Origin of the sequence: Streptomyces sp. NPDC048275 (genome assembly GCF_040652275.1) — a bacterium.
Lineage (GTDB): Bacteria > Actinomycetota > Actinomycetes > Streptomycetales > Streptomycetaceae > Streptomyces.
Genome location: NZ_JBEZLR010000015.1, coordinates 56,951 through 113,934 on the forward strand (window position 1 = coordinate 56,951; position 56,984 = coordinate 113,934).

Consider the following 56,984-nt stretch of genomic DNA (forward strand, 5'->3'; position numbering starts at 1 on the left):
CTGCTCTCGCGCGAGCACCTCGACGAGGACACCTGGGAGGAGATCGAGGACACCCTGCTCACCGCCGACGTCGGCGTGCAGCCCACCCAGGATCTGGTCGAGCGGCTGCGTGAGCGTGTGAAGGTGCTCGGCACCCGCACGCCCGACCAGCTGCGCACCCTGCTGCGCGAGGAGCTGCTGCAGATCCTCGTCCCCGAGTTCGACCGCTCCGTCAAGACCGACTCGCCCCTCGACACCCCGGGCATCGTGATGGTCGTCGGTGTCAACGGCACCGGTAAGACCACCACCACCGGCAAGCTCGCCCGCGTGCTCGTCGCCGACGGCAAGAACGTGGTGCTCGGCGCCGCCGACACCTTCCGTGCCGCCGCCGCCGACCAGCTGCAGACCTGGGGCGAGCGCGTCGGTGCCCGCACCGTGCGCGGACCGGAGGGGGGCGACCCCGCCTCCATCGCCTTCGACGCCGTCAAGGAGGGCATCGAGGAGGGCGCGGACGTCGTCCTCATCGACACCGCCGGACGCCTGCACACCAAGACCGGCCTCATGGACGAGCTCGGCAAGGTCAAGCGGGTCGTCGAGAAGCACGCCCCGCTCGACGAGGTGCTGCTCGTCCTCGACGCCACGACCGGCCAGAACGGTCTCGTTCAGGCACGTGTCTTCGCCGAGGTCGTCGACATCACCGGCATCGTGCTGACCAAGCTCGACGGCACGGCGAAGGGCGGCATCGTGATCGCGGTGCAGCGCGAGCTGGGCGTGCCGGTCAAGCTGGTGGGTCTGGGCGAGGGTGCCGACGATCTGGCGCCGTTCGAGCCGGAGGCGTTCGTTGACGCCCTTATCGGAGAGTGACCACCCGCCCATACGCGTAGGTGGTCGAAGAAGCGCCCGCCCCCGAGGTGCAGTGGGAGGCGGGCGCTTTGCTGTGTACGCGGTTGCCGCTACGCCCTCGACCTGTGCGCCACGTACGCCAGCGTGCCGAGGAGGAGACGGGCCTGTGGCGGCCTGGTCGCGGAGTCCAGTGCGGGGGAGCGGAGCCAGCGGACCGGGCCGAGGCCGGCTCGGTCGGAGGGCGGGGCCGTGAGATACGTACCGGCGCCGAGGCCGTGCAGGTCGAGGGACGCGTCGTCCCAGCCCATTCGGTAGAGCAGCTCGGGGAGCTCGGCCGCCGCGCCGGGGGCGACGAAGAAATGGGCGCGGCCGTCCTGGGTGGCCGTGACCGGCCCGAGGGGCAGACCCATCCGCTCCAGGCGGACGAGCGCGCGCCGCCCCGCGGGCTCGGCGACCTCGAGCACGTCGAAGGCGCGGCCGACCGGCAGCATCACCGCGGCGCCGGGAAACTCGGCCCAGGCTTCGGACACCTCGTCGAGTGTGGCGCCCGCCGGGATCACCGGCGCGAAGTCCAGCGGATGCGCCCCGGGGGAGGGGCAGTCGGCCTTGCCGCACGAGCACGCGCCTGCCGCGGCCCGGGTGCCGGGGACCACGTCCCAGCCCCACAGCCCGGTGAACTCGGCCACGGCGGTGCACTCCGACGAGCGGCCGCGGCGACGGGAGCCCGGCCGGATTTCGCGAATCCCCCGACTGCTGCCGATCGTGAAGCCCATGCCCCCTCCAACGGGTTCGACGAGCCGGTGGTTACGCCTCGGACGCGGAACGTGACTCAGTGTGTTCCTGCCCCCGGATGTAGTGCGGCCCTGACGGCGCTCGGAAGCACCCCGGGTGGTGCGCTCGGCTGTGCGCGCCCTCGAATGCATCGCTCCGCCTGCTCCGGCCGTTCTGTGTCAAGTGAATCGCGTGCAGGCGATCCGGAGTTCATTCGAAGGGGTGGCGAATGGTGGCGTTTCCGGGATCGCCATGGCCGGACGGGTGATCGTAGGATTACTTTGAGTACACGAGGCCCTGGGGACGTATGCACTCGTGGGTATGCCGGAGGCAACTCGGCTTCCGGTTCGAAGGGTGAGAACTGCCGGACGAGCGGCCGTATTTACCGGCATTCTGATAGGGCTTGGCGCACGCAGCGTACAAGTGGTCTCAGGGATGGGGGCGTTCCAGTGGGCGGCAACGGCGGAAGTGGTGCGAACGCTGACAAGCGCCCGAATGAGCTGCTGGGCTCGTGGTTCGTGCGCAGTGGCTGGTCGAAGGGCGAGCTGGCGCGTCAAGTGAACCGCAGGGCCCGCCAGTTGGGGGCCAATCACATCTCCACGGACACGTCTCGTGTGCGTCGCTGGCTGGACGGCGAGAATCCGCGCGAACCGATCCCGCGGATCCTGTCCGAGCTGTTCTCCGAGCGGTTCGGCTGTGTCGTCGCCGTCGAGGACCTCGGCCTGCGCGCCGCCCACCGGTCACCGTCCGTGTCGGGTGTCGACCTGCCCTGGACCGGCCCCCAGACCGTGGCCCTGATCAGCGAGTACTCGCGCAGCGACCTGATGCTGGCGAGGCGCGGGTTCCTGGGGAGTTCGCTCGCCCTGTCCGCCGGCCCGGCCCTCATCGAGCCGATGCAGCGCTGGCTGGTGCCCTCGCCCACACCGCCCAAGGAGGAGCCCGAGTCGCCGGCCGCCGCACGCCGCGCCGGCCGCCTCTCCAAGCCCGAGCTGGAACTCCTGGAGTCCACCACGGTGATGTTCCGGCAGTGGGACGCCCAGTGCGGCGGCGGCCTGCGCCGCAAGGCGGTCGTCGGCCAGCTGCACGAGGTGACCGACCTGCTCCAGGAGCCCCAGCCCGCGGCGACCAACAGGCGTCTGTTCAAGGTCGCCGCCGAGCTGGCCGAGCTGGCGGGCTGGATGAGCTACGACGTGGGGCTCCAGCCGACCGCGCAGAAGTACTTCGTGCTCGCCCTGCACGCGGCCAAGGAAGCGGGCGACAAGCCGCTGGGCTCGTACATCCTCTCCAGCATGAGCCGCCAGATGATCCACCTCGGCCGGCCCGACGACGCGCTCGAACTCATCCACCTCGCGCAGTACGGAAGCCGTGACTGCGCGAGCCCGCGCACCCAGTCCATGCTGTATGCGATGGAGGCCCGCGCCTACGCCAACATGGGCCAGCCCGGAAAGTGCAAGCGGGCCGTTCGGATGGCCGAGGACAGCTTCGAGGACGTCCATGAGTGGGACGACCCGGACCCCGACTGGATCCGCTTCTTCTCACCGGCCGAGCTGCACGCCGAGAACTCGCACTCCTACCGCGACCTCGCCTATGTCGCGGGCCGCAGCCCCACCTACGCCTCCCTCGCCGAGCCCTTGATGCAGCGGGCCGTCAACCTCTTCGCCAAGGACAACGAACACCAGCGTTCGTACGCACTCAACCTCATCGGCATGGCCACCGTGCACCTGCTGCAGCGCGAGCCGGAGCAGAGCGTGGTGTTGGCCAGGGAGGCGATGGCGATCGCCAAGAAGGTGCGCTCCGAGCGCGTGAACACTCGTATCCGAAAGACGGTCGACACTGCCGTCCGTGACTTCGGTGACCTGGCGGAGGTCGTGGATCTCACCGCCCAGCTCGCCGTGGACCTGCCCGAGACCGCCGAAGCGGTCTGAACCCCGGGCCGTGCAAGCGGCCAGGTCCCCTTACCCGGGCTGTGAAAGGCGGCCAGGTCCCCGTCTCCGGGCCGTGCAAGCGGCCAGGCTCGGTGTGCCCAGGCCGTGAGAGTGGCCCGGTCCCCGTACCCCGGCCACGGCCGGTCGTCCCGAACTGCCCGACTCGGCTCCCCCATGCCAGGTCATCGGACGACCAGTCGTGGCCGGCCTTCCTTTGCGCCTGAACCGGCGCCGCTTTCGCGGACCTGGCTGGTCGCCGTGGGGGTTCCTCAAGTGGTGGTTGCGGTGGTCCTCGTCGAAGATTGCGTCACGATAACGATCGGCTCGACGACTATCCGGCAGTTCATCGACGCGTAACACTCGCGGCGCCTTCGTCACTGCGGCGAAACATCGAGGGGTGTCGACCGAAACCGCGCTGCGTCAATGTCATGGCGCATAACCGGCCCACCCCTCATGACCGCTTCAGGCTTCGCCCGCACGGGGCCGTACCAACGACGAGGAGACGCCGATGGCACCAGCCATCACGCTAGCCGCAGACAAGCTCTCTGCCGCCAACACCGGGTTCATGCTCATCTGTTCAGCCCTCGTGCTGATCATGACGCCCGGCCTGGCCTTCTTCTATGGAGGCATGGTCCGTGTCAAGAGCACCCTGAACATGCTGATGATGAGCTTCATCAGCATCGGGATCGTCACGATCCTGTGGGTGCTGTATGGCTTCTCGCTCGCCTTCGGCACCGACAAGGGTTCCCTCATCGGCTGGACCTCCGACTTCGTCGGGTTCAGCGGCATCGGCAGCGGGGATCTCTGGGACGGTTACACCATCCCGATCTATGTCTTCGCCGTCTTCCAGCTGATGTTCGCGATCATCACGCCCGCCCTGATAAGCGGTGCGCTCGCGGACCGCGTGAAGTTCACCGCCTGGTGCCTTTTCGTCGCCCTGTGGGCCACGATCGTGTACTTCCCGGTCGCGCACTGGGTATGGGGCACCGGCGGCTGGGCGTTCGACCTCGGCGTGATCGACTTCGCGGGTGGTACGGCGGTCCACATCAACGCCGGTGCCGCGGCGCTCGGCGTGATCCTCGTCATCGGTAAGCGCGTCGGCTTCAAGAAGGACCCGATGCGCCCGCACAGCCTTCCGCTGGTCATGCTCGGCGCCGGTCTGCTGTGGTTCGGCTGGTTCGGATTCAACGCCGGCTCGTGGCTCGGCAACGACGACGGTGTCGGCGCGCTGATGTTCCTCAACACGCAGATCGCCACCGCCGCTGCGATGCTCGCCTGGCTCGCCTACGAGAAGATCCGGCACGGCGCGTTCACCACGCTGGGTGCCGCCTCCGGTGCGGTCGCGGGTCTGGTCGCGATCACCCCGTCCGGTGGTGCGGTGTCCCCGCTGGGCGCGATCGCCGTCGGTGCCATCGCCGGTGTGCTGTGCGCCATGGCCGTCGGTCTCAAGTACAAGTTCGGCTACGACGACTCCCTGGACGTCGTCGGTGTCCACCTCGTCGGCGGTGTCGTCGGCTCCCTGCTGGTCGGCTTCTTCGCCAGCGGCAAGGGCCAGTCCGAGGTCGAGGGTCTCTTCTACGGTGGCGGCCTCGACCAGTTCTGGAAGCAGTGCGCCGGTGTCTTCGCGGTCCTGGGTTACTCCCTGGTCGCCTCCGCGATCCTCGCTTTCCTGATCGACAAGACGATCGGTATGCGCGTCACCGAGGATGAAGAGGTGGCGGGCATCGACCAGGCTGAGCACGCCGAGACCGCATACGACTTCAGCGGCACCGGCGGCGGCGCGGGCTTTACCTCCTCGCCGACCCCCGCTGAGGGCATTGCCAAGAAGGTGGACGCATGAAGCTCATCACCGCCGTCGTGAAGCCGCATCGGCTCGACGAGATCAAGGAGGCCCTGCAGGCCTTCGGGGTGCACGGTCTGACGGTCACGGAGGCCAGCGGCTACGGTCGGCAGCGGGGACACACCGAGGTCTACCGTGGTGCCGAGTACACGGTCGACCTGGTCCCCAAGATCCGCATCGAGGTGCTGGCCGAGGACGACGACGCCGAAGGCCTGATCGACGTCATCGTCAAGGCGGCCCGCACCGGCAAGATCGGTGACGGCAAGGTGTGGTCCATCCCGGTCGAGACGGCCGTCCGGGTCCGGACCGGCGAGCGCGGCCCGGACGCGCTCTAAACCGAAGAAACGAACAGGAGTCGCTGGGTGACGAGTACGGAGATGCGTACGGAAGCAGAGGACTCGGGACCCAGCGGCTACGCGGCGGCCCGGCTGCGCCTCCTCCAGAAGGAGGCGCAGTCCGGGCCGCCGCGCCGTGCTGCCCTCGCCGAACTGACGGACGACTGGCTGACCGGCCTCTTCACCGCCGGCTCGGACGGTCTGCGCGGAGCGTCACTCGTCGCCGTCGGCGGCTACGGCCGCGGTGAACTCTCCCCACGCAGCGATCTGGACCTGCTGCTCCTGCACGACGGCAGCGACTCCGGCGCGGTAGCCGCCCTCGCCGACCGCATCTGGTACCCCGTCTGGGACCTCGGCCTCGCCCTCGACCACTCCGTCCGTACGCCGGCCGAGGCCCGCAAGACCGCGGGCGAGGACCTCAAGGTGCAGTTGGGGCTGCTGGACGCCCGCCATATCGCGGGCGACCTCGGTCTCACCGCCGGATTGCGCACAGCCGTCCTGGCCGACTGGCGCAACCAGGCGCCGAAACGTCTCCCCGAACTCCAGGAACTGTGCGCCGAGCGGGCCGAGCGGCAGGGCGAGCTGCAGTACCTGCTGGAACCGGACCTGAAGGAGGCCCGCGGCGGCCTCCGCGACGCCACCGCCCTGCGCGCCGTCGCCGCCTCCTGGCTCGCGGACGCGCCCCGCGAAGGCCTCTCCGACGCACGCCGCAGACTCCTCGACGTCCGCGACGCGCTGCATCTGACCACCGGACGCGCCACCGACCGCCTCGCCCTCCAGGAACAGGACCAGGTCGCCGCGGAACTCGGCCTGCTGGACGCCGACACGCTGCTGCGCCAGGTCTACGAGGCCTCCCGCGTCGTCTCGTACGCCAGTGACGTCACCTGGCGCGAGGTGGCGCGCGTGCTGCGCTCGCGCGCCGTGCGTCCGCGTCTGCGGGCCATGCTGGGCGGCGCCAAGCCCGCCGCGGAGCGCTCACCGCTCGCCGAGGGTGTGGTCGAGATGGATGGCGAGGTGGTGCTCGCGCGCGCCGCGCGCCCCGAGCGCGACCCGGTGCTCCCCTTGCGCGCGGCGGCCGCCGCCGCAGAGGCCGGGCTCCCGCTGTCCTTGCACGCCGTACGGCGCATGGCCGCCGTCGCGCGCCCCCTCCCCACGCCCTGGCCCGCCGAGGCCCGGGAGCAGCTCGTCACCCTGCTGGGCTCGGGCCGCCCGACCATCGAGGTCTGGGAGGCGCTGGAGGCCGAGGGCCTGATCACCCGGCTCCTGCCCGACTGGGAGCGGGTGCGCTGCCGGCCGCAGCGCAACGCCGTGCACATCTGGACCGTCGACCGGCACCTCATCGAGACGGCCGTCCGCGCCTCCGAACTGACCCGCCGGGTGGGCCGCCCCGACCTCCTCCTCGTCGCCTCCCTGCTGCACGACATCGGCAAGGGCTGGCCCGGCGACCACTCCGTCGCGGGCGAGATCATCGCCAGGGACGTGGCCGCCCGGATCGGCTTCGACCGCACCGACGTGGCCGTCCTCGCCACCCTCGTACGCCACCATCTGCTGCTCATCGACACCGCCACCCGGCGCGACCTGGAGGACCCGGCCACGGTTCGCTCGGTCGCCGAGGCGGTCGGCTCGCAGAGCACCCTCGAACTGCTGCACGCGCTCACCGAGGCGGACGCGCTGGCCACCGGGCCCGCCGCCTGGTCCTCCTGGCGCGGCTCCCTGGTCGCCGACCTGGTCAAGCGGGTCGCGGCCGTGCTCGCCGGGGACGACCCCGAGGAGCCGGAGGCCGCGGCCCCCACGGCCGAACAGGAGCGGCTCGCGATCGAGGCGTTCCGCACGGGCGGGCCGGTGCTCGCGCTGCGCGCGCAGACCGAACCGCCGACCGAGGAGAGCTCCGGCGATCCGGAGCCGCTGGGCGTGGAACTGCTCATCGCCGTGCCGGACCAGCCCGGGGTGCTTCCCGCGGTGGCGGGCGTCCTCGCCATGCACCGGCTGACCGTGCGCACGGCCGAGCTGCGCGCCCTCGACCTGCCCGACGGCGTCGAGGGCGCGGTGCTGATGCTCAACTGGCGGGTCGCCGCCGAGTACGGCTCCCTGCCGCAGGCGGCCCGGCTGCGCGCCGATCTCGTACGCGCCCTGGACGGCTCGCTCGACATCGCGGGCCGTCTCGCCGAGCGGGACGCCGCCTATCCCCGGCGCCGGGGCACGATCGCGCCGCCGGCCCGTGTGACGGTCGCCCCGGCGGCATCACGTCACGCCACGGTCATCGAGGTCCGCGCTCATGACGCTCCCGGGCTGCTGCACCGCATCGGGCGGGCTTTCGAGCAGGCGAACGTACGGGTGCGGAGCATGCATGTGTCGACGCTGGGCGCCAATGCGGTCGACGCCTTTTACGTCACGTCTCCGAAGGGCCAGCCCTTGCCAGGCCCGGAGGCAGCTGGGCTGGCACGTTCGCTCGAGGAATGCCTGCGTTGAGTGTGTGACCCCAGGGCATGGTGAGCCGTTGGATCCTGTGTCTCCCCGCCTCTGCGGGGATGGTCCACCGCATAGCACGTGCTGAAGGCGGACAATTACTGCTCCCCACGCGCGTGGGGATTCCGGCCCCTGCCCCGCAGTTCTGTCGGGCAGGGGCCGACTTGTTGCCATGGCCGGATACCCTGGGGAGCGACATCAGACTGCCCCCAACCTTTGAGGACCGACGAGCGCCGTGTTCGATACCCTCTCCGACCGCCTCAGCGCGACTTTCAAGAATCTCCGCGGTAAAGGCCGGCTCTCCGAGGCGGACATCGACACCACCGCACGCGAGATCCGTATCGCGCTTCTCGAAGCCGACGTGGCCCTGCCGGTCGTGCGCACCTTCATCAAGAACGTCAAGGAGCGTGCCCTCGGCGTCGAGGTCTCCAAGGCGCTGAATCCTGCCCAGCAGATCGTCAAGATCGTCAACGATGAGTTGGTCACGATTCTGGGTGGCGAGACCCGCCGCCTGCGGTTCGCCAAGAACCCGCCCACCGTGATCATGCTCGCGGGTCTGCAGGGTGCCGGTAAGACCACTCTCGCCGGAAAGCTCGGCAAGTGGCTCAAGGACCAGGGCCACTCCCCGCTCCTGGTGGCCGCCGACCTCCAGCGCCCGAACGCCGTGAACCAGCTCAGCGTCGTCGCCGAGCGCGCGGGCGTCGCCGTCTACGCGCCCGAGCCGGGCAACGGCGTCGGTGACCCGGTCAAGGTCGCCAAGGACTCCATGGAGTTCGCGAAGACGAAGGTCCACGACATCGTCATCGTGGACACCGCGGGCCGTCTCGGCATCGACCAGGAGCTGATGCAGCAGGCCGCGGACATCCGCGACGCGGTCAGCCCCGACGAGATCCTCTTCGTCGTCGACGCGATGATCGGTCAGGACGCGGTCAACACCGCCGAGGCCTTCCGTGACGGCGTCGGCTTCGACGGCGTCGTCCTGTCGAAGCTCGACGGCGACGCGCGCGGTGGTGCCGCGCTCTCCATCGCCTCGGTCACCGGCAAGCCGATCATGTTCGCGTCGAACGGCGAGAAGCTCGACGACTTCGACGCCTTCCACCCGGACCGGATGGCCTCCCGCATCCTCGACATGGGTGACCTGCTCACCCTGATCGAGCAGGCGGAGAAGACGTTCAGCCAAGAAGAGGCCGAGAAGATGGCCTCCAAGCTGGCGTCCAAGAAGGGCCAGGACTTCACCCTGGACGACTTCCTGGCCCAGATGGAGCAGGTCCGGAAGATGGGCAGCATCAGCAAGCTGCTCGGCATGCTCCCCGGCATGGGTCAGATCAAGGACCAGATCAACAACCTCGACGAGCGCGACGTCGACCGCACCGCCGCCATCATCAAGTCGATGACCCCGGGCGAGCGCCAGGAGCCGACGATCATCAACGGCTCGCGCCGTGCCCGTATCGCCAAGGGCTCCGGCGTCGATGTGAGTGCGGTCAAGGGCCTGGTCGAGCGCTTCTTCGAGGCCCGCAAGATGATGTCCCGCATGGCCCAGGGCGGCGGCATGCCGGGGATGCCCGGGATGCCGGGCATGGGCGGCGGCCCCGGCCGCGCCAAGAAGAAGCAGAAGCAGGCCAAGGGCAAGCAGCGCTCCGGCAACCCGATGAAGCGCAAGCAGCAGGAGGACGAGGCCGCCGCGCGCCGCGAGGCCGGGGCCCAGGGCGGCAACGCCTTTGGTCTGCCGCAGCAGGGCGGCCAGGACTTCGAGCTGCCGGACGAGTTCAAGAAGTTCATGGGCTGACGGTGTTTTTGTCGGTACGCGCCTGGGGGCGCCCCTCGTCGGAGGGGCGCCCCCAGGCGCGTCACCGTGCCGTGCCCGCCGTCCGAGGGTGCCGGTGTCCGCTGTATGTCGTAACGTCCGAATATGAGCAACCCCCGTGTGCCGCCGCGCAAGGCCCCTGACCAGCCGTGGCATACCGAGGGCACGCCGCCCGAGTCGCCCTCCGGCAGGTGGAAGATGCCGGGCGGCTGGATCGGGCTGGTCGTCGCCGCTCTTGTCGTGTTCCTGGCCGCCATCCTGGCGCTGTCCCTGTTCAACGAGGGCGACGAGCCGACGATCTCGTATACGGAGTTCAGCAAGCAGGTCGACGAGGGCAACGTCACCAAGATCTACTCCAAGGGCGACGCGATCCAGGGCCAGCTCAAGAACGCCCAGGACAACCCGGAGGGCGACGGGAAGTACACCAAGTTCAAGACCCAGCGCCCGTCCTTCGCGGACGACCAGCTCTGGCGGAACCTGGAGCAGCGCAACGTCACGGTGACCGCCTCGCCGGTGGTGCAGCAGCGCAGTTTCCTGTCCAACCTGCTGCTTTCCCTGGCCCCGATGGTGCTCCTGGTGGCGCTGTGGATCTTCTTCGCCCGGCGGATGCGGACGGGCGGCGGCCTGGGTGGCGCGGGCGGCATGCTCGGCCGCAAGGCACCCCCGAAGCCGATCGAACTGGAGCCCGGTGCCCCCCGCACGACCTTCGCGGACGTGGCCGGAATCGACGAGGTCGCGGGCGAACTGAACGACGTCGTGGACTTCCTCAAGAATCCCGACGCCTACCGCAGGATGGGCGCGAAGATGCCGCGAGGCGTGCTCCTGGCGGGCCCGCCCGGCACGGGAAAGACCCTGCTCGCGCGGGCGGTCGCGGGAGAGGCGGGAGTCCCGTTCTTCTCTGCCTCGGCCTCGGAATTCATCGAGATGATCGTGGGCGTGGGCGCCTCGCGCGTGCGTGAACTGTTCGCCGAGGCCCGCAAAGTGGCCCCCTCCATCATCTTCATCGACGAGATCGACACCATCGGCCGGGCCCGCGGCGGCGGTTCCGCGATGGGCGGTCACGACGAGCGCGAGCAGACGCTGAACCAGATCCTCACCGAGATGGACGGCTTCTCGGGCTCCGAGGGCGTCATCGTCATCGCGGCGACGAACCGCGCGGACATCCTGGACCCGGCGCTGACCCGCCCCGGCCGCTTCGACCGGACCGTCCAGGTCTCACCCCCCGACCGCGGCGGCCGCGAGGCGATCCTGGAGATCCACACCCGCGAAATCCCGCTCGCCCCCGACGTGAACCTCGGGCAGGTGGCCCGTACGACGCCGGGTATGACCGGCGCGGACCTGGCCAACCTCGCCAACGAGGCGGCCCTGCTCGCGGTCAAGCGCCAGCAGGAGCAGGTGACACAGACGGACCTCTCCGAGGCGCTGGAAAAGGTGCAGCTGGGCGCCGAACGGTCGCTGGTGATGCCCGAGGAGGAGCGCCACCGCACGGCCCACCACGAGAGCGGCCACGCCCTCCTCGGCATGCTGCAGCCGGGCGCCGACCCGGTCCGCAAGATCACCATCGTCCCGCGCGGCCGCGCCCTGGGCGTCACACTCTCCACCCCGGACGCCGACAGGTACTCGTACACGGAGGAGTACCTGCGCGGCCGCATCATCGGCGCGCTGGGCGGCATGGCCGCCGAACACGTCGTCTACGGAGTCATCACCACGGGCTCCGAGAACGACCTCGAACAGGTCACCAACATCGTCCGCGGCATGGTCGCCCGCTGGGGCATGAGCGAACGTATCGGCCGCCTCTCCGCCCTCCCGAACGACCCCCAGCAGGCCTACGGCCTCGCCGCCGCCCCGGCCACCCTCGACTCGATCGACCACGAGATGCGCCGCATCGTCGACGAGTGCTACGAGGAGGCCTGCGAGAAACTCCGTGACCACCGCGCCCAATTGGACGCGCTGGCGGAGGCGTTGCTGGCGAACGAGACGCTGGAGGAGGCGGAGGCGTACCGCATCGCGGGGATCCCGCGATTGAAGAAGGAGACCTCTTAGGACCTGTCCGGCGTTCGAGGACGAGCCCTTCGGGCGATCGGGGGATGGGAGAGGTAGGGGCGGCGAGGGCGAGGAACCCCGGACCTCACCGCGTACGCGCGATCAGGTACCGAAAGACGTTGGGCATCCACACCGTCCCGTCCCGCCGACGATGAGGCTGAAGCGCCTCCGTGAGTTCCTTGCCGACCTGAACCAGGTCCGTAGCACCAAGGGCCACATCGAACAGCCCGGTCGACAACAACCCCCGTACCGCACTCTCCACGTCCGCGTACCCGAAGGGACACGCGACCCGCCCCGATCCGTCCGGCCGGAACCCGGCCCGCTGGGCGACCTCCTCCAGGTCGTCGCGACGATCGGCCCGCACCGTGTCGGCCGGCCCGGCGACCTCCCGCAGCACCGCGGACGTGGCGCAACGCTCCGGCGGCCCCCACCCGACAAGCACCACGGGCGCCCCCCGCTCGGCGAGCGGAGCAGCCTCCCGCACAAGCTCGACGAGCCCTTCGGAGTCCCCGGCCGCACCCCCGAGCGGCTCGAACGCGGTCACCAGCGTGTACGCGGGCGTGTTCGCGTCGACGAGGTCCGAAGGGGACCCCGCCACGATCCGGGCGTCGGCACGCGCGTGCGTGCCCCACGCCTCCGGCAGCAGCCGCTCCCGGGCGAGCGCCAGCCGCTCGGGCGAGTCGGCGTCGACACCGGTCACCGCGGCACCCCTGGAGGCCGCCAGCAAAAGGGCCAGCCCCGATCCGCAGCCGAGGCCGAGGAGCCGCGTCCCGCCGCCCACTTCGAGTCGCTCGTGGACGGCCTCGTAGAGCGGCACCAGCATCCGCTCCTGGATCTCGGCCCAGTCACGCGCGCGTGCACGCAAATACACGCGGGGTGTCGCTCCCGCGTGAGGTAGGTGCTGCCGCACGAGCGTAGGTGTCATCGAAAGCGCCCCAATCCGCCGAGAGTTTGCCTCTGTGCCCCGTTCCCCAGCCCCCGTGCAGTGCGCGCGCACTCCCCCCGTATGTCAGGAAACTCCGCGCTCGTCCCCGCGTCCAGGGGTTGTGGCACCCGGCTTGTGCGCTGCCTGCGCGTGGCGCAAGAATTCACATCCCGGCAACGTGTGCCCGTACCATCGCGCCATGGCAAAGGCACCTGTTCTCACGCCCCAGGCGGCCGACTTCCCGCGCTGGTACCAGGACCTGATCAACAAGGCCGAGCTGGCCGACAACGGGCCGGTGCGCGGCACCATGGTCATCCGACCGTACGGGTACGGGCTGTGGGAGCGGATGCAGCAGGAGATGGACGCCCGCATCAAGGAAGCGGGCGCCCAGAACGCGTACTTCCCGCTCTTCATCCCGCAGTCGTATCTGACGAGGGAGGCCGAGCACGTCGAGGGCTTCGCCCCGGAGCTCGCGGTCGTCACGCACGGCGGCGGCAAGGAGCTGGAGGAGCCGGTCGTCGTCCGCCCCACCTCCGAGACGATCATCAACGACTACTTCTCCAAGTGGGTCCAGAGCTACCGCGACCTCCCGCTGCTCATCAACCAGTGGGCGAACGTCGTTCGTTGGGAGATGCGCCCGCGCGTGTTCCTCCGCACGACGGAATTCCTCTGGCAGGAGGGCCACACCGCGCACGCCACGTACGAGGACGCACGGGACTACGCCGCGTACATCCACAAGGAGGTGTACGAGGACTTCATGGTGAACGTCCTCGGCATCGACGTGGTGCTCGGCCGCAAGACCCCGAGCGAGCGGTTCGCCGGCGCCATCAACACCCTCACGCTCGAAGCCATGATGGGCGACGGGAAGGCGCTCCAGATGGGCACCAGCCACGAGCTGGGCCAGAACTTCGCCAAGGCATTCCACACCCAGTACCTGTCCAAGGACGGCAAGCAGGAGCTCGTCTGGCAGACCTCCTGGGGGTCGTCGACCCGCATGGTGGGTGGCCTGATCATGTCGCACGGCGATGACAATGGGTTGCGGGTGCCGCCCCGGCTGGCCTCCGTGCAGGCCGTCGTCCTCGCGATCAAGGGCGACGAAGCGGTTCTGGCCAAGGTCCACGAAATCGGCGATCGGCTGAGGGCTGCGGGCGTACGCGTTCAGGTGGACGACCGCACGGACACCCCGTTCGGGCGCCGCGCCGTCGACTGGGAGCTCAAGGGCGTGCCCGTACGCATCGAGGTCGGCCCCCGTGACCTGGAGAACGGCACCGCGATGCTGGCCCGCCGCATCCCCGGCGGCAAGGAGCCGGTCGCCCTCGACGCTCTGGTGGGACTGCTCCCCACGGTCCTCGAAGAGGACCAGGCGCTGCTTCTGCAGCAGTCCCGCGAACGCCGCCGGTCCCGCACGTCGGACGTGTCGACGATCGAGGAGGCCGTCGAGGCGGCCACCGCCGGCGGCTGGGCGCGCATCCCCTGGGCCGACCTTGGTGAAGAGGGTGAGGCCAAGCTCGCCGAGCACTCCGTGACCGTACGGTGTCTGGTCGCCGAGGACGGGTCGGTGCCCGGCGCCGACGACGCACCGGGTAACGTCGCCGTCGTGGCGCGCGCCTACTGAGTCGTCCCGAGGGTGACCGAAACGCCTCTTGCGTATCTGTTGAACACAGGTGCCCCGGCGCGCTGACCTTGTCTACGCGCCGGGGCGTACATGTGACTACGTACCGGCTTGCTATGAGCTGTGAGGCTTCTCCGCAGATCAGCGCACCCGCCCTCGTCAGGACGCATCAGTGGCAACTGACGGGTACGTGCAAATTATTTGGGATGCCCCGGAATAGGAACACAGAGGCACCTCGGCTCGTTGTCATTACGTGAGCACGACACCACCTGTTCTCGCCGCAGAGCTGGCAGGGGCGTGGGCCGATATTCAGCGGCACCACCCCGAGCTGCCCGATCTTGCCGCGCCAGAGTCCCTGATCGGAGAGTCGTCGTCCGCCTGCGGACACGAGCTCTCTTTCGAGCGACTGCTTCATGAAGCAGTCCACGGCATCGCCGCCGCCCGCGGAGTCCGCGACACCTCGCGCGCCGGCCGGTACCACAACCGTAGATTCCTCGCGATCGCCGAGGAGTTGGGCCTGGACCACCCGGAGGAGCCGCACCCCAGTAGTGGCTTCTCCCTGGTCACGCTCAACCCCGAGGCGAAGCGGCGCTACCGCCCGACGATCGAGCGGCTGCAGCGCGCCCTCAAGGCGCACACCGCCGCGACCGCCGCCGACACGGCCCGCTCCTTCCGGGGCCCGGCCGCCCGGCACGGCTCCTCCGGAGGAGGTGTTCGCGTCAAGGCGGTCTGCGACTGCGGCCGCAATGTGCGGGTCGTCCCGTCGGTGCTGGCGCAGGCGCCGATCGTGTGCGGGGGGTGCGGCAAGCCCTTCCGTATCCCGGAGGTGGTCGGGGCGGCGGCGAGCTGAGCGGACGGCTGCTCGTGGCAGCCGTACTCAGCCGCGACACCTTGCTTGCAGGTGCCGGACGGCCCCGGCGGCGCCCGGGGCCGACGCCGCCGGGTGCCGGTGAGGCATGAGGCATGGGCAGGTGCACCTCGCCGGGTGAAGGCGAGCTGTCAGGGTGTGGCACAATGGCTAGCTGTACTCGACAGCCGCATAGGACCCCTCTCTCCTCCGGCTGACGCGTCCATCGGGCACTCGGGTACCGCAACCCCACGCGGCCATCTCGCCGTGCCCAACCACGTCAAGACCAGGAGACACCACTCCCGTGGCAGTCAAGATCAAGCTGAAGCGTCTGGGCAAGATCCGTTCGCCTCACTACCGCATTGTCGTCGCCGACTCCCGTACCCGCCGTGATGGCCGGGCCATCGAGGAGATCGGCCTGTACCACCCGGTGCAGAACCCCTCGCGCATCGAGGTCGACACCGAGCGTGCGCAGTACTGGCTGGGTGTCGGCGCGCAGCCGACCGAGCCGGTTCTCGCCATCCTCAAGCTGACCGGCGACTGGCAGAAGTTCAAGGGTCTGCCCGCCCCGGCTCCGCTGCTCGTGGCCGAGCCGAAGGCGACGCGCCCGCTGTTCGACGCCCTCGGTGGCGACGACGAGGGCAAGGGTGAGGCCATCACCCAGAAGAAGAAGGCTGAGAAGAAGGACGAGGCCGCCGCCGAGTCCGCGTCGACCGAGGCCTGAGCATGCTCGAGGAGGCTCTCGAGCACCTCGTGAAGGGCATTGTCGACAACCCCGACGATGTGCAGGTCGCCTCGCGTGACCTGCGCCGTGGGCGCGTTCTCGAGGTCCGGGTCCACCCCGACGACCTCGGTAAGGTGATCGGCCGCAATGGCCGCACCGCGCGTGCTCTGCGTACCGTCGTGGGTGCCATCGGCGGCCGCGGTGTCCGCGTCGACCTCGTCGACGTGGACCACGTCCGCTGACGTAACAGGCAGCACCGGCTCGGGCCGGGGAGGGCTCATGAGCCCACCCCGGCCCGTAGTCGTATCGACAGGAGATCAAGCACAGTGCAGCTGGTAGTCGCTCGCGTCGGCCGCGCCCACGGCATCAAGGGCGAGGTCACCGTGGAGGTACGTACGGACGAGCCGGAACTCAGGCTCGGGCCCGGCGCCGTCCTGCTCACCGACCCGGCCTCCGCCGGACCACTGACCATCGAGACGGGCCGCGTCCACAGTGGCCGTCTTCTGCTGCGCTTCGAAGGCGTACGTGACCGGAACGCCGCCGAGGCGCTGCGCAACACCCTCCTGATCGCGGAGGTCGACCCGGACGAGCAGCCCGAGGACCCGGACGAGTACTACGACCACCAGTTGATGGACCTGGACGTGGTCACCAAGGACGGTGCGGAGGTCGGACGGATCACGGAGATCTCGCACCTGCCCTCGCAGGACCTGTTCGTGGTCGAGCGGCCGGACGGGACCGAGGCCCTGATCCCGTTCGTCGAGGAGATCGTCATCGAGATCGACCTGGAGGAGCAGCGGGCCGTCATCGACCCGCCGCCGGGGCTGATCGATGATCAGGCCGAGATCGATTCCCCCCAGGGCGAGGCGTAATGCGGCTCGACGTCGTCACGATCTTCCCCGAGTATCTGGACCCCCTGAACGTCTCGCTCGTCGGCAAGGCACGCGCGCGTGGACAGCTGAATGTGCACGTGCATGATCTTCGGGAGTGGACGTACGACCGCCACAACACGGTCGACGACACCCCGTACGGCGGCGGCCCGGGCATGGTCATGAAGACCGATCCCTGGGGCGACGCCCTGGACTCCGTACTGGCGGACGGCTACGAGACGGGCTCCCACGAGCCCGTCCTGGTCGTGCCCACACCCAGCGGACGCCCTTTCACCCAGGAACTCGCCGTCGAGCTCTCCGAGCGGCCCTGGCTGATCTTCACGCCCGCCCGCTACGAAGGCATCGATCGTCGGGTCATCGACGAGTACGCCACCCGGATGCCCGTCCACGAGGTGTCCATCGGTGACTACGTCCTCGCCGGTGGCGAGGCGGCCGTCCTGGTCGTCACGGAGGCCGTGGCGCGGCTGCTGCCGGGCGTTCTCGGCAATGCCGAGTCCCACCGGGACGACTCCTTCGCCCCCGGGGCCATGGCCAACCTCCTGGAGGGGCCGGTGTACACCAAGCCCCCCGAGTGGCGCGGCCGGGAGATCCCGGAGGTGCTGCTCAGCGGCCACCACGGAAAGATCGCCCGCTGGCGCCGAGACGAGGCCCTGCGGCGTACGGCGGCCCATCGACCCGACCTCATCGAGCGCTGCGATCCGTCCGTCTTCGACAAGAAGGACCGCGAAATGCTCTCGATCCTGGGCTGGGCGCCGGACCCCGAAGGGGTGCCACACCGTCGATTTTGGCGCAGACCAGAGGCCGTGGAAGAATAGGCCGCTGTTGTACGTCGCCAGGCGTGCGCCCCTGCCACAGGGGGACACGACGCCCGCCCCGACGCGGCAGCATCCTCTTGGAAAACTATCTCCCGTTGATGACCTGTGGCATCAGCGAAGAAAGCAGAAGAAATGTCTCACCTGCTCGACTCCGTCGACAGCGCGTCGCTGCGCAGCGACATCCCGGCCTTCCGCCCGGGTGACACCGTCAACGTCCACGTCCGCGTCATCGAGGGCAACCGCTCCCGTGTGCAGCAGTTCAAGGGCGTAGTCATCCGCCGCCAGGGTGCCGGTGTCCGCGAGACCTTCACGGTCCGCAAGGTCTCCTTCTCCGTCGGCGTCGAGCGCACCTTCCCGGTGCACACCCCGATCGTTGAGAAGATCGAGCTCGTCACCCGCGGTGACGTGCGTCGCGCGAAGCTGTACTACCTGCGTGACCTGCGCGGCAAGGCCGCGAAGATCAAGGAGAAGCGCGACAACTGAGCTCGCGAAGGGGTTCATATGGACGCCGGATAACATCTGGCTTCGATGGACACCGAAGCACAGCACACGGAGCGCGACCGCTCCTCCTGCCCCACCGAGTCCGAGGAGATCTCGGACACAGAGGGTATGGAGGGCCGGTCGCGTTTCGCGTTGGTGGACCGGGCCGCGGACTGGCTCCCCGGTGGGCGGATCACCTTGACCGTGCTGGTCTGCCTGCTGTTTCTGGTGCTGTTCAGTAAGTTCGTGATGCAGCCGTTCCAGATTCCCAGCAGTTCCATGGAGCGCGGATTGAGGATCGGGGACCGCGTTCTCGTAAATAAGTTGGCGTACCGTTTCGGTGCTGCGCCGCAGCGGGGCGACGTCGTCGTGTTCGACGGCACCGGGTACTTCGGAAACGCCGACTACATCAAGCGCGTTGTCGGTGTGGGGGGAGACCATGTGGTCTGCTGCGACAAGGACGGGAGGCTCGAGGTGAACGGCCGGTCGGTCGACGAGTCGACGTTTCTGTATCCGGGGAACAGCCCGTCCGACGTGGCCTTCGACGTCGTAGTGCCCGACGGCAGCCTGTTCCTCCTCGGTGACCACCGCAGCGACTCGAGCGACTCCCGCGACCATCTGGGATCTCCCGGTGGCGGCATGATCCCCGTCGGTGACGTCATCGGCAGAGCCGACTGGATCTCCTGGCCGGTGGGCCACTGGACCCGGCTGGAGCGTCCCGACGGCTACGCGCGCGTGCCCGCCGCGGAGGCGAGCGACTCGAAAAAAGCGGACGGTGCCCATGGGTAACCGTGGCAGGCCGCGCGGGGTCTCCAGCCATGAGGCCGACAACCTGCTGCCCACCGGAACGCGCCGCGCCGCCGGCGGGGCGGCCCGGCCCGGCCGCGCCGAGCGCCGCAAGCTCCAGCGCAAGGTCAAGCGGCGCAGACAGCGCTCCGCGATTAAGGAGATACCCCTCCTCGCAGGCGTCGCGGTGCTCATAGCCCTGGTGCTCAAGACCTTTCTCGTGCAGGCCTTCGTGATCCCGTCGGGCTCCATGGAGAGCACGATCCAGATCGGCGACCGGGTGCTCGTCGACAAGTTCACGCCGTGGTTCGGTTCCAAGCCCCAGCGTGGCGACGTCGTCGTCTTCAAGGACCCGGGGAACTGGCTCGCGGGGGAGCAGACCACGAAGAAGGAAGACCCCGTCGTCATCAAGCAGGTCAAAGAGGGACTGACGGCCATCGGTCTGCTGCCCTCGGACAACGACAAGGACCTGATCAAGCGGGTCGTCGCGGTCGGCGGCGACACCGTCAAGTGCTGTGACACCCAGGGGCGCGTGACCGTCAACGGCATGCCGCTCGAGGAGCCGTACATCCGCAGCGGAAACAAGCCGTCGGACTTCGCCTTCGAGGTGACCGTGCCCGAGGGGCGCCTGTGGGTCATGGGCGACCACCGGGCCAACTCCGCGGACTCCCGCTACCACCGCACCGAGAAGTACAGCGGTACCGTTTCCGAGGACTCGGTCGTCGGCAGAGCCATGGTCATCGCCTGGCCCTTCGGGCACTGGACCCGTCTGAAGGAGCCGGACACATACGCGTCCGTGCCGAGCGGGTCGACCACCGCCCTCGGCCCGTCGCATAGGGTGGCCTCCGCGGATCTGAATGGATTGATCCCGCTCCCGAGCCCTGCGGAACTCCCGCTCGTTATGGGAGTGGTGGGCCTGCGCCGGATCCGGGGCAGGCGGCGGCACGGAGTAAGGAGTGGATGTGGGGGATTTGGCGGTCGGCGCACGATCCGGACACGATGGCCCCGAGGAGCCGGAGCGAACCGACGGATCGGCCGCCCCGGCCACGGAAGACGTCGTCGGCTCCGGGAGTGACTCCGGGAGCGGTGGCGGTACGCAGGGGCCGGGTGCGAAGGACCCGAAGTCCAAGAAGCCGCGCTCCTTCTGGAAGGAACTCCCGCTCCTCATCGGTATCGCGTTGGTTCTCGCGCTGCTGATCAAGACCTTCCTGGTCCAGGCGTTCTCCATCCCCTCGGACTCGATGCAGAACACCCTCCAGCAGGGCGACCGGGTCCTGGTCGACAAGCTCACCCCGTGGTTCGGCTCCGAGCCCGGCCGCGGCGAGGTGGTCGTCTTCCACGACCCCGACAGCTGGCTCGCGGGCGAGCCGACGCCCAATCCGAACGCTGTGCAGCAGATCCTCAGCAAGATCGGTCTGATGCCGTCCGCCGATGAGAAGGACCTCATCAAGCGGGTCATCGGCGTCGCGGGTGACACGATCGAGTGCAACAAAACGGGCCCGCTGAAGGTCAACGGCAAGGCGCTGAACGAGCCGTACGTATACGCCGGGAACACCCCGTGCAGCGTCGACGACCAGGGCGGCCAGTTCAAGGTGAAGGTACCCGAGGGCAAAATCTGGGTCATGGGTGACCACCGCCAGAACTCGCTGGACTCCCGCTACCACCAGCAGGACAAGAACGCGGGCTTCGTGCCCGTGGGCAACGTCGTGGGCCGTGCCATCGTGATCGCCTGGCCGCCCACCCGCTGGGCCACGCTGCCGATTCCCGACACCTTCGACCAGAACCTCAGCGCGGCCGCTCCGGGCGCCCTCGGTCTTGCGGGCGCGGTGCCGCTGGTGCTGTGGCGCAGGCGCCGCCTTACCGTCGGAAACTCGAGGGTTTCTGGGCGGGGTACCGCCGGGTAGGGTGCCGTCCCAGATCGCCGATCTTCCGCGGCCCGCACCTGAGCCGTGGGAATCGATTCTCCGAGTTGGGGGAGCACTGGGATGAGCAGAACATCAGGTCGTACGGACGAGGGCCACGGACGGCTCGGCAGCGTGCTGTCGGGGCTGATCGTGGCCCTCGGCTGTGTGCTCTTCCTCGGCGGCTTCGCCTGGGGCGCGATCGTCTATCAGCCCTACACGGTGCCGACCGAGTCGATGGCACCGACGATCAAGGCGGGCGACCGCATCCTGGCCGAGCGGATCGACGGCAGTGAGATCGAGCGTGGCGACGTCGTCGTCTTCAAGCAGGAGAGCTGGGGCGACACACTCATCGTCAAGCGGGTCGTCGCGGTCGGCGGCGACACGGTCGCCTGCTGCACGGACGACAAGCTGACCGTCAACGGCAAGAAGATCGACGAACCGTATCTTCCCGAGGGCCAGGCCGCCGAGTCGACCCAGATCCCGACCGTCGAGGTCCCCGAGGGACGGCTGTTCCTGCTCGGCGACGAGCGCAGCGGCTCGCTGGACTCCACCGCCCACCTCACGGAGGCCTTCAATGGCACGGTGCCGCGCAGCGCGGTGAAGGCCCGGGTCGATGCCGTGGCCTGGCCCATGGACGGCATGCTGCCGCGTCCCACGGGCTTCGAGACGCTCGGCGCGATCTCGTCGCCGGGGCCGCTGCGACTGGTTCTCGCCGCCGTGGTGGTCGGCGCGGTGCTCGTGCTGGGCGGAGCGGCGTACGGGCCGATCGCCCAGCGCATGGGCCGCCGGCGTGGCCGGACACGGACGGAGCCGGCTGGTGTCAGCTGAGACGGCTGGGGTGTCTGAGGCGCCGGGGGTGTCTGGGGCGCCTGGGGTGTCGCCAGGGGCGTCGGACGACGGTACGGCCGGGGCGTCGGACGACGGCTCGGGCGAGGACTCGTACGGCGGCGGACCGCGGAAGGTGGCCCGGGTGGTGCTGCTCGACGCGCAGGAGCGCATTCTGCTGCTGCACGGGCATGAGCCGGACGATCCGGCGGATGACTGGTGGTTCACGCCCGGTGGCGGACTGGAGGGCGACGAAACCCGCGAGGAGGCCGCACTGCGGGAACTCGCGGAGGAGACCGGCATCACCCAGGTCGAGCTGGGTCCGGTCCTGTGGCGGCGGATGTGTTCCTTCCCGTTCGCGGGGCGGCGCTGGGACCAGGACGAGTGGTACTTCCTGGCCCGTACGACGCAGGCGGACATCGTTGCCGCCGGGCTGACGGAGCTGGAACGGCGCAGTCTCGCCGGAGCGCGCTGGTGGACGTGCCAGGAACTGACCGAGGCACATGAGACGGTGTATCCGACCAGGCTCGCCGAGCTGCTGCGCAGGCTGCTCGACGAGGGTCCCCCGGCCAGGCCCGAGGTCCTCGACACCGAAATCGTCTAGGGGCTCGCGGGGCTGGCGCACAATAGGGGGACGCACGGCTGAAGGGGAACATGCCATGAGCGCCGAGGACCTCGAGAAGTACGAGACCGAGATGGAGCTGAAGCTCTATCGGGAGTACCGCGATGTCGTCGGTCTGTTCAAATATGTGATCGAGACCGAACGGCGCTTCTACCTCACCAATGACTACGAGATGCAGGTGCACTCGGTCCAGGGTGAGGTGTTTTTCGAGGTGTCCATGGCGGACGCCTGGGTGTGGGACATGTACCGTCCTGCTCGCTTCGTGAAACAGGTGCGGGTGCTCACGTTCAAGGACGTGAACATTGAGGAGCTGAACAAGAGCGATCTGGAGTTGCCGGGCGGCTGATGACGTGCGAAGGCCACTCCTGCGGGTGGCGGAGTTGTCCACAGTCGGTTGCTTGTCCACCAAGATCCAATAGCAAGTCGAAGTGGCCGCAATGTTGGCGCCGGAGGTGGTGCCGACATGAACACACGCAACGCACAACGCAGTGCACTCGGCAAGTACGGCGAGGACCTGGCCGCGCGCCGGCTGGCCGAGACCGGGATGACGGTCCTGGCGCGGAACTGGCGCTGCGGCAGGACCGGTGAGATCGACATCGTGGCCCGCGACGGCGACGCGCTCGTCGTCTGCGAGGTCAAGACCCGCAGGGCGGGGCCCTTCGAACACCCGATGGCGGCCGTCACCCCCGCCAAAGCGCTGCGCCTGCGCGGTCTGGCGGAACGCTGGCTCCAGGAACACGGCGGAGCCCCACCCGGCGGCGTCCGCATCGATCTGATCGGAGTCGTCCTCCCCGAGCGTGGCGCACCCGTGCTCGAGCACGCGCGGGGAGTGGCCTGATGGGATTCGCGCGCACGTGTGCGGTGGCCCTCGTCGGCGTAGAGGGCGTGGTGGTCGAGGTCCAGGCGGATCTGGAGCCGGGCGTCGCGGCCTTCACTCTGGTCGGCCTCCCCGACAAGAGTCTGACGGAGAGCAAGGACCGGGTTCGGGCGGCGGTGGTGAATTCCGGCGCGTCGTGGCCCCAGAAGAAGCTCACGGTGGGGCTGAGCCCTGCCTCGGTGCCGAAGGGCGGCAGCGGCTTCGACCTTGCTGTGGCCTGTGCGGTGCTGGGTGCTTCGGAGCGGATCGATCCACGGGTGCTCTGCGACATCGTGATGATCGGGGAGCTGGGCCTGGACGGCCGGGTGCGGCCGGTGCGGGGCGTGCTGCCGGCGGTGCTGGCTGCGGCGGACGCGGGGTACGAGCAGGTGGTGGTGCCCGAGTGCGCGGCGGCCGAGGCCTCGCTGGTGCCGGGGATCTCGGTGCTCGGGGTGCGCAGTCTGCGCCAGCTGATCGCCGTCCTCACGGACGAGCCGGTGCCCGACGAGGATCCGGACGAGCAGGGTCGGCCGGATCCGTTGCTGGCGGGCCTGCGCATGCCGGGCACGGGCGCGGCCACGGGCATCCACAGCTTGGGCGCCGCCCAGCACGATCATGGCCAGGACCTCGCCGATGTCGTGGGCCAGCTCTCGGCACGGACCGCCGTTGAGGTGGCGGCGGCAGGCGGGCACCATCTCTTCCTGGAAGGCCCACCCGGAGCGGGCAAGACCATGCTCGCCGAGCGACTGCCGGCCATCCTGCCCCGGCTCGTCAGAAGCGAATCCCTCGAGGTCACGGCTGTCCACTCGATCGCGGGCCTGCTGCCACCGGGCAAGCCGCTGGTCGACATCGCTCCCTACTGCGCCCCGCACCACTCGGCGACCATGCAGGCGCTCGTCGGAGGGGGCCAGGGGGTCGCACGACCGGGCGCGGTGTCGCTGGCCCACCGGGGGGTGCTCTTTTTGGATGAGGCCCCGGAGTTCAGCAGCCAAGTCCTCGACGCGTTGCGTCAGCCTCTGGAGGCGGGGCATGTGGTGATCGCGCGAAGCGCGGGTGTGGTGCGGTTTCCGGCGCGGTTCCTGATGGTGCTGGCGGCGAATCCCTGCCCCTGCGGCCGTTTCTCGCAGGGGGACGTGCTGTGCGAGTGTCCGCCCTCCGCCATCCGCCGCTACCAGGCCAGGCTTTCCGGGCCGCTGCTCGACCGGGTCGATCTGCGGGTCGAGGTGGATCGGGTCACGCGCTCCGAGCTGACCCGGCGCGGCGCGCGGGGTGAATCCACCGAGACGGTCGCCGACCGGGTGCGGGCAGCCAGGGAGCGGGCCGCCGCGCGGCTGACGGGCACCCCTTGGCGGACGAACGGCGAAGTGCCGGGGCGGGAGCTGCGCAGCCGGTGGTACGCATGCCTGGGCGCGTTGGACGAGGCGGAGCGGAATCTGGAGCGAGGCGTTCTGACCGCCCGTGGACTCGACCGGGTCCTGCGCGTCGCCTGGACCGTCGCGGACCTGGTGGGACACGACCGGCCCGACGCGACGGACGTCGCCCTCGCCCTGCAACTGCGCACCGGGGTTCCACGCGGGGTGCCGATGGCGATCGGCGCGTTGTCGTGAGCCAGGACGACGAGCGGCTCCACCGGGCCATTCTCACGCGAGTCGTCGAACCGGGGGACGAGATCTGCGGGCGCTGGCTGCGTGAGGTCGGGGCCGAGGAGGTGGTCCGGCGGCTCGTCGGGTGTGGGGTGCGGCCACCAGGGATGACGGACAAGCGGTGGGCGGGGCTGCGGGCCCGGGCCGAGCGGGCCGACCCGGAGCGGGACCTCGCGGCGGCGCAGGACGCCGGAGCGCGATTCGTGTGCCCCGGCGACTCCGAGTGGCCTGCGCAACTGGACGATCTCGGGGACACCCGGCCCATCGGCCTCTGGGTCCGGGGGGTGCCCAACCTGCGGATGTGGGCACTGCGGTCGGTTGCGGTCGTCGGAGCGCGGGCCTGTACCGAGTACGGTGCCCATGTGGCGGCCACCCTCGGCGCCGGGCTCGCGGAGCGGGGCTGGGTGGTGGTGTCGGGCGGCGCCTACGGAGTGGACGGAGCCGTGCACCGAGGGGCCCTCGGGGCGGGTGGGGCTACTGTCGCCGTGCTGGCCTGCGGCGTCGACCGGCCCTATCCGCGCGGGCACACCGGGTTGATCAACAGAATCGCCGAACAGGGTCTGGTCGTAGGGGAGTTGCCGCCAGGTGACCATCCCACGCCGAGCAGATTCATCCTCAGGAACAGGGTCATCGCCGCGCTCACCCGGGGGACCGTGGTCGTCGAGGCCGCGTACCGCAGTGGGGCGCTGGTCACGGCGCGGGCGGCGCAGCGCCTCGGGCGGTTCACGATGGGAGTGCCGGGTCCGGTCACCAGTGGGCTGTCGGCCGGGGTGCACGAACTGTTGCGCGGGGAAGCGGTCCTGGTCAGCGACGCCGCGGAAGTCGCCGAACTGGTGGGTGGCATGGGTGAGCTGGCCCCGGACCGGCGCGGGCCCGTGCTGCCGCGTGACCTGCTGGATCCGGGCGCCGGACGCGTGCTGGCCGCGCTGCCGGCCCGCGGTCTGGCGGCGGTGGACGAGATCGCCCGCGGGGCGCGGACCACGACGGACGACGTCGTCGGGAGGCTGTACGAACTCCGCTCACTTGGCTTCGTCGAACGACACGGCGACGGCTGGAAGTTGACACGCCAGGCGATGATCTCGGTCCGGGACGATCGGCACGGGTGCTGACCGAGCGTGTTCGGCCGTCCGGGCGAACGCCGACAGCCTTGGCAATACGCGCAGTTGGCGACTCTCGGTGATTACGCAGGGCGACGAACGTGACCCGAGGGAGGCCCAGCGGAACGTATCTGCGCACGGCTGATCCTCCGCCCTTCGCGCACTGCGACACTTCAGTCACGCTACGCTCACGTGGATTCCGACGTAGAGAGGCAACTCGACATCAGAGCGACAGCTCACCCAGGCACTCCCAGTTCACGGCAGAACGGCACAAGGCGACGAATGCCCCAGCACACCTCCGGGCCCGATCGGGCGGCGATCCCCCCAGCCGCGCGCGACGGCGGTAGCGTGCGCCCGCCCGCTCCCTCGACGGTCGACGAGTTGTGGCGGTCGTACAAGGCGACGGGGGACGAGCGGCTGCGCGAGCAGCTGATCCTGCACTACTCACCGTTGGTGAAGTATGTGGCGGGCCGGGTGAGTGTGGGTCTGCCGGCCAATGTGGAGCAGGCGGACTTCGTGTCGTCGGGGGTGTTCGGGCTGATCGACGCGATCGAGAAGTTCGACATCGAACGGGAGATCAAGTTCGAGACGTACGCGATCACGCGGATCCGGGGCGCGATGATCGACGAACTGCGGGCGCTGGACTGGATTCCGCGGTCCGTGCGGCAGAAGGCGCGCAATGTCGAGCGGGCGTACGCGACGCTGGAGGCGCGGCTGCGGCGCACTCCGTCGGAGGGGGAGGTGGCCTGCGAGATGGGGATCGGGGTGGAGGAACTCCACGCGGTCTTCAGCCAGTTGTCGCTGGCGAACGTGGTGGCGCTGGAGGAACTCCTGCATGTCGGCGGGGAAGGCGGCGACCGGCTGAGTCTGATGGACACGCTGGAGGACACCGCGGCCGACAACCCGGTGGAGGTCGCCGAGGACCGGGAGCTGCGGAGGTTTCTGGCGCGGGCGATCAATACGTTGCCCGAGCGGGAGAAGACCGTGGTCACGCTCTACTACTACGAGGGGCTCACGCTCGCGGAGATCGGGAACGTCCTGGGCGTGACCGAGAGCCGGGTGAGCCAGATTCACACCAAGTCCGTGCTCCAGCTGCGGGCGAAGCTGGCGAGTTTCGCCCGCTGACCTCGACGGTGGAGGGGTGCTGAATCGTCTCTGCCGCGTCCCTGGTCTGTTGCCGGTGTGTTGATGGCGCGATCCTTTCGGGTGGTCGCAGTGGCTGCCGTTCGGAGCGGTCCGTCCGTAAAGTGGAGGGCGTGCCAAGGATTCGAGCGGCCTCCGTGGCCGAGCACCGGTCGATGCAGCGAGCCGCCCTGCTGGACGCGGCGCGGTCCCTGTTGTCCGAGGGCGGGACGGAGGCGCTGACCTTCCCGGCCCTCGCGGAGCGCACGGGGCTCGCGCGGTCCTCCGTGTATGAGTACTTCCGGTCTCGGGCGGCTGTGGTCGAAGAGCTGTGCGAGGTCGACTTTCCACTGTGGGCGGCCGAGGTCTCGGCGGCGATGGAGCAGGTGGGAGCCCCGGAGGCCAAGGTCGAGGCCTATGTCCGGCAGCAGCTGGCGCTGGTCGGGGACCGGCGGCACCGCGCCGTGGTGGCCATCTCCGCGAGTGAGCTCGACGCCGGGGCCCGGGAGAAGATCCGTGCCGCTCATGGTGGGCTCGTCACGATGATCGTCGATGCGCTGCGGGAGATGGGGCACGCTGAGCCACGACTGGCCGCGATGCTTCTCCAGGGCGTGGTCGATGCCGCCGTGCGGCGTATCGAGCTGGGGGCGGCGGAGGATCCCGGCGTGATCACGGAGGCGGCCGTCGCCATGGCCCTGCGGGGGGTTCGGGGCTGAACCCCGTCGGTGCTGGGCACTCGCTGGGTTCGGCGGGGCCCTGCACCCCGGTGGCACGCATCCCCGCACTCAGGACGGCTGTGACGGCACCCCGATCACCGGCAGCAGGCGGGACGGGCGTCTGTGCAGCAGCCCCGGGGGCAGCAAGGACAGCGGGTTCAGGTAGGTGTTCGCTCTGAGCAGGCCCCAGTGCAGGCAGGAGACCGGGCAGTGGGAGCCCCCCGGTTCGCGCGTGCCCGGTGCTTCGAGCGTGCCCAGCACCTCGCCCGCCGCCACCTCGTAGCCCTTGCTCACCGTCGCCCGTACGGGGGTAAAGGTCGTGCGCAGGGGTGGGGTGCCGGTGCCGGTCAGTTCCACCGAGATCACTCCCCGTCCGGCGACACGGCCCGCGAAAGAGACGCGGCCGGCGGAGACGGCCCGGACCGGGGAGCCGGGGGCTGCCGCGAGGTCCACGCCGCGGTGGCCGCGGCCGTAGGGCGTCGCCGGGGGGTCCCAGGATCGTAGGACCGTGGGGCGCAGACCCACCGGCCAGAGGCGGGCGACTGTCGGCACCGTCGTGTCGGGGCCAGCTCGCCCTGGCCCGGGCGGACCGGTGGGGGCCGGGGGCGCCGGGCCGTTTGTCCGGGCCAGGGCGGACGGGGTCAACGTGCCCAGGACGGTCACGGTCATTCCCAACAGCAACCCCAGCCACGTACGCACACATCGTTTCGCTCGCATGCGAGAACCGTCCCGCATCGGGCGGATCACGGCCGGGATCTGTGGATCACCGGCCGGTTGTGGACAGCGGCGTCACCCTGGACCTCGCGGGTCCCGTACACTTCTGATGGCGATCCGGGTCACCGGGTCGACTTCGCACGCCCCGACATTCGGTCATCAAAAGCCGGTGTCAGCGCCCCTCGGTCCCTCGTGGCAAGGCGCATCGCGGGCGTCAGGCGCGAGTGCCGTCCGGCACACGCGGCACAACCGAGAACACCAAGGAGAACGGCCATGGCCGTCGTCACGATGCGGGAGCTGCTGGAAAGCGGCGTCCACTTCGGTCACCAGACCCGTCGCTGGAACCCGAAGATGAAGCGCTTCATCTTCACCGAGCGCAACGGCATCTACATCATCGACCTGCTCCAGTCGCTGTCGTACATCGACCGCGCCTACGAGTTCGTCAAGGAGACCGTCGCCCACGGCGGCACGGTCATGTTCGTCGGCACGAAGAAGCAGGCGCAGGAGGCCATCGCCGAGCAGGCCACCCGCGTCGGCATGCCCTACGTCAACCAGCGCTGGCTGGGCGGCATGCTCACCAACTTCTCCACCGTCTACAAGCGTCTGCAGCGCCTCAAGGAGCTCGAGCAGATCGACTTCGAGGACGTCGCCGCTTCCGGTCTGACCAAGAAGGAGCTTCTCGTGCTCTCGCGCGAGAAGGCCAAGCTGGAGAAGACCCTCGGTGGTATCCGCGAGATGCAGAAGGTGCCCAGCGCCGTCTGGATCGTGGACACCAAGAAGGAGCACATCGCGGTCGGTGAGGCCCGGAAGCTCAACATTCCGGTCGTCGCCATCCTCGACACCAACTGCGACCCCGACGAGGTCGACTACAAGATCCCGGGCAACGACGACGCGATCCGTTCCGTCACCCTGCTCACCCGCGTGATCGCTGACGCCGTCGCCGAGGGCCTCATCGCCCGCTCCGGTGCCGGCAAGGCCGAGGGTGACAAGGCTGCGGGCGAGCCGCTCGCCGCGTGGGAGCGCGACCTGCTCGAGGGCGAGAAGAAGGCCGACGAGGCCGAGGCCCCTGCTGAGGCTCCGGCCGCCGAGGCCCCCGCTGCCGAGGCCGAGACGCCGGCTGAGGCCGCTGTCGAGGCTCCGGCCGCCGAGGCCCCCGTCGCCGAGGCCCAGGCCGCGGACGCCGAGCAGGCCTGACCCCTCACCCCTTCGGGTTACGGACGGCGGGGGCACACCAAGCCCCCGCCGTTCCGTCCGTAGATCTTCAGACTTCGAGAGAGATTCCAGGAATCATGGCGAACTACACCGCCGCCGACGTCAAGAAGCTCCGTGAGCTCACCGGCGCCGGCATGATGGACTGCAAGAAGGCGCTGGACGAGGCCGACGGCCACGTCGACAAGGCCGTCGAGGCGCTGCGCATCAAGGGCCAGAAGGGCGTCGCCAAGCGCGAGGGCCGCTCCGCCGAGAACGGCGCTGTGGTTTCCATCATTGCTGACGACAACACCTCCGGTGTCCTGGTCGAGCTGAAGTGCGAGACGGACTTCGTCGCCAAGGGCGAGAAGTTCCAGGCCGTCGCCAACCAGATCGCCGAGCACGTCGTCAAGACCTCCCCGGCCGACCTCGACGCGCTCCTCGGCTCCGAGATCGAGCCCGGCAAGACGGTTCAGGCGTTCGTCGACGAGGCCAACGCCAACCTGGGCGAGAAGATCGTCCTGGACCGCTTCGCGCAGTTCGCCGGCGTCTACGTCTCCTCGTACATGCACCGCACCATGCCCGACCTGCCCCCGCAGATCGGTGTTCTGGTCGAGCTGGACAAGGCCGACGCCGACCTCGCCAAGGGCATCGCGCAGCACATCGCCGCCTTCGCGCCGAAGTACCTCTCCAAGGAGGACGTTCCGGCCGAGGTCGTCGAGTCCGAGCGCCGCGTCGCCGAGGAGACCACGCGCGCCGAGGGCAAGCCCGAGGCCGCGCTCCCGAAGATCGTCGAGGGTCGCGTCAACGGCTTCTTCAAGGAGGCCACCCTGTTGGGCCAGCCCTACGCGCTGGACCAGAAGAAGTCCGTTCAGAAGGTCCTGGACGAGGCCGGTGTCACCCTGAAGCGCTTCACGCGCATCAAGGTCGGCATCTGAGTCCGTACCGCGATCGACGCGCGACCCCGCTAGGGTCGACAGCAGTCGTCCGCGTACGCCGGCACGCGCGCGTGTGTTCCGGACGACAGCAGATCTGACGAGGAGGCCATTGCCGCGCATGGGAGCCAACACCCCACCGGCAATGGCCTTCTTCGTATGTGCACCATGAGGAGATCTCCATGACCACCACCCAGGCCGACCAGGGCGAGAAGACCGACGAGGGCAAAGGCGCGGGACGCTTTCTGCTGAAGCTTTCCGGCGAGGCGTTCGCCGGTGGCGGCGGACTGGGCGTGGACCCCGACGTGGTGCACAAGATCGCCCGCGAGATCGCGGCAGTCGTGCGCGGCGGAGCCCAGATCGCCGTCGTCATCGGCGGCGGCAACTTCTTCCGCGGCGCCGAACTCCAGCAGCGCGGCATGGACCGGGCCCGCTCCGACTACATGGGCATGCTCGGCACGGTCATGAACTGCCTCGCGCTCCAGGACTTCCTGGAGAAGGAGGGCATCGACAGCCGCGTACAGACCGCCATCACCATGGGGCAGGTCGCCGAGCCGTACATCCCGCTGCGCGCCGTGCGCCACCTGGAGAAGGGCCGTGTGGTCATCTTCGGCGCCGGTATGGGCATGCCGTACTTCTCCACCGACACCACCGCCGCCCAGCGCGCCCTGGAGATCGACGCCGAGGCCCTGCTGATGGGCAAGAACGGTGTGGACGGGGTCTACGACTCCGACCCCAAGACCAACCCCGAGGCCGTCAAGTTCGACTCGCTCAGCTACGGCGAGGTCATCACCCGTGACCTCAAGGTCGCCGACATGACGGCCATCACGCTGTGCCGCGACAACGCGCTGCCGATCCTGGTCTTCGAGCTCCTGGCGGAGGGCAATATCGCGCGCGCCGTCAAGGGTGAGAAGATCGGCACACTCGTGGGTGACCAAAGCGGCCGGGCCTGACCGGGGACCACCCCTGACGGGGAGCAACCCCGACCGGGGACGCACCCCGGCCGAGTACGGACCCTGACCGGGGGATGGACAATGTCCTGCCGGTCGGGAACCGTGCAGGAATAAGACGCGACGCAGCCGGCCGCCACCCCGACAAGGAGCAGCTGCCGGGCCTACTCAAGACACGCAGGAGCAAGTGGTGATCGAAGAGACCCTCCTCGAGGCCGAGGAGAAGATGGAGAAGGCCGTCGTGGTCGCCAAGGAGGACTTCGCCGCGATCCGCACCGGTCGTGCGCACCCGGCGATGTTCAACAAGATCGTGGCCGACTACTACGGCGCGCTGACGCCGATCAACCAGCTGGCCTCGTTCGCGGTACCCGAGCCGCGCATGGCCGTGGTGACCCCGTTCGACAAGAGCGCGCTGCGCAACATCGAGCAGGCGATCCGCGACTCCGACCTGGGTGTCAACCCGAGCAACGACGGCAGCATCATCCGAGTGGTGTTCCCCGAGCTCACCCAGGAGCGCCGCAAGGAGTTCATCAAGGTCGCCAAGACCAAGGGTGAGGACGCCAAGATCTCGATCCGCTCCGTGCGCCGCAAGGCGAAGGAGACCATCGACAAGCTGATCAAGGACGGCGAGGTCGGCGAGGACGAGGGCCGCCGTGCGGAGAAGGAGCTCGACGACACCACCGCGAAGTACGTCGCTCAGGTGGACGAGCTCCTGAAGCACAAGGAAGCGGAGCTGCTCGAGGTCTGATGAACGACTCTTCCTGGGGGGCGCCGCCACAAGCCGGGTACTGGGGGCCGTCCGCGCAGGGGCCTGTCCAGGGGGCAGCCCCGGCGGGTCCCACGTACGATGCGCATCACGCGCAGCACACTCGGCCCATGCCCATCGTGCCCGATGACGTACCCACACATGGCGGAGACCAGGATGACAACCGTGGGGCCGCTCGGCTGAGCGGTCCCACGGTCCGCGACGACACACCGCAGGCGGCGCCCTATGGGGCCCCCTCGCACAACCCGCAGAGTCCGCAGGAGCCCATGCCCAGCGCCGCCCCACAGCCCGCCCCCGCACCGCAGAAGAAGAGCGCGGGCCGCGATCTGGGTGCCGCGATAGGGGTGGGCGTCGGGCTCGGTGCGGTGATCGTCGCGTCGTTGTTCGTCGTCAAGGCCGTGTTCGTCGGTGTGGTGGCGGTCGCCGTGGTGGTGGGCCTGTGGGAGCTCACGTCAAGGCTCGAGGAGCGCAAGGGCATCAAGGCGCCGCTCGTGCCGCTGGCGGTCGGCGGAGCGGCGATGGTCGTCGCCGGTTACGTCCGGGGTGCCGAGGGCGCGTGGGTGGCCATGGCGCTCACCGCGCTCGCGGTCCTGGTCTGGCGGATGACCGAACCGCCCGAGGGTTACCTCAAGGACGTCACGGCGGGGGTCTTCGCGGCCTTCTACGTGCCGTTCCTGGCCACGTTCGTCGCGCTCATGCTCGCCGCGGACGACGGCCCGCGCCGCGTTCTGACGTTTCTGCTGCTGACGGTCGTCAGCGACACCGGTGCGTACGCGATCGGCTGGCGCTTCGGCAAGCGCAAGCTGGCACCGCGCATCAGCCCCGGCAAGACCCGCGAGGGTCTGATCGGAGCGGTCACCTTCGCGATGGCCGCGGGTGCGCTGTGCATGCAGTTCCTGATAGAGGACGGCACCTGGTGGCAGGGCCTGCTGCTCGGCCTCGCGGTCGCGGCCAGCGCCACGCTCGGCGACCTCGGCGAGTCCATGATCAAGCGGGACCTGGGCATCAAGGACATGGGTACGCTGCTGCCGGGGCACGGCGGCATCATGGACCGGCTGGATTCCCTGTTGCCGACGGCACCGGTGGTGTGGCTGCTGCTGGTGATCTTCGTCGGCTCCGGCTGATCCGTACGACGGTCCGGCAGCTTCTCCAAGGCGCGGCTGACCTGCGGTTGTGATGGTGGCGAGGGCTCGTTGTCCACAGGACGGCGAGCCCTCGCCGTATGTCTGCGAGGCGGCGAGCGGGCGCGGATCGGATCCCGCCGTCGATGGGCCGGGGGTCAGTGAGGGCCCAGACCGCCGCCGCCGAAGGAGCCGGTTCTGCCCTCGACCCAGCGTGGCGGCTTCTTCAACGGACTCGTGCGGTTCGGCGTGTGGGCCAGCTCGTACGGGGTGAGAGCGTGTTGGTCCTTGGTCACCTTGGGGACCTCGGCGGGCTCCCGGATCTCCCGGGTTTCCAGGACCGGGCCGTCCGCGGGAAGGTGCGGCTGCTCCTCGGGGCGTGGCAGGCGCTCGCCGGCCCGTATGCGGCAGCCCAGCCAGAAGCCGCCTGCCAGCAGTGCCAGGACGGCTATGGCGACCCCGAACAGCGCAAGGCTGATGAGGCCGCTCGGCTCTGCGATCTGCATCGATGCGATACTCATACAAGGCAAATACCCTCAAATTGCCCCATGAATCAACCGTCCTGATCGCGCCGGGCGTCGGTGGACGCCTCGCCCGCGGCGTGATCGCGAACGCCTCGGTCCGCTGGGCGGCGTCGAGGACGCGCCGGCGTTGCACGCGATACGTCACCAGCGTCCGGATGGTCCTCCAGGGCGCCTCTGACCTGCGGCTTTGATGGTGAGCTCTCGTTGTCCACAGGGCGGCGAGCCCGACTCCGTGTGTCTGCGACACTGGTAGGGCCATGCCTAAGCCCGGAGAACTTACTTTTGTCGCGCCGCGCGGAGCCAAGAAGCCGCCGCGGCACCTTGCCGATCTCACGCCTGCCGAGCGTAAAGAGGCCGTCGCCGCGATCGGTGAGAAGCCGTTTCGCGCCAAGCAGCTTTCACAGCACTACTTCGCGCGGTACGCGCACGACCCGTCGGAGTGGACGGACATCCCGGCCGCCGCGCGCGGCAAGCTCCAGGAGGCACTGCTTCCCGAGCTGATGACGGTCGTGCGGCATCTGTCGACCGACCAGGACACCACCCGCAAGACTCTGTGGCGGCTGTTCGACGGCACGCTCGTGGAGTCCGTGCTGATGCGCTACCCGGACCGGGTGACCATGTGCATCAGCTCCCAGGCGGGCTGCGGGATGAACTGCCCGTTCTGCGCCACCGGCCAGGCCGGTCTCGACCGGAACCTGTCCACCGGTGAGATCGTGCACCAGATCGTGGACGGCATGCGGGCGCTGCGGGACGGCGAGATCCCGGGTGGCCCGGCGCGGCTGAGCAACATCGTCTTCATGGGTATGGGTGAGCCGCTCGCCAACTACAAGCGGGTGGTCGGCTCGATCCGCGCTCTCACCGACCCCGAGCCGGACGGGCTCGGGCTCTCGCAGCGCGGTATCACCGTGTCGACGGTCGGACTCGTCCCCGCCATCCACCGGTTCGCTGACGAGGGCTTCAAGTGTCGGCTGGCCATCTCGCTGCACGCACCGGACGACGAGCTGCGCGACACCCTCGTACCCGTCAACACGCGGTGGAAGGTGCGCGAGGTGCTGGACGCCGGATGGGAGTACGCGGCCAAGTCGGGGCGCCGGCTCTCCATCGAGTACGCCCTCATCCGGGACATCAACGACCAGGCGTGGCGCGGTGACCGGCTCGGGCGGCTCCTCAAGGGCAAGCCCGTGCATGTCAATCTCATCCCGCTGAACCCGACCCCGGGTTCGAAGTGGACCGCCTCGCGGCCCGAGGACGAGAAGGCGTTCGTCGAGGCGATCGCGGCCCATGGGGTGCCGGTCACGGTCCGGGACACCCGGGGCCAGGAGATCGACGGGGCGTGCGGTCAGCTCGCGGCCACCGAGCGGTAACCTGTGCTCGGTACGTACATCTTCATATTCCGACAGGGGAGCGCCACAGCGCTGAGAGTGCGGTAGCCGGAACACCGGTGGGCCGCAGACCCTCAGAACCTTGCCCAGGTCATTCTGGGTAGGAAGTTCGGGCATCACTCAAGCTGTTGCGCCCTGCCCGGGAACCTCCCACGGTTCCCGGGCAGGGCCGCGTCTCTTCCTGGTCATCCCAGGAGGAATTCAGTGAGCATCAAGAGGACGATCACGGCCGTGGGTATCGGCCTGGGCCTGGTCACGCTGTCCGCGTGCGGGTCCGCCGACAGCAGCGACGCCGGGGACTCCAAGACCGTGACCCTCGTCAGTCACGACTCCTTCGCCTACTCCAAGAGCGTGCTGAACGCGTTCGAGAAGGAGTCCGGCTACAAGGTCAGGATCCTCAAGGACGGGGACGCCGGGCAGGCCGTGAACAAGGCCGTCCTCACCAAGGACAACCCGCAGGGCGACGTCTTCTTCGGCGTCGACAACACCCTGCTGTCCCGTGCGCTCGACAACGGGCTCTTCCAGCCGTACGAGGCGAGCGGCTCGGACCGGATCCTCCCGGAGTACCGGGTCGACCAGGACAAGCACCGGGTCACGCCGATCGACTCCGGTGACATCTGCGTCAACTACGACAAGAAGTACTTCGCCGACCACAAGCTGGCCCCGCCGACCTCCTTCGACGACCTGATCAAGCCCGCGTACAAGAACCTGCTCGTCACGGAGAACGCGTCCACCTCCTCGCCCGGCCTCGGCTTCCTGCTCGGGACCGCTGCCGAGTACGGCGACGAAGGCTGGCCCGACTACTGGAAGAAGCTGAAGGCCAACGGCGTGAAGGTGGTCGACGGCTGGGAGCAGGCGTACAACGACGAGTTCTCCGGGTCGGCCGGCGGAAAGAAGGCCAAGGCCGACCGGCCGCTGGTGGTCTCCTACGCCTCCTCGCCGCCCGCCGAGGTCATCTACGCCGACCCGAAGCCGACGACCGCGCCGACCGGGGTCGCGAGCGGCACCTGCTTCAGGCAGGTCGAGTACGCGGGGCTGCTGAGCAACGCCAAGAACACGAAGGGCGGCAAGGCGCTCATCGACTTCCTGGTCTCCAAGAAGTTCCAGGAGGACATGCCGCTGAACATGTTCGTGTACCCGGTGGTCGAGGGCGCCGAGGTGCCGGCCGAGTTCACGCAGTTCGGTCCTCAGGCCAAGGACCCCGAGACCCTGGCTCCCGCCGAGATCGCCGACAACCGTGACCAGTGGGTCAAGTCGTGGACCTCACTCGTACTGAAGTAACTGAAGTACTCGAAGTGGCTGAAGTGCCCCAAGTGGCTGAAGTGGCGGAAGCAGCCAAGGCGTTGCCCGACAAGCGCGGCAGCGCGGCGCGGCTCGGGCTCATGGCCCTGCCCGTCGCGTTCTTCGCCGTCTTCTTCGCCTACCCCGTCGCGGCCATCGTGGCCCGGGGCCTCAAGGTCGACGGGGTCTGGCAGTTCGGGCGGATCGGCGAGGTGCTGGCGCAGTCCGACATCCGGCACGTCCTGTGGTTCACCACGTGGCAGGCGCTCGCCTCGACGGCGCTCACGCTGCTGATCGCGCTCCCCGGCGCATATGTCTTCGCGCGCTTCGATTTCAGGGGCAAGCACGTCCTGCGGGCCGTCGTCACCGTGCCGTTCGTGCTGCCGACCGTCGTCGTCGGTACGGCGTTCCTGGCCCTGGTCGGCCGGGGCGGGCTCCTGGACCAGCTGTGGGGCGTACGTCTGGACACCACTGTGTGGGCGATCCTGCTCGCGCATGTGTTCTTCAACTACGCGGTCGTCGTACGGACCGTCGGCGGGCTCTGGGCGCAGTTGGACCCGCGCCAGGAGGAGGCCGCGCGGATGCTCGGCGCCTCCCGGTTCGCGGCCTGGCGCAAAGTGACGCTCCCGGCCCTGAGTCCGGCCGTGGCCGCCGCCGCGCTCATGGTCTTCCTCTTCACCTTCACCTCGTTCGGTGTGGTGCAGATCCTCGGCGGGCCGACCTTCTCGACCCTGGAAGTCGAGATCTACCGGCAGACCTCGGAGATCTTCGACCTGGCGACGGCGGCCGTGCTGACGATCATCCAGTTCGTGGCCGTGGGCGCGATCCTCGCCGTGCATGCCGGGACCGTACGCCGCCGGGAGACCGCCCTGCGTCTGGTGTCTCCCGAGGTGACCGCGCGCCGGCCGCGCGGGGCCGGGCAGTGGGCGCTGCTCGCGGGGGTGCTGGCGAGCATCGCCGTCCTGCTCGTCCTGCCGCTCGGCGTGCTGGTCCAGCGGTCCTTCGACACCCCTGGCGGCTATGGATTCGCCTATTACAGGGCGCTGACCTCCGCTGACAGCGGCATTTTCCTGGTCGCGCCGATCGAGGCGATCGGCAACTCGCTCGCCTACGCGCTCGCCGCCACCGCCATCGCCGTGGTGATCGGCGGTCTGGCGGCCACCGCGCTCACCCGACGGGCCGGTCGTCTCGTACGAGGTTTCGACGCGCTGCTGATGCTGCCGCTCGGCGTGTCCGCCGTGACCGTCGGATTCGGCTTCCTGATCGCGCTCGACGAACCGCCACTGGATCTGAGGTCGTCCTGGATCCTGGTGCCGCTCGCGCAGGCGCTGGTGGGCGTGCCCTTCGTCGTCCGCACCATGCTGCCCGTGCTGCGGGCGGTGGACGGACGGCTGCGGGAGGCGGCGGCCGTGCTCGGGGCGTCGCCGTGGCGGGTATGGCGGGAGGTCGATCTGCCGATGGTGCGGCGGGCGCTGCTGATCGCGGCGGGGTTCGCCTTCGCGGTGTCGCTGGGCGAGTTCGGGGCGACGGTGTTCATCGCGCGGCCCGACAATCCGACGCTGCCGGTCGCGGTGGCCCGGCTGCTCGGGCGCGCGGGCGACCTCAACTACGGCCAGGCGATGGCCCTTTCGACGATCTTGATGGTGGTGTGCGCGGTGGCGTTGCTGCTCTTGGAACGTATGCGCACCGACCGGACGGGGGAGTTTTGATGACAAGGCTCGTCAAAGAGGCGCAGGCGGAGGTGAGGGCGAAGTCGGGGAACGCCCTGCTGAGGATCGAGGCGGCGACCGTACGCTTCGGCCGGCGGCCCGTGCTCGACGCCGTCGACCTCGAGGCCGCCGAGCACGAGATCGTGTGCGTGCTCGGGCCGAGCGGCAGTGGCAAGTCCACGCTGCTGCGGGCGGTGGCCGGGCTCCAGGCGCTCGATGACGGACGGGTGCTCCTCGGCGGACGCGACCAGGGCGGCGTGCCCGCGCACCGGCGCGGCGTCGGGCTGATGTTCCAGGACCACCAGCTCTTCCCGCAGCGGGACGTGGGCGGCAATGTCGCCTTCGGGCTGCGCATGCACGGCACGCCGAAGGACCGACAGGCCGTACGAGTACGGGAGGTGCTGGATCTGGTCGGGTTGCCCGGAGCCGCTTCCCGGGCCGTCGCCTCGCTCTCCGGCGGCGAGCAGCAGCGGGTCGCGCTGGCCCGGGCGCTCGCGCCGCGCCCCCGGTTGCTGATGCTCGACGAGCCGCTCGGCCAGCTCGACCGCTCGCTGCGCGAACGGCTGGTCGTCGAACTCAGAGAACTCTTCGGCGAGTTGGGCACGACCGTGCTCGCGGTCACGCACGACCAGGGTGAGGCGTTCGCGCTCGCCGACCGGGTCGTGGTGATGCGCGACGGACGGATCGCCCAGGCCGGTACGCCACTTGAGGTCTGGCAGCACCCGGCGGACGAGTTCGTGGCGCGTTTCCTCGGCTTCGACAACGTGGTCGGGGCGACGGTGAGCGATCGGGTCGCGGACACCCCGTGGGGGAAGCTTCCGGTACCGGAAGGCGCCGCGCAGGGTTCCGGCGCGCTGCTGGTGCGGCCCGCGGGCGTACGGCTGGTCGCCCCCGCGGACGGCTTGCGCTGCACCGTGGCCGCACGCACCTTCCGGGGCACCCATGTCGCCGTACAACTGCAGCCCGAGGGCGGGCCGCGGCTCGAGGCGGCGTGTGCGCTGCGGGAGGCGCCGGAGCCCGGGGACGAGGTCGGGGTGGCGTTCGACGTGGCCGAGATCGTCGTACTCGGGAAGCCGTCGGCCGGATGAATCGAGTCGTGGCCGCAGGGGGCGCCCCATAAAGTGCGGGGCATGACACTTCTCGCACATGACCGCTATTGCGACGCGATCGAGTCACAGGTGCGGCAGTTCAGGGACGTGGTGGCCTCCGGCACCGACCTTTCCGCGACGGTGCCGACCTGCCCGGACTGGTCGCTGGAGCAGCTCGTACGGCACACCGGCGGAGCGCTGCGCTGGGCGGAACTCATGGTCCGGACGAGGACGCAGGAGCCCATCCCCGAGGAGAAGGTTCCGCGCGTCGGGGGACCGGAGGCCGAGGGCGACCCGGCCGCCCTGGACGCCTGGCTGGCGCAGTCCGGCGAGACGCTGGTGGGCACGCTGCGCGAAGCGGGGCCCGCTGCGAAGATGTGGTCGTGGGCCGGTGTCTTCACCTCCGGCTTCTGGGCCCGCCGGATGACGCACGAGCTGGCGATCCACCGCGCCGACGCGACACTGGCCGCCGGGTTGCCGTACGACGTGGCACCCGATGTGGCCGTGGACGCGATCGACGAGTGGCTGGAGATCATCGAGTTCGCGCAACGGACACAGCCGCACGACGCGGCGACGCAGCCGCGCGGTCCGGGGCGCAGCATCCACCTCCACGCCACCGACGCCGACCCCGAACTGAACGCCGAGTGGGTCGTCGAGCTCACCGACAAGGGTGTCGTCTGGCGGCGGGGCCATGAGAAGGCGACCGTCGCGCTGCGCGGCCCGCTCACCGACGTACTGCTCGGCTTCTATCGCCGACTGCCGCTGGACGGTGGGGGGTTGGAGGTGCTGGGGGAGCGGGAACTGCTGGACTTCTGGCTGGAGCGGGCCACCTTCGGGTAGCGGGCGCGCACAGGCATGTGGCCCGTCCCCTCCGAGGAGGGGACGAGCCACACGTTCGTCCTACGGGGTGCCGGTCAGCTGGCCTTCGAGCCGCCACGGCGGCGCATGCCGAAGAACACGGCTGCGCCGCCGACCACCACGAGGGCACCGGCGATACCGGCGATCACCGGAGTGTTGGAGTTCGCACCGGTCTCGGCGAGGTTCGACTCACCGGCCGCCGGGGACGGGGAGTTGTCCCCCGTCGTGGCGGGCGCGGTGCTGTCGCTCTCCGACTCCGACGGGGACGCGGAAGGCGTCTCCGAGGAGTCCGGGGAGGAGGGAGTCTCCGACGGCTCCGGGGTCACCGGGGTCTCCGAAGGCGACGGCGTCTCGTTGGTCTTGCACGCCTCGGACGGGGCGGTCAGCTGCGGCGAGATGTCCTCGTCGACGATGTTCCCGGCCTTGATGCGGACGCGGTACACGCCCTTGGGGGCCCAGTCCTCGGAGAAGGTGACGGTGGCGCCCTCGCGGGTGCCCTTGACCTTCTCGGAGCCGACGAGCTTCACGTCCGCGCCGTTCGACTCCAGGTAGACCGAGACCGTGGCCTCGACGCCCGTGGCGTCCGTGTCGGTCACGGTGATGATGCCCTTCCCGTTGTCGTCGCACGAGGCGACGGCCGAGAAGTCACGAATGTTGCAAGCAAGTGCGTTGCCGGCGACGCCGAGCGCGAGCGCGGCGGTGGCGGAGGCGACACCGAGGATTCGCACAGAACGTGCGGTACGGCGAGATATGGACACGATTGCCCTTCAAGATGCGCAACTGCGGGGGGTTTGAGTGGGGTTCTGCTGTGGTACCAGCGCCCCCTCGGGCCTCACAGGTTTATAAGCGCCAGCTAAGTGCTGTCAATGCATATGCCCTGCCGTGCCATTGGCTTTGCCTTGCCATTAACCCCCGAGGCGTTTGAGTGCCTCCGGGGCCTCCTCGATCCGGTCCACCAGCGCGATCCGGGACTCCATCGAACGCTCGCGGGCCAGCGATTGGAGGAGCGGCCAGGTGGGGTGCTTCTCGGTCCAGTGCGCGCGGTTCACGAGAACCATGGGGGTGGGCTCGCCGCGCGACTCGTAGTAGTTCGGGGTCGCGTTGTCGAAGATCTCCTGTACGGTCCCGGCGGCGCCCGGCAGGAAGACGACGCCCGCGTTCGAGCGGGCCAACAGCCCGTCCTCACGGGTCGCGTTGGCGAAGTACTTGGCGATGTCCGAGGCGAAGGCGTTCGGCGGCTCGTGGCCGTAGAACCAGGTGGGGATGCCGACGGAGGCGCCGCCCGCGGGCCAGCGCTCGCGCACGGTGAAGGCGGCACGCGCCCAGTCGGTGATCGAGGGCATGAACGACGGTGCCCCAGCGAGGATTTGGAGCGACTCGGTGAGCATCGCGTCGTCGAACGGGGCCGCGTACGCGCCGAGGTTCGCGGCCTCCATCGCGCCCGGGCCGCCGCCGGTGGCGACTATGAAACCGGCGCGCGCCAGCTCGCGACCCAGGCGGGCCGCGCCCTCGTACGCCTTCGTGCCGCGCGCCATCGCGTGGCCGCCCATCACGCCCACCACCCGTGCGCCGACGAGAAGCTCGTCGAGCGCGTCGGACACCGAGTCGTCGTGGATCGCGCGCAGCATCGACGCGAAGACGTCGCCGTCGGACTTGGCCCGCTGGAACCAGGCGTAGGCGCGCGCGTCCAGCGTCGCCTCGTACCCGGCGTCCAACGAGTCGAAGAGCTCGTCCGGGGTGTAGAGCAGACCCCGGTACGGGTCGAAGGGCAGCCCGGGGGCGGGTGGGAAGACCAACGCGCCCGAGGCTCTCACCCGCGCTGCCGCCTCGGGGGTCATCGGGCAGCCGAGGAAGACCGAGCCCGCGGTGTCCACGGAGAGCAGTGTCTGGGTACGGTCCGTCAGATCGACTGCCTGGACACGGAATTGGGCGAGCGAGCCGCGCTCCGAGACGACCTCGTCGAATTCGGCGAGGGACTCGATCTCACGGTCGTGGCCGGCATGAAGGGGGGTTGGCTGCACGCGGCCATGCTAGGCCCCGCCGTCAATTTCCCGTCGCCCACCCCGGAGCGGAGAGCGCCTGCTGGGTGATCGACAACTCGGCTGCAGCGTCTTGGAACCGCCCCGCGTCCGCGGCGGTCACAAAGGTCCGCACGGCATCGAGATCCATACCGGCCATGGTATCGACACAACGAATGGTTGTGCGTTCCTGGCTGATCGGTTGTTTGATCTCGCCGTCTGCTACTCGCTTTGATGTCGATGGTCAGCATGTGGTTGTTCAGGTCGGCGAGAGATGCGTGGGGTATGACAGGTAGACGGGCGCTGGGCAGGCGTTTCGGGTGGCTGTGGACGGCGTATGCCGTCAGCTCCTACGGCACATCGCTCGGGTTCGGTGCGTTTCCCGTGATCGCGATCCTCGTGCTGCACTCCGGGCCGACCCAGGTGGCGGCGCTGGCTGCCGCGGGACGGGCGGTGGGAGCCGTGGTCGCGGTGCCGCTCGGTCCGTGGGTGGAGTTCCGCCGTAAGCGGCCGGTCATGGTGGGAATGGACCTGACCCGGTTCGCGGCGTTGATGAGTGTCCCCGTCGCGTTCGCGCTCGGCCGGCTCAGCTTCGGCCAACTCCTCGTCGTCTCCGTCGTCGTCGCCGCGGCCAACATCGCCTTCAGCGCGGCCGGCGGTGCGTATCTGAAAGCGCTCGTGCCGCCGCAGGACCTGCTCGTCGCGAACGGCCGGTTCGAGTCCACGACATGGACCGCGACGATGGTCGGACCACCGCTCGGGGGAGCCGCGATCGCGATGTTCGGCCCGGTGACGACCGTGATGGCCGATGCGGTCAGCTACCTGCTCTCAGCCCTGGGCATCCGCGCCATCGGCGGGACGGAACCGCGCCCCGCACGGACCGGCGCGGCGCGGCTGCGAGCAGGCGATCTGCTCGAAGGATGGCGCCACATCCTTACCCACCCCACGCTGCGTCCGCTGTTCTTCAACACGATCGTCGTCAACGGCCTGATCATGGCCTCCGAGCCGCTGCTCGCCGTACTTCTGCTGGGCCGGCTCGGGTTCACACCCTGGCAGTACGGTCTGGTCTTCGCGGCCCCATGCATCGGTGGCCTCGTCGGCTCACGGATCGCGCGCCGGCTCGTGGCGCGGTTCGGGCAGCACCAGGTGATGTTCACCGCCGGGGTACTACGTGCGTGCTGGCCGGTCGGATTGGCGTTCGTCCAACCCGGCGTCTTCGGGATCGTGCTCGTCATCGCCGTCCAACTCGGCCTGGTGACCTGCTGCGGCGTGTTCAACCCCGTGCTGGCCACCAGCCGGCTCCAGCACACCGACCCCGACCGGGTCGCCCGCACCCTGTCCGCGTGGTCGGTCAGCAGCAGCGCCGCCATCGCGGCCATGACCGCTGTGTGGGGACTGCTGGCCGCCGTCACCGGCCCCCGGACCGCGATCGCGGTCGCCGGAGTCCTCCTCCTGGCCACCCCCCTGCTGCTCCCGCGCCGCGAGAACGCGCCTCAGAACAAGCTCACTGGTGCCTGAGTCCAAGAAGCCCTGGGCGCGTTTTTCGTAGCCGGGGGGTGCGGCCCGTGAGTCGGCTCAGCCCTGGACCGCTGCCGGGTCCATCCACATGACCTCCCAGGTGTGGCCGTCCAGGTCGTCGAAGGCACGGCCGTACATGAAGCCGTGGTCCTGGGCCTCGCGTGTCTCCGAGCCGCCCGCCGCGAGGGCTTTGTCGCAGAGTTCGTCGACCTTCTCGCGGCTCTCGGCGCTCAGACACAGCAGCACCTCGCTGGTCCTGGTCGGGTCCGCGAGCTCCTTCTTCGTGAAGTCCGCGTAGCGCTGCTTGCTCAGCAGCATCGCGATGATCGTGTCGCTGATGACGACACACGCGCAGTCGTCCGTCGTGAATTGCGGGTTGATGGTGTAGCCGAGCTCCGTGAAGAACTTCTTCGAGGCGTCGACGTCGTTCACGGCGAGGTTCACGAAGATCATCTGCTGGTACATGAGGGGTCTCTCCCGGAGAAGGTGAAGTGGCGTGCCGTACGGAGAGTTGGACCGCCCGTCCGCGCGAAACTCATCGCTCATCGGGAACATGATTTCGTACGACCTCTCAGTGGGCCGCCGCGAGCGCCGCCAGTTCCGCGACCGCCCAGGTCAGCGGGCCGAACACGGTGAGGAGCGTGCCCGCGCGGAGCAGTGCCGCGCCGCGCAGCATCGAGGCCGGCGCCCCGAGCCGCAGCAGCGCCGCCGTGGTGTCGGCGCGTGCGTGCTTGGCCTCGACGGCCGCCGTCAGCAGCGTCGCGACGGCGCACCCGGCCACGAGCAGTGCCCCGAGCGTGCTGAGCGGTCCGAACGAGGGCCGGGCCCCCGCGTACAGGGTCGCCATGGCATACGCGCCCGACGCCACCGCGCACACCACGCCCAGCGGACGCCCGATGCGCCGGGCCTCCTCCTGGAGGACGCGCCCGGCGAGCAGCCGCAGCGCACCGGGCCGTACGGCCTGGAGCAGCCGCCCGCACAGGTGGGTGATCGCGGGTCCGGCCAGGGCCAGCCCGAACGCGGTCAGCGCCCAGCCGCCGAGCACCCCGGCGGGGGCGCCCGCGAAGCTGCCGGACAGGTCCGCGCCGACTGCCGGTCCCGAGCGGCTCGCGTACGCCTCCACGGCGAGCCCCGCCGCGACGGCGGCCGTGCCCCAGGGCAGTCCGCCGGGGGTGGGCAGGGGAGCGGCGGGCTGCTGCGGGTCCAGCGGACGCCCCGGCTGATCGGCGTACGGTCCCGAATCCGCGCTCCTACGGGAGGAGGTCCTGGGCGAGCTGTGCCGTCCGGCGCGTCCCGGCGCCATGCCCCGCGGCCGCAGCACCACCGCGCTCGCCGCGGAGGCGGCCAGCGGTACCAGGGCGAGCAGCGTCAGCGCCGCGGGCAGCGGCAGGGGGTGGTCCGCGGCGAGGAACTCCGTCGCGGCGCCGTCGAAGGGGATGCCGGTCAGATTGCCGCGCAGATGCAGGAAGACCAGCAGTGCGAGCATCGAGCCCAGCGTGGTCGACAGGGCGGTGGTGACGGCCGAGATCGCCATCAGGCGGCCGGGGCCGAGACCGACCGCCGCGAGCCCGGAGCGCGGTCGGGTCCCCGGGTCCGTACGGGCGACCGCGACCGCGAAGTGCACGGTGGCGGCGACGGGCGCGACGCACCAGGCGAGCCGGAGCGCCGAGCCGGCCGAGGCCTCCGGATGCGCCATCGCGTACCCCAGCGTGCACAGCAGCAGGAAGCCGGTGCCCGCCGCGGCACCGGCGACCAGCAGTCTGCGCAGCTGGACGAGGGGGTGGGCGCCGCGGGCTAGACGGAGAGCGAGCACGCGGCCCGGCCTTCCGACTCGGTGACCGGGGGCAGGTGGACGTTGTTGACGCGCCGTCCGTCGAGCAGCGACACCGTGCGGTCGGCGAGCGCCGCGGTGTCCGTGTCGTGCGTGGCCAGGACGACCGTGATGCCGTGCGAGCGGGCCGCCGTGGTGAGCGTCCGCAGCACCTGGGCGCGGTCGGCGCGGTGCAACGGGGCGGTCGGCTCGTCGGCGAAGAGGACCGTGGGGGAGGAGACGAGGGCGCGGGCGATGGCGAGGCGCTGCCGCTCGGCCTGCAACAGGGCGTGCGGGCGCTTGCGGGCGCAGTTGCCGATGTCGAGCCGCTCCAGCCACTCCAGGGCGGTGGTCTTGGCGGCCCGGCGGCCCGAGCCGCGCAGCATCAGGGGCAGCGCCGCGTTCTCCCAGGCGTTCAGTTCCGGTACCAGCACCGGGGCGGGGTCGATCCAGCCGAAGCGGTCGCGGCGCAGCCGTTCGCGGGTCAGCGCGCCCATGGTGTGTACCGGCGTGCTGTTGAACCAGACCTCGCCCTGCTGCGGCAGGAGCTGCCCGGAGAGGCACTGGAGCAGGGTCGTCTTGCCGCTGCCGCGCGGGCCGCCGACGGCCAGGATCTCGCCCTCGCGGATGCCTAGCGAGACACCGCTGAGCGCGGGCGAGCCGTTGTGCTTGACGTGCAGGGCGCGTGCCCAGAGCACGTCGTTGTCCGGCGGGGCCACCATCGCGTACACCTCGTTCAGATCTGATTGCGCTGCCCAGCGGCCTCGGAGAGGTCGCTCAGTCCCCCGGACGGGGGAACGAAGGCAGGGCCGATCGGTCACTTGGCACGCTAGGGAGTCGGGGGCGGGAGGCTGGACAGCACGCGGCCCCGGGACGCCCATTCTCACTCGAACGGGCGGCACCGGGGCCGGTGTTGATCATCCATACGGAAGATCGTGAAGATCGGGAAGACCAGCAGATCGGGAGATCGGGAAGATCAGAGCTTCGTCCACGCCTCCGTCAGCACCTGACGGACGATCCCCTCGATCTCGTCGAAGGTCGACTGGTCGGAGATCAGCGGCGGCGACAGCTGGATGACCGGGTCACCGCGGTCGTCGGCGCGGCAGTAGAGGCCGTACTCGAAGAGCTTCTTGGAGACGAAGCCGTAGAGCACGCGCTCCGACTCCTCGTCCGTGAACGTCTCCTTGGTGGCCTTGTCCTTCACCAGCTCGATGCCGTAGAAGAAGCCGTTGCCGCGGACATCGCCGACGATCGGCAGGTCGTGCAGCTTCTGCAGGGTGGTCAGGAACGCCGACTCGTTGTCCAGCACGTGCTGGTTGAGGCCCTCACGCTCGAACAGGTCGAGGTTGGCCAGCCCCACCGCGGCCGAGACCGGGTGACCACCGAAGGTGTAGCCGTGCAGGAAGGTGTTGTCGCCCTTGTAGAACGGCTCGGCGAGGCGGTCCGAGACGATGCACGCGCCGATCGGGGAGTAGCCCGAGGTCATGCCCTTGGCGCAGGTGATCATGTCCGGTACGTAGCCGAACTTGTCGCAGGCGAACATCGTGCCCAGGCGGCCGAACGCGCAGATGACCTCGTCCGACACGAGCAGCACGTCGTACTGGTCGCAGATCTCCCTGACCCGCTGGAAGTAGCCGGGCGGCGGCGGGAAGCAGCCGCCGGCGTTCTGCACCGGCTCCAGGAAGACGGCCGCGACCGTCTCCGGGCCCTCGAAGAGGATCTGCTGCTCGATCTGGTCGGCGGCCCAGCGGCCGAACGCCTCGGGGTCGTCGCCGAAGAGCGGGGCGCGGTAGATGTTGGTGTTGGGGACCTTGTGGGCGCCCGGGACCAGCGGCTCGAAGGGGGCCTTCAGGGCCGGCAGACCGGTGATGGACAGAGCGCCCTGCGGGGTGCCGTGGTAGGCGACCGCGCGTGAGATGACCTTGTACTTGGTCGGCTTGCCCTGCAGCTTGAAGTACTGCTTGGCGAGCTTCCACGCGGTCTCGACGGCCTCGCCGCCGCCGGTGGTGAAGAAGACCTTGTTCAGGTCGCCGGGGGCGTAGTTCGCGAGGCGCTCCGCCAGTTCGACGGCCTTGGGGTGGGCGTAGGACCACACCGGGAAGAAGGCCAGCTCCTGCGCCTGCTTGAACGCCGTCTCCGCGAGTTCGGTGCGGCCGTGGCCCGCCTGGACCACGAACAGACCCGCGAGACCGTCGAGATAGCGCTTGCCCTTGTCGTCGTAGATGTAGGTGCCCTCACCACGGACGATGGTGGGAACGGGCGCGTTCTCGTACGAGGACATGCGGGTGAAGTGCATCCACAGGTGGTCGTACGCGGTCTTGCTGAGGTCCTTGGCGGTCACGGCTATCGGGTTCCCCACATGTAGGTCTGCTTCTTCAGCTTCAGGTAGACGAAGCTCTCGGTGGAGCGCACCCCGGGCAGGGCCCGGATGCGTTTGTTGATGACGTCCAGCAGGTGATCGTCGTCCTCGCAGACGATCTCGGCGAGGAGGTCGAACGAGCCCGCGGTCATCACCACGTACTCGACCTCCGACATGGCGGTCAGCGCGTCGGCCACGGACTCCGTGTCGCCCTCGACGTTGACGCCGACCATTGCCTGCCGGCGGAAGCCCACGGTGAGCGGGTCGGTGACCGCGACGATCTGCATCACGCCCTGGTCGAGCAGCTTCTGGACGCGCTGGCGCACGGCCGCCTCGGACAGGCCGACTGCCTTGCCTATCGCGGCGTAGGGACGGCGTCCGTCCTGCTGGAGCTGCTCGATGATGGCGAGGGAGACGGAGTCCAACGGGGGACGACCGTTCCTGGAGTCGTTCCTCGCCTCGTTCCTGGAGTCGCTCCGGGAATCGATCCTCGACTCGTTCCTCGACTCGCGGGAGTCCCTGGGGTCTGCGCTTCGACTGGCCACGAGCTCACTGTGCACGACGTCTCGACGGTTCCGCAAGGGCGTAGCAATGAAATTCGTTGTTTACGACGTCGTAGCGTGCGGATTTCGTAGTTCAGGGCCGATCGGGGGTGTTGAAAACGTCGGCGCACGGATTAGGGTGGGTGTCTCAGTGATTGGACACCCGAGACTTGGAGGGCCGGCAGTGAGCACCGAGCTGCGTCGTCTGCGCAACTACATCGACGGTGAGTTCCGGGACGCCGCCGACGGGCGGACCACCGAGGTCGTCAACCCCGCGACCGGCGAGGCGTACGCGACCGCCCCGCTGTCCGGTCAGGCCGACGTGGACGCCGCGATGGCGGCCGCCGCCGCGGCCTTCCCCGCCTGGCGCGACCAGACCCCCGCCGAGCGCCAGAAGGCCCTTCTGAAGATCGCGGACGCCTTCGAGGAGCGGGCCGAGGAGCTGATCGCGGCCGAGGTGGAGAACACCGGCAAGCCGATCGGGCTGACCCGGTCCGAGGAAATCCCGCCGATGGTCGACCAGATCCGCTTCTTCGCGGGCGCCGCCCGCATGCTCGAGGGGCGCAGCGCCGGCGAGTACATGGAGGGCATGACCTCCATCATCCGCCGCGAGCCGATCGGCGTCTGCGCGCAGGTCGCGCCGTGGAACTACCCGATGATGATGGCGGTGTGGAAGTTCGCCCCCGCGCTCGCGGCCGGCAACACGGTCGTCCTCAAGCCGTCGGACACGACCCCCGCGTCCACCGTCCTGATCGCCGACATCATCGGCTCGGTCCTGCCCAAGGGCGTCTTCAACGTCATCTGCGGCGACCGCGAGACCGGCCGCGCGATGGTCGAGCACCCGACACCGGCGATGGCCTCCATCACCGGCTCGGTGCGCGCGGGCATGTCGGTCGCCGAGTCGGCGTCCAAGGACCTCAAGCGGGTCCACCTCGAGCTGGGCGGCAAGGCCCCGGTCGTCGTCTTCGAGGACACCGACATCGCCAAGGCCGTCGAGGACATCTCGGTCGCGGGCTTCTTCAACGCCGGCCAGGACTGTACGGCCGCCACGCGTGTCCTCGTACAGGAGTCCATCCACGACGAGTTCGTGGCCGCGCTGGCCAAGGCCGCCGCGGAGACGAAGACCGGGCAGCCGGACGACGAGGACGTGCTGTACGGACCGCTCAACAACCCGAACCAGCTCAAGCAGGTGGCCGGCTTCATCGAGCGGCTGCCCGCTCACGCCAAGGTGGAGTCCGGTGGTCACCGGGTCGGCGAGAAGGGCTACTTCTACGCGCCGACCGTCGTCTCGGGCCTGAAGCAGGACGACGAGATCATCCAGCACGAGGTGTTCGGACCGGTCATCACCGTCCAGTCCTTCTCGGACGAGACCCAGGCGGTCGAGTGGGCGAACGGCGTCGAGTACGCCCTCGCGTCCTCCGTCTGGACGAAGGACCACGGCCGCGCGATGCGCCTGTCGAAGGCCCTCGACTTCGGCTGCGTGTGGATCAACACGCACATCCCGCTCGTCGCCGAGATGCCCCACGGCGGCTTCAAGAAGTCCGGCTACGGCAAGGACCTGTCGGCGTACGGCTTCGACGACTACACGCGGATCAAGCACGTGATGACGTCGCTGGACGGCTGATCACCGTATGAACCGCGCGGCCCCGGACGGGAGTTGGTCCTGTCCGGGGCCGCGGTGTACGTACCGGGTGCACGGAGGGGGCGACAGGGTGCCGGGTCGGCGCGCCACCGCTCGACGCAGCGTCCATTGTCCGCGCCGGCACGGGGACGGCATGCTGCCGGGATGCCAGTGATGCGCAAGCCCCCGTCCCTGTCCCGCCGGTCCCTGCTGCGCACCCTGGGCGGGGGCGCGGCGCTCGGCGCCCTGGCCGGATGCGGGGTGCCTGCCGCGTACGTGTCACCGGGCGACCGCGCCGGGGCCGACCTCTCCGCCCGCGACAAGCGGCTGACCTGGGCGAACTGGCCGCTGTACATCGACACCGACGACGAGGACAGCACGAAGCGGCCCACTCTGGACGCCTTCGGGAAGCGCACCGGGATCTCCGTCGACTACATCGAGGAGATCAACGACAACGACGAGTTCTTCGGCAAGATCAGCCCGTCCCTGATGAACCACCAGCAGACGGGGCGCGATCTGATCGTCATCAGCGACTGGATGTGCGCGCGCTTCGTCCGCCTCGGCTGGGTCCAGGAGATGGACCGGGCCAAGCAGCCGAACGTCACCGAGTACCTCGACCCGCTGCTCCGCTCACCCGCCTTCGATCCTGGCCGCAAGTCCAGCGTGCCCTGGCAGTCCGGCATCACCGGCATCGCGTACAACCGCCGCCGGGTGGGCCGCGAGATCAAGCAAGTCTCCGACCTGTGGGCCGACGACCTCAAGGGCCGGGTCACCCTTCTCTCCGGCCTGGACGAGGCGTTCGCGCTGCTCATGCAGGGCAACGGCGTCGACATCACCCAGTGGACGGCCGACGACTTCCACAGGATCTGCGACCAGGTCGAGAAGCGCGTCCACAGCGGCCAGATCCGCCGCTTCACGGGCAACGACTACATCAAGGACCTCTCCAGCGGCGACGTGCTGGCCTGCCAGGCGTACTCCGGAGACGTCATCCAGCTCCAGGCCGACGACCCCGGCATCCACTTCGTCGTCCCCGAGGAGGGCGCCGAACTGTGGTCCGAGTCGCTGATGATCCCCAACCTCGCCCGCCACAAGGCCAACGCGGAGAAACTCATCGACTACTACTACGAGCCCGAAGTCGCCGCCGAGCTCGCGGCCTGGGTCAACTACGTCTGCCCGGTCCCGGCCGCCCAGGACGTCCTGGCCTCCGCCAAGGACAAGGAGACCGCCGCCCTCGCCGAGGACCCGCTGATCTTCCCCGACGCCATGATGCGCGGGCGGCTCGCGATCGCCCGCGACATCACGTCCGGCGAACGGACGGAGTTCGCGAAGCGCTGGAACGCGATCGCGGGGCTGTGAGCGTCTCTGGAACTCTTAAGGATCCTGGGTTGTCGCGTGGCCCCGAGGGGTGGAAGCGGTAACGAGCGCGGACGAGTCCGGGCCGATCCTTGAGCAGAGCCCGTATGCGGCGTCACTGGCGGTGACGCGATGCCGACGTCTGGACCACCCCCGGCTCTTGCGAGCGGGCGCACCCTGGGATCGCCGCCCCGCCGGACGCTGAACCGGTCACCGCAGGAGAACCCACGGTGCCGGTGGCGGGGACCGCGCGCATTTCAAGCACGCGGCGGGTATCAGGAAGTATCCGCGGAAGGTATGGATCGTGGACGCGCTGCCGAAGGGACCCACCGGCAAGATCCTCAAGCGAGACATCGTCCCGCCGCCCGAGTCGGGCAGGCGATGAGGTGCCTGGGCCGGGACGGGTCTGCGATCTGTCCGACGCCCGAGCCGGTGCCTTCCTCGCTGACGGAAGACAAGCTTCTGCGGCGGCGGTCACCGGCGGGTGGCTGGGCTGCTATTCGCCGGCGGTCTTCGGCTCGCTCATCCGGCGGGCGGCCTCGATGACCGCCGAGCGGTGCAGGGCCAGTCGCTGCGGCGACCAGGACCGGCTGACCTCCTCGGGGTCGACGCCCTCGGCGGCCCAGAACCACGCCTGGGCCGCGGCGAGAACCATGGTCAGGAGATCGGCAGGCTCCATCTCCTGGGCGACCTCGCCACGCTGCTGCGCGTCGGCCACTTCGGCGGCTTTGAGCCGGAAGGCGTCCGGTTCGATCCCGGTGGCGGAGGGGCGCTCCAGCAGTTTCCATAGGCGCAGGCGCATCAGGTCCGGCCGGGCGACGAGGTGGTCGAAGATCGCACCTGCGTATCCGGGCAGGTCCTCGACGTCGAACGGCACCGACTCGGCGCCCGCCGTCATCGCGCGTTGCAAAACCTCGTCGAACAACTGCTCCTTGTTGCCGAAGTAGGCGTAGATCAGCCGCTTGTTCGCCCCCGCGGCCTCCGCGATCCGGTCCACGCGGGCACCGGCGATGCCGTAGGCGGCGAATTCGGTGAAGGCGGCGTCGAGCAGCCGGGCCTTGGTGGCGCTGGAGTCCCGTGGCATGCCTGCCACCCTAGCAAGTAACTATCTAGTTATTGACATGGGTGACCCTCGGGCCTACGGTGTGTATCTATCCAGTTAGTTACAGAGAGGGAATCCTTATGGAACACCGCGCACTGGGCAGCCAGGGCCTGACCGTCGGCGCCCAAGGCCTCGGCTGCATGGGTATGAGTGCGTTCTACGGCGCCGCCGACGAGACCGAGTCGCTGGCCACCATCGAGCGCGCGCTGGAACTCGGCGTCACCCTGCTGGACACCGCCGAGAGCTATGGCCCCTTCATCAATGAGCGGCTTCTCGGCAAGGCGCTGGCAGGGCGCCGGGAGGCCGCCGTGGTCGCGACCAAGACCGGCATCTAGATCACCGACGACGGCCGGCTGCTCGATCTCAACGGCCGGCCCGAGTACGTCCGCCGGGCCCTCGAACGCTCGCTGCGGCACCTGGGCACCGACCACGTCGACCTGTACTACCTGCACCGCATCGACCCCAAGATGCCCATCGAGGAAACCGTCGGCGCCCTGGCCGAGCTGGTCGCCGAAGGCAAGATCCGCCACATCGGCCTGTGTGAGGCCTCCGCGCAGACCATCCGGCGTGCCCACGCCGTCCACCCGCTCGCCGCCGTCCAGACCGAGTACTCGCTCTTCGAGCGCGGCATCGAACAGGACGGGGTGCGCGACACGCTGCGGGAGCTGGGGATCGGCCTGGTCGCCTACTCCCCGCTGGGGCGCGGCTTCCTGTCCGGCGCGATCACCAGCCCCGACGACTTCGCCGAGGACGACTGGCGCCGGACCGACCCCCGGTTCCAGGGCGAGAACTTCGACCGCAACCTGCACGTCGTCCGCGAGGTCCGCCGCATCGCGTCCGACAAGAACGTCACGCCCTCCCAGCTGGCGCTCGCCTGGGTCCAGCACCAAGGCGCCGTCTCCATCCCCGGCACCAAGCGCCGCCGCTACCTCGAGGAGAACGTCGCCGCGACCGAGGTGACCCTGACCACCGACGACATCGCCGCGATCGAGGCGGTCGCCCCGCACGGCGTGGTCACCGGCGACCGCTACGCACCCGAGCTGATGGGGACGCTCAACGGCTGAAAGCCGGCCGGCGCCTCACGAAGATCCCATCGCGGGACCAGAACACCCCCGCCCCCCCTCCACACTCACAGCCCCAAGCCCGATCACCTATCTCCCCGATGGTTTCGGCGCTCACGATCCAGATGTCCTGTTCCCCGGCGTGGACTGGACGACGCGCCCCGGCTACCTCGAAGACGGGCAGCTCATCCTCTCGTTCGGATCCTTCTTGATACGCGCCGGCGGCCGGCGGATTCTCGTGGATCTGGCCGTAGGAAAGGTCGACGTGGACCTGCCCGGCGTCGCTCGACTCAAGGGCGGTTCGCTTCTGCAGAACCTCGCCGCGGAAGGACTGTCCACCGACGGCATCGACACGGTGGTGTACACCCACCTGCACCTCGATCACGTCGGTTGGACGAGCGATGTCGCGCCGCTCCCGAACGCGCCCGCACGGCCGGACACGTTGATCGCTGCCGGGCACTTCACGGACGACGTGTTCGGTCGTGTCACATCGGTGGGCGACGCTCACGCCTGGGATCCCGTCGGCGGCTCGCCGTCTTCCCGGTGACCCGACCGGACCTGCCGTCCCCGGTGCGGCCCGGCCGCGCCCTGCGGCCAACCCCCATCGCCGAGGCGCCGAACGCGATCAGCAAGTGAGCCACACACATTGCGGCCCTCGGATTCCTCAAGTCACTCAAGTTGCTCAAATCAGGAGACTCACCTCATGTCCGCACCTCAGACGCCCCACACGTTCGGGGCAAGCACAACCGCCGCCGAGGTAATCAACGGCGTCGACCTGCACGGCCGCCGGGCCGTGGTGACCGGAGCCAGTTCCGGAATCGGGGTGGAGACGGCCCGGGTGCTCGCCGCGGCGGGCGCCGACGTCACCCTGGCCGTGCGGGACACCGACGCGGGCGCCCGCGTGGCGGCGCGCCTGGAGGCAGAACTGCCGCCCGAATCAGGACAGTTGACAGTGGGGCGGCTCGACCTGGCCGACCGGTCGACGGTCGCGGCGTTCGTGGCGGCCTGGCACGGCCCGTTGCACATCCTGGTCAACAATGCCGGAGTGATGGCCCCGCCGGAACTCACCCGCACACCTGACGGCCGGGAGACGCAGTTCGGCGTCAACCACCTGGGCCACTTCGCCCTCGCCGTCGGCCTCCACCCGGCGCTCGCGGCGGCGGACGGCGCGCGGATCGTCTCGGTGAGTTCCATCGGCCACCTCTTCTCCCCGGTCGTCTTCGACGACCTGGACTACCGCTTCCGCCCCTACGACCCCTGGACCTCCTACGGGCAGTCGAAGACCGCCAACGCCCTGTTCGCCGTCGGCGCCGCCGAGCGATGGGCCGACGACGGCATCACCGCCAACGCTCTGATGCCGGGCAACATCGCGGACACGTCCCTGGCCCGGCACATGGACATGCAACAGGTGGCCGACTTCATCGCCTCGGGCGAACTCGCACTGCCACCGCAGAAGACTGTGGAGCAGGGCGCCGCGACCTCGGTGCTGTTGGTCGCATCACCGACGGTCGAGGGCATCACCGGCCGCTATTTCGAGGACTGTGCCGAGGCCGAGCCGGTCGCCGAGCGAGCCGGTGCCGTCGCCGGCGTCGCGCCGTACGCCCTGGATCGGGAGAACGCGGCCCGGCTGTGGGCCGTGTCCGAGGCTCTCGTCCGCTAGGGCCTGTCCGGCGGATCAGGTTGGAGGGAAGCACCGGCACCTCGTAGGTGCCGGTGAGCGGGGCTTGGTGCGTGCGGCTGCAAGGCGGAGGAGGGAGGCGACGCGATGGGGGTCCCCCCGCTCGAGCGAAGTCGAGAGTGGGGGAGTCGTTGACCGACGACAACGCCGCAGATGGGCGTGCCAAGCCCCGCGTCCGCGGCATGATCCGCCGGACAGGCCCTAGCTAGGCCCTGGTTGAGATGTGATCACGGCTCCTGCGCCCGTCGTTGTGGTTGATGCAGGTGTGGTGTGCGCAGGCCGTCGGGGGCCTGGCGTACCCGACCGGACCGGGCACAGGATGTCGGGTCCGGCAGGGTGGGTCCTTCCTAACGTGAGTGATCGAAAGGGAAGGAGGCCGGGGTGCTGGAGCGGCTGAACCAAGCCATGGAGTACATCGAGTGCCACCTTGATCAGCGGATCGAGGTTTCCGACCTGGCGCGGATCGTGGTGACGTCGGAGTACCACTTCCGGCGGCTGTTCTCCGCGCTGGCGGGGATTCCGCTCTCGGAGTACATCCGGCGCAGGCGGCTGACGGTCGCGGGTGCCGAGGTGCTGGCCGGGGAGCGGACGCTGCTGGAGGTCGCGGTGCGTTACGGCTACACCTCGGGGGAGGCGTTCGCGCGTGCGTTCCGCGCGATGCACGGTGTCGGCCCCGGCGAGGCCAGGCGGCTCGGTGCGAGTCTGCAGTCCCAGCCACGGATGTCCTTCCGCCTCATCGTCGAAGGGAGTAGCAGCATGCGGTACAGGGTCGTGGAGAAGGAGGAATTCCGTGTGGTCGGCAGGAAGGCGCGTGTCCCCCTCGTGCACGAGGGGGTGAACCCGGCCATCGCCGCCTTCATCCGGGGCCTCGGACAGGAGACGCTGGAGCGGATCCAGAACCTGTCCGATCAGGAGCCGGAGGGGATCGTCTCGGTGAGCGACAATCTGGACGACAGCCGCGCCGAGGGAACCGAACTCGACTACTACCACGGCGTGGTGACTCGCGCCGCCGTGCCTGAGGACATGGACGCGCTCACCATCCCGGCCGGCACGTGGGCCGTCTTCGAGAACTCCGGGCCGTTTCCGCAGGCGCTCCAGTTCCTGTGGCGGGACGTGTTCACGCAGTGGTTCCCGTCCAATCCGTACCGGAGCCGGCAGGGGCCCGAGATCCTGCGGACCCGGCTGTCGCAGGACGGGGCACAGGCGGACGCGGAGCTGTGGATCCCCGTGGAGCGGACTGCGGTCTGAGCGGTAGCGCGCGGCGCCCCTGGGGCGCGGCGCCCCTGGAGCGCAGCCTGCTCGCGATCGCCGCAGCTGTGGGTGGGTGCCAGGCTCCCAGGAACGCGGCTCCTGAGAAAGGCGCGGCCTGGTTCCCCGTGCGTCGGGGCGCGACCGTGGAGCCATGAACACGAACGCAACGCCTCACCCCTTCGTCGGCATGTGGGTCACGGCAGACGGCCACATCCGTCAGGAACTTCTCCCGAACGGCCGTTACGACGAGGCCCGTGGGAACCGGCAGAGCGCCTACACCGGCAGCTA

At 69.5% G+C, this 56,984-nt stretch carries 54 protein-coding genes, 2 pseudogenes and 1 riboswitch (2 of these 57 running past the window's edge); of the genes and pseudogenes, 43 read left to right on the forward strand and 13 right to left on the reverse strand.

The genetic code is table 11. From position 1 onward, the window contains the following. Positions 1-843 carry the 3' portion of a signal recognition particle-docking protein FtsY gene (ftsY, locus tag AB0D57_RS12270; RefSeq protein ID WP_362070827.1) on the forward strand. Its footprint begins 366 nt before the window's first position, so 843 of the gene's 1,209 nt are visible here — the last part of the coding sequence; its start codon lies beyond the left edge, outside the window; the stop codon is at positions 841-843. Between the two features lie 89 nt (positions 844-932). Here the strand turns inward: ftsY and AB0D57_RS12275 are convergent, their stop codons facing one another. Then, entirely contained in the window at positions 933-1,595 is a 663-nt protein-coding gene (locus tag AB0D57_RS12275; protein WP_362070714.1) for a bifunctional DNA primase/polymerase, read from the reverse strand. A gap of 447 nt (positions 1,596-2,042) precedes the next feature. On the opposite strand from AB0D57_RS12275, the gene AB0D57_RS12280 reads away from it, so the two are divergent. The 6 genes from AB0D57_RS12280 to ftsH all read left to right on the forward strand — a co-directional run bounded on the left by AB0D57_RS12280 (position 2,043) and on the right by ftsH (position 12,006). Continuing rightward, positions 2,043-3,518 (forward strand): hypothetical protein, encoded by a 1,476-nt coding sequence (locus tag AB0D57_RS12280; protein ID WP_362070716.1) that lies wholly within the window; start codon positions 2,043-2,045, stop codon positions 3,516-3,518. 508 nt (positions 3,519-4,026) lie between these two features. After that, complete coding sequence (locus AB0D57_RS12285) at positions 4,027-5,358, forward strand: ammonium transporter (RefSeq protein ID WP_362070718.1); 1,332 nt, start codon at positions 4,027-4,029, stop codon at positions 5,356-5,358. After that, entirely contained in the window at positions 5,355-5,693 is a 339-nt protein-coding gene (locus tag AB0D57_RS12290; RefSeq protein WP_164411711.1) for a P-II family nitrogen regulator, read from the forward strand. Before AB0D57_RS12285 ends, AB0D57_RS12290 begins: the two co-directional genes overlap by 4 nt. Positions 5,694-5,720: 27 nt before the next feature. Continuing rightward, positions 5,721-8,162, forward strand: coding sequence for a [protein-PII] uridylyltransferase (locus AB0D57_RS12295; protein ID WP_362070721.1), 2,442 nt, complete (start codon positions 5,721-5,723; stop codon positions 8,160-8,162). 232 nt (positions 8,163-8,394) lie between these two features. Beyond that, positions 8,395-9,945 carry a signal recognition particle protein gene (gene ffh, locus AB0D57_RS12300; RefSeq protein ID WP_362070723.1) on the forward strand — a complete coding sequence of 517 codons (1,551 nt, stop codon included), beginning with the start codon at positions 8,395-8,397 and terminating at the stop codon, positions 9,943-9,945. Between the two features lie 123 nt (positions 9,946-10,068). After that, complete coding sequence (ftsH, locus tag AB0D57_RS12305; protein WP_362070725.1) at positions 10,069-12,006, forward strand: ATP-dependent zinc metalloprotease FtsH; 1,938 nt, start codon at positions 10,069-10,071, stop codon at positions 12,004-12,006. 85 nt (positions 12,007-12,091) lie between these two features. Here ftsH and AB0D57_RS12310 read toward each other — a convergent pair whose 3' ends face one another. Beyond that, positions 12,092-12,931, reverse strand: a complete 840-nt coding sequence (locus AB0D57_RS12310) for an SAM-dependent methyltransferase (protein WP_362070727.1) — start codon at positions 12,929-12,931, stop codon at positions 12,092-12,094. A 199-nt stretch (positions 12,932-13,130) separates the two neighbouring features. Between AB0D57_RS12310 and proS the strand changes: the two genes are divergently transcribed. From proS to AB0D57_RS12400, 18 genes are all read left to right on the forward strand, one after another. Beyond that, positions 13,131-14,546 carry a proline--tRNA ligase gene (gene proS / locus AB0D57_RS12315; RefSeq protein WP_362070729.1) on the forward strand — a complete coding sequence of 472 codons (1,416 nt, stop codon included), beginning with the start codon at positions 13,131-13,133 and terminating at the stop codon, positions 14,544-14,546. A gap of 250 nt (positions 14,547-14,796) precedes the next feature. After that, a complete protein-coding gene (locus tag AB0D57_RS12320) occupies positions 14,797-15,393 on the forward strand; it encodes a hypothetical protein (RefSeq protein WP_054235363.1) in 597 nt (198 codons plus the stop codon). Positions 15,394-15,694: 301 nt separating this feature from the next. Continuing rightward, on the forward strand, positions 15,695-16,114 hold the full coding sequence (gene rpsP / locus AB0D57_RS12325) for a 30S ribosomal protein S16 (protein ID WP_362070732.1): 420 nt from the start codon (positions 15,695-15,697) through the stop codon (positions 16,112-16,114). 2 nt (positions 16,115-16,116) lie between these two features. Then, a complete protein-coding gene (locus AB0D57_RS12330; protein ID WP_005479813.1) occupies positions 16,117-16,356 on the forward strand; it encodes an RNA-binding protein in 240 nt (79 codons plus the stop codon). An 84-nt stretch (positions 16,357-16,440) separates the two neighbouring features. Next, positions 16,441-16,983: a ribosome maturation factor RimM gene (gene rimM, locus AB0D57_RS12335; protein WP_362070734.1), complete on the forward strand. Its 543-nt coding sequence runs from the start codon at positions 16,441-16,443 to the stop codon at positions 16,981-16,983. Further along, positions 16,983-17,816 carry a tRNA (guanosine(37)-N1)-methyltransferase TrmD gene (gene trmD / locus AB0D57_RS12340; RefSeq protein ID WP_362070736.1) on the forward strand — a complete coding sequence of 278 codons (834 nt, stop codon included), beginning with the start codon at positions 16,983-16,985 and terminating at the stop codon, positions 17,814-17,816. Before rimM ends, trmD begins: the two co-directional genes overlap by 1 nt. 132 nt (positions 17,817-17,948) lie before the next feature. Continuing rightward, the gene (rplS, locus tag AB0D57_RS12345) at positions 17,949-18,299 is read left to right on the forward strand and encodes a 50S ribosomal protein L19 (protein ID WP_054235359.1); all 351 of its coding nucleotides are present in this window, start codon (positions 17,949-17,951) and stop codon (positions 18,297-18,299) included. Between the two features lie 45 nt (positions 18,300-18,344). Next, positions 18,345-19,085: a signal peptidase I gene (lepB, locus tag AB0D57_RS12350; protein ID WP_362070739.1), complete on the forward strand. Its 741-nt coding sequence runs from the start codon at positions 18,345-18,347 to the stop codon at positions 19,083-19,085. Next, the gene (gene lepB / locus AB0D57_RS12355; protein ID WP_362070741.1) at positions 19,078-20,157 is read left to right on the forward strand and encodes a signal peptidase I; all 1,080 of its coding nucleotides are present in this window, start codon (positions 19,078-19,080) and stop codon (positions 20,155-20,157) included. Before lepB (AB0D57_RS12350) ends, lepB (AB0D57_RS12355) begins: the two co-directional genes overlap by 8 nt. After that, positions 20,045-20,986, forward strand: coding sequence for a signal peptidase I (gene lepB / locus AB0D57_RS12360; RefSeq protein WP_362070743.1), 942 nt, complete (start codon positions 20,045-20,047; stop codon positions 20,984-20,986). The genes lepB (AB0D57_RS12355) and lepB (AB0D57_RS12360) overlap by 113 nt, the downstream gene beginning before the upstream one ends. A gap of 81 nt (positions 20,987-21,067) precedes the next feature. Then, complete coding sequence (gene lepB, locus AB0D57_RS12365) at positions 21,068-21,814, forward strand: signal peptidase I (protein WP_362070745.1); 747 nt, start codon at positions 21,068-21,070, stop codon at positions 21,812-21,814. Between the two features lie 46 nt (positions 21,815-21,860). Beyond that, positions 21,861-22,415, forward strand: coding sequence for an NUDIX hydrolase (locus AB0D57_RS12370; protein ID WP_362070747.1), 555 nt, complete (start codon positions 21,861-21,863; stop codon positions 22,413-22,415). A gap of 55 nt (positions 22,416-22,470) precedes the next feature. After that, positions 22,471-22,779, forward strand: a complete 309-nt coding sequence (locus tag AB0D57_RS12375) for a DUF2469 domain-containing protein (protein ID WP_003965949.1) — start codon at positions 22,471-22,473, stop codon at positions 22,777-22,779. Positions 22,780-22,896: 117 nt separating this feature from the next. After that, a complete protein-coding gene (locus AB0D57_RS12380; RefSeq protein WP_362070749.1) occupies positions 22,897-23,271 on the forward strand; it encodes a YraN family protein in 375 nt (124 codons plus the stop codon). Beyond that, positions 23,271-24,896 (forward strand): YifB family Mg chelatase-like AAA ATPase, encoded by a 1,626-nt coding sequence (locus AB0D57_RS12385; protein WP_362070751.1) that lies wholly within the window; start codon positions 23,271-23,273, stop codon positions 24,894-24,896. The genes AB0D57_RS12380 and AB0D57_RS12385 overlap by 1 nt, the downstream gene beginning before the upstream one ends. Continuing rightward, complete coding sequence (dprA, locus tag AB0D57_RS12390; protein WP_362070753.1) at positions 24,893-26,041, forward strand: DNA-processing protein DprA; 1,149 nt, start codon at positions 24,893-24,895, stop codon at positions 26,039-26,041. Before AB0D57_RS12385 ends, dprA begins: the two co-directional genes overlap by 4 nt. Positions 26,042-26,311: 270 nt before the next feature. Next, positions 26,312-27,154, forward strand: coding sequence for an RNA polymerase sigma factor WhiG (gene whiG, locus AB0D57_RS12395; protein ID WP_362070755.1), 843 nt, complete (start codon positions 26,312-26,314; stop codon positions 27,152-27,154). A gap of 155 nt (positions 27,155-27,309) precedes the next feature. Then, entirely contained in the window at positions 27,310-27,867 is a 558-nt protein-coding gene (locus AB0D57_RS12400; protein WP_362070829.1) for a helix-turn-helix domain-containing protein, read from the forward strand. A gap of 69 nt (positions 27,868-27,936) precedes the next feature. On the opposite strand, the gene AB0D57_RS12405 is transcribed toward AB0D57_RS12400, so the two are convergent. Further along, positions 27,937-28,584, reverse strand: a complete 648-nt coding sequence (locus AB0D57_RS12405) for a M23 family metallopeptidase (protein ID WP_362070757.1) — start codon at positions 28,582-28,584, stop codon at positions 27,937-27,939. Positions 28,585-28,854: 270 nt separating this feature from the next. On the opposite strand from AB0D57_RS12405, the gene rpsB reads away from it, so the two are divergent. From rpsB to AB0D57_RS12430, 5 genes are all read left to right on the forward strand, one after another. Next, a complete protein-coding gene (rpsB, locus tag AB0D57_RS12410) occupies positions 28,855-29,775 on the forward strand; it encodes a 30S ribosomal protein S2 (RefSeq protein WP_362070759.1) in 921 nt (306 codons plus the stop codon). Between the two features lie 95 nt (positions 29,776-29,870). Next, on the forward strand, positions 29,871-30,707 hold the full coding sequence (gene tsf / locus AB0D57_RS12415; RefSeq protein WP_362070761.1) for a translation elongation factor Ts: 837 nt from the start codon (positions 29,871-29,873) through the stop codon (positions 30,705-30,707). A 179-nt stretch (positions 30,708-30,886) separates the two neighbouring features. After that, positions 30,887-31,657, forward strand: a complete 771-nt coding sequence (pyrH, locus tag AB0D57_RS12420) for a UMP kinase (RefSeq protein ID WP_362070763.1) — start codon at positions 30,887-30,889, stop codon at positions 31,655-31,657. Positions 31,658-31,844: 187 nt separating this feature from the next. Beyond that, entirely contained in the window at positions 31,845-32,402 is a 558-nt protein-coding gene (frr, locus tag AB0D57_RS12425) for a ribosome recycling factor (protein ID WP_153288324.1), read from the forward strand. Then, on the forward strand, positions 32,402-33,544 hold the full coding sequence (locus tag AB0D57_RS12430) for a phosphatidate cytidylyltransferase (protein WP_362070766.1): 1,143 nt from the start codon (positions 32,402-32,404) through the stop codon (positions 33,542-33,544). The genes frr and AB0D57_RS12430 overlap by 1 nt, the downstream gene beginning before the upstream one ends. Before the next feature lie 155 nt (positions 33,545-33,699). Here AB0D57_RS12430 and AB0D57_RS12435 read toward each other — a convergent pair whose 3' ends face one another. Next, the gene (locus tag AB0D57_RS12435; protein ID WP_362070768.1) at positions 33,700-34,047 is read right to left on the reverse strand and encodes a DUF6479 family protein; all 348 of its coding nucleotides are present in this window, start codon (positions 34,045-34,047) and stop codon (positions 33,700-33,702) included. A 275-nt stretch (positions 34,048-34,322) separates the two neighbouring features. On the opposite strand from AB0D57_RS12435, the gene rlmN reads away from it, so the two are divergent. From rlmN to AB0D57_RS12460, 5 genes are all read left to right on the forward strand, one after another. Further along, complete coding sequence (rlmN, locus tag AB0D57_RS12440) at positions 34,323-35,429, forward strand: 23S rRNA (adenine(2503)-C(2))-methyltransferase RlmN (protein WP_362070770.1); 1,107 nt, start codon at positions 34,323-34,325, stop codon at positions 35,427-35,429. 24 nt (positions 35,430-35,453) lie between these two features. Next, positions 35,454-35,572, forward strand: a riboswitch (TPP riboswitch). Between the two features lie 79 nt (positions 35,573-35,651). Beyond that, positions 35,652-36,728 (forward strand): thiamine ABC transporter substrate-binding protein, encoded by a 1,077-nt coding sequence (locus AB0D57_RS12445; RefSeq protein WP_362070772.1) that lies wholly within the window; start codon positions 35,652-35,654, stop codon positions 36,726-36,728. Between the two features lie 101 nt (positions 36,729-36,829). Beyond that, complete coding sequence (locus tag AB0D57_RS12450; RefSeq protein ID WP_362070831.1) at positions 36,830-38,437, forward strand: iron ABC transporter permease; 1,608 nt, start codon at positions 36,830-36,832, stop codon at positions 38,435-38,437. Next, entirely contained in the window at positions 38,437-39,525 is a 1,089-nt protein-coding gene (locus AB0D57_RS12455) for an ABC transporter ATP-binding protein (RefSeq protein ID WP_362070774.1), read from the forward strand. Before AB0D57_RS12450 ends, AB0D57_RS12455 begins: the two co-directional genes overlap by 1 nt. 42 nt (positions 39,526-39,567) lie before the next feature. Continuing rightward, positions 39,568-40,365 (forward strand): maleylpyruvate isomerase family mycothiol-dependent enzyme, encoded by a 798-nt coding sequence (locus AB0D57_RS12460; protein WP_362070776.1) that lies wholly within the window; start codon positions 39,568-39,570, stop codon positions 40,363-40,365. 74 nt (positions 40,366-40,439) lie between these two features. Here the strand turns inward: AB0D57_RS12460 and AB0D57_RS12465 are convergent, their stop codons facing one another. The 3 genes and pseudogenes from AB0D57_RS12465 to AB0D57_RS12475 form a co-directional block, all read right to left on the reverse strand. Then, positions 40,440-41,111: an LAETG motif-containing sortase-dependent surface protein gene (locus tag AB0D57_RS12465; protein WP_362070778.1), complete on the reverse strand. Its 672-nt coding sequence runs from the start codon at positions 41,109-41,111 to the stop codon at positions 40,440-40,442. Positions 41,112-41,288: 177 nt separating this feature from the next. Beyond that, positions 41,289-42,404: a Rossmann fold nucleotide-binding protein gene (locus AB0D57_RS12470; RefSeq protein WP_362070780.1), complete on the reverse strand. Its 1,116-nt coding sequence runs from the start codon at positions 42,402-42,404 to the stop codon at positions 41,289-41,291. A gap of 49 nt (positions 42,405-42,453) precedes the next feature. Further along, positions 42,454-42,579 (reverse strand): annotated as a pseudogene (locus AB0D57_RS12475) (LysR family transcriptional regulator); the annotation flags it as partial. 107 nt (positions 42,580-42,686) lie between these two features. On the opposite strand from AB0D57_RS12475, the gene AB0D57_RS12480 reads away from it, so the two are divergent. Next, the gene (locus AB0D57_RS12480) at positions 42,687-43,919 is read left to right on the forward strand and encodes an MFS transporter (RefSeq protein WP_362070782.1); all 1,233 of its coding nucleotides are present in this window, start codon (positions 42,687-42,689) and stop codon (positions 43,917-43,919) included. A gap of 57 nt (positions 43,920-43,976) precedes the next feature. On the opposite strand, the gene AB0D57_RS12485 is transcribed toward AB0D57_RS12480, so the two are convergent. The 5 genes from AB0D57_RS12485 to AB0D57_RS12505 form a co-directional block, all read right to left on the reverse strand. Next, positions 43,977-44,384 (reverse strand): VOC family protein, encoded by a 408-nt coding sequence (locus tag AB0D57_RS12485; RefSeq protein WP_362070784.1) that lies wholly within the window; start codon positions 44,382-44,384, stop codon positions 43,977-43,979. 106 nt (positions 44,385-44,490) lie between these two features. Beyond that, positions 44,491-45,732, reverse strand: coding sequence for a hypothetical protein (locus AB0D57_RS12490; RefSeq protein WP_362070786.1), 1,242 nt, complete (start codon positions 45,730-45,732; stop codon positions 44,491-44,493). Continuing rightward, positions 45,714-46,451, reverse strand: a complete 738-nt coding sequence (locus AB0D57_RS12495) for an ATP-binding cassette domain-containing protein (RefSeq protein WP_362070788.1) — start codon at positions 46,449-46,451, stop codon at positions 45,714-45,716. Before AB0D57_RS12495 ends, AB0D57_RS12490 begins: the two co-directional genes overlap by 19 nt. A 254-nt stretch (positions 46,452-46,705) precedes the next feature. Continuing rightward, positions 46,706-48,088: an aspartate aminotransferase family protein gene (locus tag AB0D57_RS12500; protein WP_362070790.1), complete on the reverse strand. Its 1,383-nt coding sequence runs from the start codon at positions 48,086-48,088 to the stop codon at positions 46,706-46,708. Beyond that, positions 48,073-48,648 (reverse strand): Lrp/AsnC family transcriptional regulator, encoded by a 576-nt coding sequence (locus tag AB0D57_RS12505; RefSeq protein WP_362070792.1) that lies wholly within the window; start codon positions 48,646-48,648, stop codon positions 48,073-48,075. The genes AB0D57_RS12500 and AB0D57_RS12505 overlap by 16 nt, the downstream gene beginning before the upstream one ends. A 166-nt stretch (positions 48,649-48,814) precedes the next feature. On the opposite strand from AB0D57_RS12505, the gene AB0D57_RS12510 reads away from it, so the two are divergent. Both AB0D57_RS12510 and AB0D57_RS12515 read left to right on the forward strand, forming a co-directional pair. Further along, positions 48,815-50,254: a gamma-aminobutyraldehyde dehydrogenase gene (locus AB0D57_RS12510; RefSeq protein ID WP_362070794.1), complete on the forward strand. Its 1,440-nt coding sequence runs from the start codon at positions 48,815-48,817 to the stop codon at positions 50,252-50,254. A gap of 162 nt (positions 50,255-50,416) precedes the next feature. After that, positions 50,417-51,607 (forward strand): spermidine/putrescine ABC transporter substrate-binding protein, encoded by a 1,191-nt coding sequence (locus tag AB0D57_RS12515; RefSeq protein WP_362070796.1) that lies wholly within the window; start codon positions 50,417-50,419, stop codon positions 51,605-51,607. A 493-nt stretch (positions 51,608-52,100) separates the two neighbouring features. Here AB0D57_RS12515 and AB0D57_RS12520 read toward each other — a convergent pair whose 3' ends face one another. Beyond that, positions 52,101-52,688, reverse strand: coding sequence for a TetR family transcriptional regulator (locus AB0D57_RS12520; protein WP_362070798.1), 588 nt, complete (start codon positions 52,686-52,688; stop codon positions 52,101-52,103). 98 nt (positions 52,689-52,786) lie between these two features. Here AB0D57_RS12520 and AB0D57_RS12525 point away from each other — a divergent pair. The 5 genes and pseudogenes from AB0D57_RS12525 to AB0D57_RS12545 form a co-directional block, all read left to right on the forward strand. Continuing rightward, positions 52,787-53,770: pseudogene (locus tag AB0D57_RS12525) on the forward strand (aldo/keto reductase). Between the two features lie 139 nt (positions 53,771-53,909). Next, complete coding sequence (locus AB0D57_RS12530; protein ID WP_362070800.1) at positions 53,910-54,314, forward strand: MBL fold metallo-hydrolase; 405 nt, start codon at positions 53,910-53,912, stop codon at positions 54,312-54,314. A 156-nt stretch (positions 54,315-54,470) separates the two neighbouring features. Further along, positions 54,471-55,427, forward strand: coding sequence for an SDR family NAD(P)-dependent oxidoreductase (locus tag AB0D57_RS12535; protein WP_362070802.1), 957 nt, complete (start codon positions 54,471-54,473; stop codon positions 55,425-55,427). Positions 55,428-55,826: 399 nt separating this feature from the next. Continuing rightward, complete coding sequence (locus AB0D57_RS12540; protein WP_362070804.1) at positions 55,827-56,693, forward strand: AraC family transcriptional regulator; 867 nt, start codon at positions 55,827-55,829, stop codon at positions 56,691-56,693. A gap of 154 nt (positions 56,694-56,847) precedes the next feature. Continuing rightward, a protein-coding gene (locus AB0D57_RS12545) for an Atu4866 domain-containing protein (RefSeq protein WP_362070806.1) crosses the window boundary here: on the forward strand, positions 56,848-56,984 show its beginning. 142 nt of this gene lie beyond the right edge of the window; only the first 137 of its 279 coding nucleotides appear in the window; its start codon is at positions 56,848-56,850; the stop codon falls past the right edge of the window.

Bases quoted from the DNA above. Each gene is read 5' to 3' on its own strand.
- AB0D57_RS12275 (WP_362070714.1), bottom strand. From the start codon at position 1,595: ATGGGCTTCACGATCGGCAGCAGTCGGGGGATTCGCGAAATCCGGCCG.
- AB0D57_RS12285 (WP_362070718.1), top strand. From the start codon at position 4,027: ATGGCACCAGCCATCACGCTAGCCGCAGACAAGCTCTCTGCCGCCAAC.
- AB0D57_RS12290 (WP_164411711.1), top strand. From the start codon at position 5,355: ATGAAGCTCATCACCGCCGTCGTGAAGCCGCATCGGCTCGACGAGATC.
- ftsH (WP_362070725.1), top strand. From the start codon at position 10,069: ATGAGCAACCCCCGTGTGCCGCCGCGCAAGGCCCCTGACCAGCCGTGG.
- AB0D57_RS12310 (WP_362070727.1), bottom strand. From the start codon at position 12,931: ATGACACCTACGCTCGTGCGGCAGCACCTACCTCACGCGGGAGCGACA.
- proS (WP_362070729.1), top strand. From the start codon at position 13,131: ATGGCAAAGGCACCTGTTCTCACGCCCCAGGCGGCCGACTTCCCGCGC.
- AB0D57_RS12330 (WP_005479813.1), top strand. From the start codon at position 16,117: ATGCTCGAGGAGGCTCTCGAGCACCTCGTGAAGGGCATTGTCGACAAC.
- trmD (WP_362070736.1), top strand. From the start codon at position 16,983: ATGCGGCTCGACGTCGTCACGATCTTCCCCGAGTATCTGGACCCCCTG.
- rplS (WP_054235359.1), top strand. From the start codon at position 17,949: ATGTCTCACCTGCTCGACTCCGTCGACAGCGCGTCGCTGCGCAGCGAC.
- lepB (WP_362070739.1), top strand. From the start codon at position 18,345: ATGGACACCGAAGCACAGCACACGGAGCGCGACCGCTCCTCCTGCCCC.
- lepB (WP_362070741.1), top strand. From the start codon at position 19,078: ATGGGTAACCGTGGCAGGCCGCGCGGGGTCTCCAGCCATGAGGCCGAC.
- lepB (WP_362070745.1), top strand. From the start codon at position 21,068: ATGAGCAGAACATCAGGTCGTACGGACGAGGGCCACGGACGGCTCGGC.
- AB0D57_RS12375 (WP_003965949.1), top strand. From the start codon at position 22,471: ATGAGCGCCGAGGACCTCGAGAAGTACGAGACCGAGATGGAGCTGAAG.
- AB0D57_RS12380 (WP_362070749.1), top strand. From the start codon at position 22,897: ATGAACACACGCAACGCACAACGCAGTGCACTCGGCAAGTACGGCGAG.
- AB0D57_RS12385 (WP_362070751.1), top strand. From the start codon at position 23,271: ATGGGATTCGCGCGCACGTGTGCGGTGGCCCTCGTCGGCGTAGAGGGC.
- whiG (WP_362070755.1), top strand. From the start codon at position 26,312: ATGCCCCAGCACACCTCCGGGCCCGATCGGGCGGCGATCCCCCCAGCC.
- AB0D57_RS12405 (WP_362070757.1), bottom strand. From the start codon at position 28,584: ATGCGAGCGAAACGATGTGTGCGTACGTGGCTGGGGTTGCTGTTGGGA.
- rpsB (WP_362070759.1), top strand. From the start codon at position 28,855: ATGGCCGTCGTCACGATGCGGGAGCTGCTGGAAAGCGGCGTCCACTTC.
- tsf (WP_362070761.1), top strand. From the start codon at position 29,871: ATGGCGAACTACACCGCCGCCGACGTCAAGAAGCTCCGTGAGCTCACC.
- pyrH (WP_362070763.1), top strand. From the start codon at position 30,887: ATGACCACCACCCAGGCCGACCAGGGCGAGAAGACCGACGAGGGCAAA.
- AB0D57_RS12430 (WP_362070766.1), top strand. From the start codon at position 32,402: ATGAACGACTCTTCCTGGGGGGCGCCGCCACAAGCCGGGTACTGGGGG.
- AB0D57_RS12435 (WP_362070768.1), bottom strand. From the start codon at position 34,047: ATGCAGATCGCAGAGCCGAGCGGCCTCATCAGCCTTGCGCTGTTCGGG.
- rlmN (WP_362070770.1), top strand. From the start codon at position 34,323: ATGCCTAAGCCCGGAGAACTTACTTTTGTCGCGCCGCGCGGAGCCAAG.
- AB0D57_RS12450 (WP_362070831.1), top strand. From the start codon at position 36,830: ATGGCCCTGCCCGTCGCGTTCTTCGCCGTCTTCTTCGCCTACCCCGTC.
- AB0D57_RS12455 (WP_362070774.1), top strand. From the start codon at position 38,437: ATGACAAGGCTCGTCAAAGAGGCGCAGGCGGAGGTGAGGGCGAAGTCG.
- AB0D57_RS12460 (WP_362070776.1), top strand. From the start codon at position 39,568: ATGACACTTCTCGCACATGACCGCTATTGCGACGCGATCGAGTCACAG.
- AB0D57_RS12480 (WP_362070782.1), top strand. From the start codon at position 42,687: ATGACAGGTAGACGGGCGCTGGGCAGGCGTTTCGGGTGGCTGTGGACG.
- AB0D57_RS12485 (WP_362070784.1), bottom strand. From the start codon at position 44,384: ATGTACCAGCAGATGATCTTCGTGAACCTCGCCGTGAACGACGTCGAC.
- AB0D57_RS12495 (WP_362070788.1), bottom strand. From the start codon at position 46,451: ATGGTGGCCCCGCCGGACAACGACGTGCTCTGGGCACGCGCCCTGCAC.
- AB0D57_RS12515 (WP_362070796.1), top strand. From the start codon at position 50,417: ATGCCAGTGATGCGCAAGCCCCCGTCCCTGTCCCGCCGGTCCCTGCTG.
- AB0D57_RS12520 (WP_362070798.1), bottom strand. From the start codon at position 52,688: ATGCCACGGGACTCCAGCGCCACCAAGGCCCGGCTGCTCGACGCCGCC.
- AB0D57_RS12535 (WP_362070802.1), top strand. From the start codon at position 54,471: ATGTCCGCACCTCAGACGCCCCACACGTTCGGGGCAAGCACAACCGCC.